The sequence below is a fragment of the Gracilibacillus suaedae genome, from assembly GCF_017599345.1.
Lineage (GTDB): Bacteria > Bacillota > Bacilli > Bacillales > Amphibacillaceae > Gracilibacillus > Gracilibacillus suaedae.
Genome location: NZ_JAGFVL010000023.1, coordinates 1 through 57,671, shown reverse-complemented (window position 1 = coordinate 57,671; position 57,671 = coordinate 1). Strand labels below are relative to the sequence as shown.

At 36.6% G+C, this 57,671-nt stretch carries 48 protein-coding genes and 1 riboswitch (1 of these 49 running past the window's edge); of the genes, 9 read left to right on the top strand and 39 right to left on the bottom strand.

Annotated elements, in window-relative coordinates:
• The 3 genes from sigI to J5J03_RS06380 form a co-directional block, all read right to left on the bottom strand.
• Positions 1–318: the beginning of an RNA polymerase sigma-I factor gene (sigI, locus tag J5J03_RS06390; protein ID WP_208587533.1), read on the bottom strand. 393 nt of this gene lie to the left of the window's left edge; the window shows 318 of its 711 coding nt (coding positions 1–318); the start codon lies at positions 316–318; its stop codon lies off the left edge, out of view.
• 178 nt (positions 319–496) lie between these two features.
• Positions 497–1,570, bottom strand: coding sequence for a DUF5667 domain-containing protein (locus J5J03_RS06385; RefSeq protein ID WP_208587525.1), 1,074 nt, complete (start codon positions 1,568–1,570; stop codon positions 497–499).
• Between the two features lie 18 nt (positions 1,571–1,588).
• The gene (locus J5J03_RS06380) at positions 1,589–2,074 is read right to left on the bottom strand and encodes a hypothetical protein (protein WP_208587523.1); all 486 of its coding nucleotides are present in this window, start codon (positions 2,072–2,074) and stop codon (positions 1,589–1,591) included.
• Between the two features lie 30 nt (positions 2,075–2,104).
• A riboswitch (cyclic di-GMP riboswitch) is annotated at positions 2,105–2,179 on the bottom strand.
• Positions 2,180–2,345: 166 nt separating this feature from the next.
• On the opposite strand from J5J03_RS06380, the gene J5J03_RS06375 reads away from it, so the two are divergent.
• Positions 2,346–3,101 (top strand): hypothetical protein, encoded by a 756-nt coding sequence (locus J5J03_RS06375; protein ID WP_208587521.1) that lies wholly within the window; start codon positions 2,346–2,348, stop codon positions 3,099–3,101.
• A 14-nt stretch (positions 3,102–3,115) separates the two neighbouring features.
• Positions 3,116–4,198: a hypothetical protein gene (locus J5J03_RS06370; RefSeq protein WP_208587519.1), complete on the top strand. Its 1,083-nt coding sequence runs from the start codon at positions 3,116–3,118 to the stop codon at positions 4,196–4,198.
• A gap of 614 nt (positions 4,199–4,812) precedes the next feature.
• Here J5J03_RS06370 and J5J03_RS06365 read toward each other — a convergent pair.
• From J5J03_RS06365 to J5J03_RS06265, 21 genes are all read right to left on the bottom strand, one after another.
• Positions 4,813–5,826, bottom strand: coding sequence for a hypothetical protein (locus tag J5J03_RS06365; protein ID WP_208587517.1), 1,014 nt, complete (start codon positions 5,824–5,826; stop codon positions 4,813–4,815).
• Between the two features lie 10 nt (positions 5,827–5,836).
• A complete protein-coding gene (locus tag J5J03_RS06360; RefSeq protein ID WP_208587515.1) occupies positions 5,837–6,550 on the bottom strand; it encodes an acylneuraminate cytidylyltransferase family protein in 714 nt (237 codons plus the stop codon).
• A 21-nt stretch (positions 6,551–6,571) separates the two neighbouring features.
• Positions 6,572–7,705 (bottom strand): UDP-N-acetylglucosamine 2-epimerase, encoded by a 1,134-nt coding sequence (neuC, locus tag J5J03_RS06355; protein WP_208587513.1) that lies wholly within the window; start codon positions 7,703–7,705, stop codon positions 6,572–6,574.
• A gap of 18 nt (positions 7,706–7,723) precedes the next feature.
• On the bottom strand, positions 7,724–8,770 hold the full coding sequence (locus J5J03_RS06350) for an N-acetylneuraminate synthase family protein (protein WP_231710628.1): 1,047 nt from the start codon (positions 8,768–8,770) through the stop codon (positions 7,724–7,726).
• Between the two features lie 36 nt (positions 8,771–8,806).
• Entirely contained in the window at positions 8,807–10,012 is a 1,206-nt protein-coding gene (locus J5J03_RS06345) for a DUF4915 domain-containing protein (RefSeq protein WP_208587503.1), read from the bottom strand.
• A 21-nt stretch (positions 10,013–10,033) separates the two neighbouring features.
• Positions 10,034–11,851 (bottom strand): motility associated factor glycosyltransferase family protein, encoded by a 1,818-nt coding sequence (locus J5J03_RS06340; RefSeq protein ID WP_208587501.1) that lies wholly within the window; start codon positions 11,849–11,851, stop codon positions 10,034–10,036.
• Positions 11,841–12,446, bottom strand: coding sequence for a hypothetical protein (locus tag J5J03_RS06335; RefSeq protein ID WP_208587499.1), 606 nt, complete (start codon positions 12,444–12,446; stop codon positions 11,841–11,843). Before J5J03_RS06335 ends, J5J03_RS06340 begins: the two co-directional genes overlap by 11 nt.
• Before the next feature lie 123 nt (positions 12,447–12,569).
• Positions 12,570–13,403: a flagellin N-terminal helical domain-containing protein gene (locus tag J5J03_RS06330; protein WP_208587497.1), complete on the bottom strand. Its 834-nt coding sequence runs from the start codon at positions 13,401–13,403 to the stop codon at positions 12,570–12,572.
• A 127-nt stretch (positions 13,404–13,530) separates the two neighbouring features.
• On the bottom strand, positions 13,531–13,761 hold the full coding sequence (gene csrA / locus J5J03_RS06325; protein ID WP_208587495.1) for a carbon storage regulator CsrA: 231 nt from the start codon (positions 13,759–13,761) through the stop codon (positions 13,531–13,533).
• Between the two features lies 1 nt (position 13,762).
• Positions 13,763–14,209, bottom strand: a complete 447-nt coding sequence (gene fliW, locus J5J03_RS06320; RefSeq protein WP_208587486.1) for a flagellar assembly protein FliW — start codon at positions 14,207–14,209, stop codon at positions 13,763–13,765.
• A 12-nt stretch (positions 14,210–14,221) separates the two neighbouring features.
• Positions 14,222–14,812, bottom strand: coding sequence for a DUF6470 family protein (locus J5J03_RS06315; RefSeq protein WP_208587483.1), 591 nt, complete (start codon positions 14,810–14,812; stop codon positions 14,222–14,224).
• Positions 14,813–14,871: 59 nt separating this feature from the next.
• Complete coding sequence (flgL, locus tag J5J03_RS06310; protein WP_208587480.1) at positions 14,872–15,768, bottom strand: flagellar hook-associated protein FlgL; 897 nt, start codon at positions 15,766–15,768, stop codon at positions 14,872–14,874.
• 9 nt (positions 15,769–15,777) lie between these two features.
• Positions 15,778–17,424 carry a flagellar hook-associated protein FlgK gene (gene flgK, locus J5J03_RS06305; protein WP_208587478.1) on the bottom strand — a complete coding sequence of 549 codons (1,647 nt, stop codon included), beginning with the start codon at positions 17,422–17,424 and terminating at the stop codon, positions 15,778–15,780.
• 15 nt (positions 17,425–17,439) lie between these two features.
• A complete protein-coding gene (locus J5J03_RS06300) occupies positions 17,440–17,937 on the bottom strand; it encodes a flagellar protein FlgN (RefSeq protein ID WP_208587476.1) in 498 nt (165 codons plus the stop codon).
• A 30-nt stretch (positions 17,938–17,967) separates the two neighbouring features.
• Positions 17,968–18,222, bottom strand: a complete 255-nt coding sequence (gene flgM / locus J5J03_RS06295) for a flagellar biosynthesis anti-sigma factor FlgM (protein WP_208587474.1) — start codon at positions 18,220–18,222, stop codon at positions 17,968–17,970.
• Positions 18,223–18,476: 254 nt separating this feature from the next.
• The gene (locus J5J03_RS06290; RefSeq protein ID WP_208587466.1) at positions 18,477–18,899 is read right to left on the bottom strand and encodes a TIGR03826 family flagellar region protein; all 423 of its coding nucleotides are present in this window, start codon (positions 18,897–18,899) and stop codon (positions 18,477–18,479) included.
• 31 nt (positions 18,900–18,930) lie between these two features.
• Positions 18,931–19,629 carry a ComF family protein gene (locus J5J03_RS06285; protein WP_208587463.1) on the bottom strand — a complete coding sequence of 233 codons (699 nt, stop codon included), beginning with the start codon at positions 19,627–19,629 and terminating at the stop codon, positions 18,931–18,933.
• The gene (locus tag J5J03_RS06280) at positions 19,626–20,963 is read right to left on the bottom strand and encodes a DEAD/DEAH box helicase (RefSeq protein WP_208587461.1); all 1,338 of its coding nucleotides are present in this window, start codon (positions 20,961–20,963) and stop codon (positions 19,626–19,628) included. The genes J5J03_RS06285 and J5J03_RS06280 overlap by 4 nt, the downstream gene beginning before the upstream one ends.
• Before the next feature lie 279 nt (positions 20,964–21,242).
• Positions 21,243–22,100, bottom strand: a complete 858-nt coding sequence (locus J5J03_RS06275; RefSeq protein ID WP_208587456.1) for a DegV family protein — start codon at positions 22,098–22,100, stop codon at positions 21,243–21,245.
• 369 nt (positions 22,101–22,469) lie between these two features.
• Positions 22,470–23,171 carry a response regulator transcription factor gene (locus J5J03_RS06270; RefSeq protein WP_208587455.1) on the bottom strand — a complete coding sequence of 234 codons (702 nt, stop codon included), beginning with the start codon at positions 23,169–23,171 and terminating at the stop codon, positions 22,470–22,472.
• Positions 23,172–23,278: 107 nt separating this feature from the next.
• Positions 23,279–24,424, bottom strand: coding sequence for a sensor histidine kinase (locus J5J03_RS06265; protein WP_208587596.1), 1,146 nt, complete (start codon positions 24,422–24,424; stop codon positions 23,279–23,281).
• 156 nt (positions 24,425–24,580) lie between these two features.
• Here J5J03_RS06265 and J5J03_RS06260 point away from each other — a divergent pair, with 156 nt between their 5' ends.
• Complete coding sequence (locus J5J03_RS06260) at positions 24,581–25,222, top strand: YigZ family protein (protein WP_208587454.1); 642 nt, start codon at positions 24,581–24,583, stop codon at positions 25,220–25,222.
• 53 nt (positions 25,223–25,275) lie between these two features.
• Here the strand turns inward: J5J03_RS06260 and J5J03_RS06255 are convergent, their stop codons facing one another.
• The 3 genes from J5J03_RS06255 to J5J03_RS06250 form a co-directional block, all read right to left on the bottom strand.
• Positions 25,276–25,422, bottom strand: a complete 147-nt coding sequence (locus tag J5J03_RS06255; protein WP_208587452.1) for a hypothetical protein — start codon at positions 25,420–25,422, stop codon at positions 25,276–25,278.
• 106 nt (positions 25,423–25,528) lie between these two features.
• On the bottom strand, positions 25,529–25,633 hold the full coding sequence (locus J5J03_RS22340; RefSeq protein WP_407927820.1) for a VanZ family protein: 105 nt from the start codon (positions 25,631–25,633) through the stop codon (positions 25,529–25,531).
• A 394-nt stretch (positions 25,634–26,027) separates the two neighbouring features.
• Positions 26,028–26,354 carry a helix-turn-helix domain-containing protein gene (locus J5J03_RS06250; protein ID WP_208587449.1) on the bottom strand — a complete coding sequence of 109 codons (327 nt, stop codon included), beginning with the start codon at positions 26,352–26,354 and terminating at the stop codon, positions 26,028–26,030.
• 308 nt (positions 26,355–26,662) lie between these two features.
• Between J5J03_RS06250 and J5J03_RS06245 the strand changes: the two genes are divergently transcribed.
• Both J5J03_RS06245 and J5J03_RS06240 read left to right on the top strand, forming a co-directional pair.
• A complete protein-coding gene (locus J5J03_RS06245; RefSeq protein ID WP_208587445.1) occupies positions 26,663–27,244 on the top strand; it encodes a class D sortase in 582 nt (193 codons plus the stop codon).
• 54 nt (positions 27,245–27,298) lie between these two features.
• A complete protein-coding gene (locus J5J03_RS06240) occupies positions 27,299–29,320 on the top strand; it encodes a penicillin-binding transpeptidase domain-containing protein (protein ID WP_208587443.1) in 2,022 nt (673 codons plus the stop codon).
• Positions 29,321–29,438: 118 nt separating this feature from the next.
• On the opposite strand, the gene J5J03_RS06235 is transcribed toward J5J03_RS06240, so the two are convergent.
• The 4 genes from J5J03_RS06235 to J5J03_RS06220 all read right to left on the bottom strand — a co-directional run bounded on the left by J5J03_RS06235 (position 29,439) and on the right by J5J03_RS06220 (position 32,795).
• Positions 29,439–30,395, bottom strand: a complete 957-nt coding sequence (locus J5J03_RS06235; protein WP_208587434.1) for a nuclease-related domain-containing protein — start codon at positions 30,393–30,395, stop codon at positions 29,439–29,441.
• A 63-nt stretch (positions 30,396–30,458) separates the two neighbouring features.
• Positions 30,459–31,451, bottom strand: a complete 993-nt coding sequence (locus J5J03_RS06230) for a Gfo/Idh/MocA family protein (RefSeq protein WP_208587431.1) — start codon at positions 31,449–31,451, stop codon at positions 30,459–30,461.
• Positions 31,452–31,463: 12 nt separating this feature from the next.
• Positions 31,464–32,237, bottom strand: coding sequence for an SDR family oxidoreductase (locus tag J5J03_RS06225; RefSeq protein ID WP_208587429.1), 774 nt, complete (start codon positions 32,235–32,237; stop codon positions 31,464–31,466).
• 105 nt (positions 32,238–32,342) lie between these two features.
• Complete coding sequence (locus J5J03_RS06220; protein ID WP_331460441.1) at positions 32,343–32,795, bottom strand: IDEAL domain-containing protein; 453 nt, start codon at positions 32,793–32,795, stop codon at positions 32,343–32,345.
• Positions 32,796–33,007: 212 nt separating this feature from the next.
• Here J5J03_RS06220 and J5J03_RS06215 point away from each other — a divergent pair, with 212 nt between their 5' ends.
• Positions 33,008–34,048 (top strand): FUSC family protein, encoded by a 1,041-nt coding sequence (locus J5J03_RS06215; protein ID WP_208587424.1) that lies wholly within the window; start codon positions 33,008–33,010, stop codon positions 34,046–34,048.
• A 752-nt stretch (positions 34,049–34,800) separates the two neighbouring features.
• On the opposite strand, the gene J5J03_RS06210 is transcribed toward J5J03_RS06215, so the two are convergent.
• A complete protein-coding gene (locus J5J03_RS06210) occupies positions 34,801–36,531 on the bottom strand; it encodes a methyl-accepting chemotaxis protein (protein ID WP_208587421.1) in 1,731 nt (576 codons plus the stop codon).
• 260 nt (positions 36,532–36,791) lie between these two features.
• On the bottom strand, positions 36,792–38,513 hold the full coding sequence (locus J5J03_RS06205; RefSeq protein ID WP_208587419.1) for a methyl-accepting chemotaxis protein: 1,722 nt from the start codon (positions 38,511–38,513) through the stop codon (positions 36,792–36,794).
• 299 nt (positions 38,514–38,812) lie between these two features.
• Between J5J03_RS06205 and pxpB the strand changes: the two genes are divergently transcribed.
• Genes pxpB through J5J03_RS06190 form a run of 3 tightly spaced genes read left to right on the top strand, consistent with a single transcriptional unit; the run spans position 38,813 to position 41,173 of the window.
• Positions 38,813–39,496 (top strand): 5-oxoprolinase subunit PxpB, encoded by a 684-nt coding sequence (gene pxpB / locus J5J03_RS06200; protein ID WP_208587416.1) that lies wholly within the window; start codon positions 38,813–38,815, stop codon positions 39,494–39,496.
• Positions 39,486–40,457 (top strand): 5-oxoprolinase subunit C family protein, encoded by a 972-nt coding sequence (locus J5J03_RS06195; protein WP_208587406.1) that lies wholly within the window; start codon positions 39,486–39,488, stop codon positions 40,455–40,457. The genes pxpB and J5J03_RS06195 overlap by 11 nt, the downstream gene beginning before the upstream one ends.
• Positions 40,445–41,173, top strand: a complete 729-nt coding sequence (locus J5J03_RS06190) for a 5-oxoprolinase subunit PxpA (RefSeq protein WP_208587403.1) — start codon at positions 40,445–40,447, stop codon at positions 41,171–41,173. Before J5J03_RS06195 ends, J5J03_RS06190 begins: the two co-directional genes overlap by 13 nt.
• Before the next feature lie 121 nt (positions 41,174–41,294).
• Here the strand turns inward: J5J03_RS06190 and J5J03_RS06185 are convergent, their stop codons facing one another.
• The 6 genes from J5J03_RS06185 to J5J03_RS06160 all read right to left on the bottom strand — a co-directional run bounded on the left by J5J03_RS06185 (position 41,295) and on the right by J5J03_RS06160 (position 57,369).
• Positions 41,295–45,164 carry a family 43 glycosylhydrolase gene (locus J5J03_RS06185; protein ID WP_208587401.1) on the bottom strand — a complete coding sequence of 1,290 codons (3,870 nt, stop codon included), beginning with the start codon at positions 45,162–45,164 and terminating at the stop codon, positions 41,295–41,297.
• Positions 45,161–47,347, bottom strand: a complete 2,187-nt coding sequence (locus J5J03_RS06180; protein ID WP_208587398.1) for a family 43 glycosylhydrolase — start codon at positions 47,345–47,347, stop codon at positions 45,161–45,163. The genes J5J03_RS06185 and J5J03_RS06180 overlap by 4 nt, the downstream gene beginning before the upstream one ends.
• Positions 47,348–47,495: 148 nt before the next feature.
• The gene (locus tag J5J03_RS06175) at positions 47,496–53,798 is read right to left on the bottom strand and encodes an immunoglobulin-like domain-containing protein (RefSeq protein WP_208587395.1); all 6,303 of its coding nucleotides are present in this window, start codon (positions 53,796–53,798) and stop codon (positions 47,496–47,498) included.
• A 28-nt stretch (positions 53,799–53,826) separates the two neighbouring features.
• Positions 53,827–54,813 carry a galactofuranose ABC transporter, permease protein YjfF gene (gene yjfF / locus J5J03_RS06170; protein WP_208587393.1) on the bottom strand — a complete coding sequence of 329 codons (987 nt, stop codon included), beginning with the start codon at positions 54,811–54,813 and terminating at the stop codon, positions 53,827–53,829.
• Positions 54,810–55,853 (bottom strand): ABC transporter permease, encoded by a 1,044-nt coding sequence (locus tag J5J03_RS06165; protein ID WP_231710627.1) that lies wholly within the window; start codon positions 55,851–55,853, stop codon positions 54,810–54,812. Before J5J03_RS06165 ends, yjfF begins: the two co-directional genes overlap by 4 nt.
• A 1-nt stretch (position 55,854) precedes the next feature.
• Positions 55,855–57,369, bottom strand: coding sequence for a sugar ABC transporter ATP-binding protein (locus tag J5J03_RS06160; RefSeq protein WP_331460440.1), 1,515 nt, complete (start codon positions 57,367–57,369; stop codon positions 55,855–55,857).
• Between the last annotated feature and the right edge of the window lie 302 nt (positions 57,370–57,671).

Here is a 57,671-nt window from a genome sequence, read left to right as displayed (position 1 = left end):
TAAAAGCTTATCCCCTTTTTTCATAAGACTTTGATAATGATTTTCTTTTCTAAAAAAATCAATCAATTCCCGATGAATGATTAAATAGACATAGTTTAAAAATGTTCTACCTTTTTGAGGATCATAGGTGTCAATGGCACGATTAAAGGCAATTAAGGCAATGCTCGCCTCGTCATCATTCCACGTTTTAAATTTGTTACATACTTTTCCAACCACACTCAATATATATGGCTGGTAATATTGAATCAACTGTTCTCTTTGTAATTCATTGCCTGCCTGTATCTCATTGATGATATGCTCGATGTCTTCTTGCTTCATCTGCCCCTCTCCCTTATCACTACTAAAAAAGAAAGCTTTACCTCTCAACAGTCTAAAATATGTAGAAAGATAAAGCATTTCTATATTTAATGTAAGCTATAAATAGCGACGGGTAAAGATATTTTTGAGAATTTTGTCGAAATTTGATTTATTTCGCAACAACTATTGAAGTCCCCATTTATTGATGATTCGGTTTACCATTTTTCTTTTCTTCCTTTTGACGATTTTCTTGGGCTTTTTTAGCTTGCTTTTTTTCGTTTTTTTCTTCTGCTTTCTCTTGCTCTTCTTGAGCCTTTTCTTCTGCTTTTTTCTGCTTTTCTTGAGCTTTTTCTTTTGCTTTATTAGCTTTCTCTTCTGCTTTTTCTATTTTTTCTTCCGCTTTTCGTTCAGCTTTCTCAGCTTTTTCAGCAGCCTTTTGTTGTTTCTTTTCAGCCTTTTCTTCTGCCTTTTGTTGTTTCTTTTCAGCTTTGTTCTGTTTTTGTTCTGCTTTCACAACAGCTTCATTATCATTTTCTTCCTCAACTTGTTCTGCAGCCTCTTCTTCACGTTCCTCTTGTAATTCTGTTTCCTCTTCTTCTTTTTCTTGCTCTTGTTCATCTTCGTCTTCGTCTGATACAGCTTTTTCCGTTTTCGCTCTTAGATAGTTTTCTTCTGCACGCTTTTGATTTTCAAGCGCTTTTGCGATACCTGCTTTTGCTTGTTCTGGTAAATCTTCACGCTCTAATAAAGCTTGAAGTATGATTGTACGTTGTTTGGCGCTTTCTCTTAATTCTTCTTCTGATTTATCTTGATCCTCCGCACTTTCTTCTTGATTTTCTTCATCGGAGTCTTCTCCTTGCTCATTTTCATCATTATCGTCACTATCAGGTAATTCTACTCTTTCTACTTCGTTATCCTCTTCATTTGTTTCTTCTTCTGATGCTTCCTGTTCTTCCTCTGATTCTTCTAATTCACTTTCTAAACGCTCCAAATATTCCTCATATTGTTCAATTAACTGTTCTGCTTCCTCGATATTACCTTCTTCAATGGTCGCTTCAATTTCACTTAATCGATCATTAGCAAACTCATCTAATAATAACGCTCTCTCCATTTGTTCCTCTGTTAGTGCAAGCTCTGTTTCCTCAATTAATATCGATGTATCATATAATTCCTCATCAGGAGTTACCGTTTCCTCTGCTTCATTTGCAAACGCCGTATTCCCTACAAAAAATACACTAATAGTTGCTAGTGATAACCATATTTTTAATTTCATATCTAATATTCCCTCCATTTAAAATATAGTAATGCCTTCATTGAATGCATTTATTTGATTCTTGCTTTCCTGATAATGTTGTTCAGGTGTCATAAAAGTAAAAATTAATTGATGTTCCGAACCTTGATGAAAGTAAACATCCCCACGAATATTTTCTTTTCGGTTCGTAAGCAGTGCTATGTAATTCTCATCGTCTTCTATTAATTCTACTTTTTTAGAAAATGACGATTGAACATCCTTTTTCAAGGTATCAATCGTTTGTTCTTTACTTACGATCGAGACAATTAATCTGGTTGTCCCATTAGAAAAAATGACGTTTTGCTCTTGCTCAGCAGTTGCTTCTTGATCAACTGACCAACCATCTATTTCTTCTATTTGGAAAACATCATTTTCATACAACACTGCTTCTGTTTGTCCAGAATTGTTATCATCATTTGTAGCATCTTCACCTTGACCACAAGCACATAACAAGAACAAACAGGTGATCATCATTGCTCGTTTCAACGTCTCACCTCCATCTTGTTTTTTCTCACTCTTGGCAGCTGGCTGACATGATTAGCCCCTATAGCTTTGCGTCACTGTTTTTCAACAGTTTTGCCTTTCTCCCTTTTCTACTACCTATACGAAAGAATCTAATCAAAACAGGGGGGAAACTGAAATTTTTTTAAAACTTAATTAACATTATATCTATTATTTTTAATAGAACATTAACACTTTTTACAATGTATGGTGCTACACTAGACTTGTAAAATAATAGATTGGAGGAATGGATGAAATGAAGAAGTTTGTTTCTGTTGTTACGTTGTTGGTGGTTGTTATGTTGGTTACCTCCCCTTCCCTTGCCGCTAGTGTTCATTTTCACCCGAAAGAAGAAAAGTATGATGACTATGTTGCAGAACTTGTCCAAAAGCAACCTGGCATAACTACTGAAGAAGTGAAAGAAGCTATTGCTTTAGCTGCAGAAGAAACCCAAAAACCAGAAATGGTTATTGCCAAACAAGCTTTAAATGAACTAAACCAAGCGATCAAACAGGAAAATGTTGAAAAAGATACCTCCATTTCCGTTATGGGTGGAAGTTCCGGTGCCTATAAATTAGAACCTGCCAGAAGTAAAGGGGACTTATTCTATACTCCTTCCTCAACATTAGGTATCCAGCACGGACATAATGGAATCTATCACACCACTACTAATATCGTAGAATCAATCCCTGACACAGGTGTTAGAAAAATTAAATACAATGCCAGAAACGTCGAAAAAGATGCTGTTATGCAGTATGTACAGTCATCGCAAGCGAACCGAGACCAAGCTGCTGACTGGGCTAATTCAAGGGTAGGGATTGATGCCTATTCTTATAACTTTGCAACAAACCGCCATACGAGTAAATATGGTGATAAAAATTGCTCAAAATTAGTATGGAGTGCTTATATGTTAGAGGCAAATATTGACTTAGACAAAAATCAAGGATTCGGTGTCTATCCTACAGACATTCGAGATAGCTCCTATACTGTCACGTATAACACGATTCAATAAGCTTAGGAGAGTCTATGAAAAAATTTCTACACTATATCATTTTACTAGTATTGCTTGTTTTGATAGGCGCATGTGGAAATACACAATATGAAAGTATTCATGAATCAATCGGTCTGTTATATTTTTCCACCTCTATAGATAAAAGTAATGGAAAAGGTAGTCTCTATACAATCGATTCATCCGGTAATGTTTCCAATGTATTAGAAACAGAAGGCTTGGAGTTAGGAGAAATATATCATCAAAACGATACAGTGATCGTCAATGATGTATCACGCAGTTATCTGATCGATGAAGATATCAGTGAAGAAACGCGAGAACATAAAGAATATACCGCGATTTTCGCTGATTATATGGATGATAAACGGGTTGAATTATACAACAGTGGTTATGATGAAAATGGAACATATCATTCTCAGCTATATTGGCAACATGACGGCACGATGCTGTATCAAGATCTACCCTATTTTATAACAACCGCAGGCATTTATGAAGATTCGCTCTATGTTTTAGAAGAAAAAGAAACAGATGAACACATGGTACTGCATGAAATTGTGTTGGATGAGACCGCAGTAGACAATCCATTCTTACCATTAGATTATCAAACCGACGAGCTTGTCCCATTAACTGATATGATCGTTACGGAAGAATACATTTATTGTATCGTTGATATAGAGCAGGAATATTCAGTCTTGGTGATCGAGAAAGATACTGGTGAAGTCAATGAAAATAACTTTTTATCATTCAATTCCAATGAGAATATGTCTACCTATTTACCCCATTCCGTCTACAATAGCATTCATTGGATAGATGATCAGTTATTTTTCTTAGATGGACAAGGTAACTTGTATCAATTTAACAAAGATGGTGAGTTAGAAACAACATATGACATCCCTAACGTTAGTGATGAAAGTATGTATATCTTCCCATCTTGGTTGGGAAATGATTTGTATGTCTTTGAAATGACTGAGACTTCTTCGGTAAAAAAGATAGATTTAATGGAGATGGAGTTGGAAGATCAGCTAAAATTGAAAAATGATGCGTTTTCTGGAATTAGTGAGCAGTTTTTGTATGATTTCGAAGTGATAAACGGGCTTTAAGCAAGGGGGGATTGCCCCTTGCTTTTTAGCAGTTTAGGAAAGCATAGGATATTAGTGATGAAGTAACTCTACCGAAGTGAAAGTTTTGAATTCTCAAAGTATAAGTAAACTTCGGCACTTGCTAAAAGTCGAGGCGAATGCCGAGTTTTTCTAATGAATAGATTAGGTTCAAAATCCACATTTATATTAGTATATCTTTCTCTTACAGATTGTTTAACTTGTACATATTATATGGATATGTAACAGAAAGGAGGAAAACGATTGGCAAAAAAATCAAAACCGATGTCAGCGAATTTAGCTAGACAATTACTTTCAGATAATAAAGTTTATTTAACACCTGAAGGTAAGAGAATATTGAATAGGATGGTTAAAAGATAAACATTTTACAACAAGCGTGCGTACATTTTTAGTATTAAATTGTAAAATTATTTCTAAGACCTTAAAAAGGAAAGGTTAGAAAAAAATAGTCTGGGAATAGAAGAAAGAATATTTAATAAGAATTAGTGTCCTTGCTCTTTCTCACTATAGATAGGTGTAGTCCATTTATCATCAATTCGGTGTAGCAACCTGAGTTCTTATTGTCAAAACTCAGGTTGTTATATGAAATTAGTATATTATTCATAAGATTTTAAGTAATCATCAAATATTTTCTGATATTCTTCAGCAATTTGTGGAATAGTATTGTCTCTTAAAAAATCAATATAGTTACTTTGAATTGATTGTCTTAGTCGATCAGAAATTTTAAAGTTGAAAAAAGCTGATTCTACCTTATTTATATTAAATAATTCATACATCTCACTAACTTCCTGATCTGTTGCATTTTCTACAAAGCGTCTATATATCCATTTTTCGTTCTGAAGATGTGTGTGAATTAAATTATTTTTTTCCTTTATACTCTGGAAATGATGTTTATTAGCCAAAGCAGTTATCAATATCTTGGACATCTTATTCATTTGTGAAAGTATATAAGTCCTTTCTATATCTAGTGAAGTATTAAATTTTTTATCAATCCTTGTTTCTACAACAGGAACGTTAAATGCATCAGCAATAACTTGCCAGAATAACACTTCATTTTCTTTTAAAAATTCTAATGGAAGTATTAAAATATTTCCAAAGTTCTTTTGATAATTTTGAATAATCATCTTCAGATTAAGAGAATGTATTAGGAATGTTTCTTGTTCATTCACAAATTCTTGAGCTGATCCAGACCATCCTTGTTTAACTGCTTGAATATAAACGGATTTTATCCATGAAACAGGTTCTCTAATTGTTATTAATAAATTATCTGTCTTTACAATATTGTTTAGATTTTTACTAGTATATTTTATGAAATCAGGAATTAATTCTTGAAATGGAATCTCATTTAAGTATGATGTTGAGAATCCTTCATTACTTATAACAGATACTTTATTATTGTAATCTTGTCTATCAGGAAGGATTTCTGATTTAATAGAGTTTTTCATTTTTCTTTTCGCTACATTTTGTTTTGCATTTAATAAAAAGTCCATACTCCCTTGACACGCGAGGTTATAGTGAGGATCTTTCAACCAAATATTTTGCATATATGTAGTAGCGGTTTTAAGCATACCAATATGGATAAACTTATAGTTCATTACAACACCATCCATTCAACACAACCTACATGTTATTATAATTTTTTATTTTTGTTATCGTTTCTTCGAATTTGATTAAATCTTCTTCAGTGTCAATATCAATGTCATAAATCTGATCCATGATATAACCTACTTCATTATCGTTTAAACTTGTTTCATAACCCAATGTATCATCTATCTTATTAATATATACAGCACCGTTAACTTTATAGTATTTTTTTAAATCTTGCCTTCTGACTGTGCTATCTTCTAATAGAATGGGAACTAGCAAATTATTCTCGTCTATTGAACGCATAAAAATCGGATGTTCATTAACTTCATTTATACTGACTAAACTATTTTTCTTATTTGATATTAATAATTGTATAGCATCATCAATGTGCCAAAATTTCCTTAAAGGTTGTGTTGGCTGAAGTAGAACAACATAATCATAATGATTATTCTTTTGCTTAAAATTATTTATAGTATGTAATAGCACATCGATGGTTTTTGCTTTATCTGTAGCATATTCCTTAGGTCTCAGAAATGGTATTTCTGCACCTAATTCGCTTGAAATAGAAGCAATTTCACTGGAATCAGTTGACACAATGATCCTATCTAAATATTTTGATTTTTTCGCTTCATCTATCGTATATTGTATTAAAGGTTTTCCAGAAACTTGTTTAATATTCTTATTGGGAATACCTTTACTACCTGCCCTAGCAGGTATAATTGCTAAGAATGTATTTCCTTTATACATCTTTTCATTCCTTTTTTATAATTAGTTTAGATCATTAAAGTTTTTTTGGATTTCTATATTCCATATTTTATTATCCTCTAATACTTTTAAAAATTCTACATCACTATTACCTTTGCCAAATCTTTGCGCATATCTGCGATCAAATGCATTGACTTCATTGATTGCTTTTAAAATTTCGTGTCTATCTTCTATCGTGTGAATAATATTCTTTTGTTGCTCACTATATCGATTCATTTGACGATTCCCAATATCAATCGTTGGTATACCATATACTTCAGCTTCTCTAATACCTGAACTGGAATTACCGATGATGTACTTTGCATGTTTTAATAAGGTTAAAAAGTACTCAAACCTTATTGAGGGATATATTTTAATATTATTATTTTCCTTTAACGCTTCAATTTCATTTATAATAATGGCGCTACCTTTATCATTATTAGGATAAATCATAACAAAATTTTCCTCAGATTCAACTAAAGCATCTTTAATCTCTTTTATATTTTTCTCTAACAAATGATATTCTGTCGTAACTGGATGATACATAAAAATGGCATAATCTTGTTTATCAAAAGAAATATCATACCTGTTCTTTACTATATTGTATGAAGGAAGGTTTTCTGATAGCATAATATCAATATCTGGAGAACCAATTGTAAAAATTGACTCCTCTTTTTCCCCAAGTTGTATTACCCTTCTTTTGGCATCTTCATTACATACAAAATGTATATGAGCAAATTTCGTTATCGCGTGCCTTATGGATTCATCTATTGTTCCTGATACTTCACCACCTTCAATATGTGCTACCCTAATGTTATTAAGAGCTCCTACAATTGCACCAGAAAGGGCTTCAATCCTATCACCATGAACTACAATAAGATCTGGTTTTTTTTCTATTACATAGTTACTTAACCCCATAATAGTATTACTTAAGATGATATCCATTTCTGTACCCAGTTGCTGATTGATATATTGGTATATATTCCTAAATCTATCTTTCTCTATTTCTTTCCACGTTAAACCGTACTGAGATAACACATGCATTCCAGTAGCAAATATTTCAACTTCAAAATTTTTATTATTTTGTAATAGCCTTAATAAAGATTTCATTTTTCCATAGTCTGCTCTAGTACCTGTGATAAACAGAATTTTTTTCATTAAACTTTCCTCCATTTATCATTTGGATGAAACATTATTCCAATTCAAATGATATCCGCTGTTCAAATCTTGTGTTGCTATTTTCCCTAAAATATTATTATAATCTTCTGCATATATTTCTCCAATTCCTGGTCTCTTTACCCACACATTATCTTTAGTAAACCGATCACCTTTTTTTATGTTTTTTGTTGTTACTACTGTAGAAAAGGCAAAATCCATTGTTACTTTTTCCTCTTTTGCGGGTTCCTTTGTTCCACCACGCATTCTAGCAACTTCTTTACTATCTTTAATTAGTGATTTTAAAGCCTGCGGGTCCATAGAACATTCAATATCAGGTCCATTGCGATCATAAGAATCTGTAAAATGACGTTCTAATATTGATGCTCCTAAGGCAGTAGCTGCTATGGCCGCATTGTTATTAACTGTGTGGTCAGATAACCCAATTACAGTATTAGGAAATTGTTTTTGTAATTCTTGAAAACCTCCCAACCTTACTAATTCAGGAGGAGTTGGATAAAGGTTTGTACAATGTAATAAGGCATATGGTACTTTATATTCTTCTAATATTTGTACTGTTTTTTTAATACTGATAATAGTATTCATACCAGTAGAAACAATCATCGGCTTTCTGAAAGAAGCAACATGCTCTATTAAAGGATAATTATTACATTCACCTGAACCAATCTTATATGCTAATACGTCCATTTTTTCCAAACGATTAGCAGCCTCTCTAGAAAAAGGTGTACTTAAAAATATCATACCTTTCTCTTCTACATATTGTTTTAACTCAAATTCGTCTTTTTCATTCAGTGCGCTTCTTTCCATTATATGATAAATGGAATCTTTAGCATTTCCAGGGATAACTTTTTTCGCAGACTCAGTCATTTCATCATCAATGACATGCGTTTGATGTTTAATAATTTCGGCACCTGCTTTATAAGCTGCATCGACCATTTCCTTTGCTACAGATAAGTTCCCCCCATGATTAATACCTATCTCAGCAATAACCAAAGGTGGATAATCGTTACCAATATGTCTGTTACCTATTGTAAAGTATGTTGACAAGGAAAAACACTCCCATCTAGTGTAATAAATATCTATCTAGTAAATTTGAACAGAATGGATATTGGAAAGATTATCAAAGGAAAAGAAACGGCTCATTTTATTTTCCTTATCATAAATATGAATACCACAATTCATGTGAATGTTAGATGTTAAATCCTGTAACCTTTCAATATGGCGGTGTTCACTCTGTCCTATATAATAGAACTTTCCATCAAAAGCTAACCCTCTTACAAAACCATTAATATTTACTAATTTCTTATTATTTGTTTGGTATACATTTCCACTCATGCTATCAATTATTGTAATTTCATTCTGAATAAAGTTTATGGAATGAGGCATCCACAAATCTTGTATCGGGTAATTTAATATTTCCATTGTTTCGAGATCAATTTGTGCAACACCACCATCATAGCAACCTTGTTTCCATAATCCACTTATAGAAAACATAGAAACATATAGCATGCCATTTTTTATACATAGGTCGTTAATGTGATGTCTGTCTGGTATATTAAGAGCTTTTTTTGATATAAATACTTCATCTATAAATCTTCCTGTTTCAACATCAACGACAGATATAGAGTCACGGCCAGTGTTCGCTATATATAAATTTTTATCTTCTTTATTATAAGTTAAACCATGAACGTTTGATCTCTCTAAGGTTTCAATGGTATTAATATGCTTAAGGTTTTTATCGAAAACTACAATTCCTACAAGTGCATCTGCAACATAATAATAATTTTCAGTTTCACATATTTGTCTACATCTGCCATCATAATGTTTTGTTAATTCGTTCGTTACAAAATTATAGGTATATAATCCACCACCTTTATTTAATGTTTCTGGACTATTACCATCTGAACATGAGAATAAAATAGTTTGATTATTGTGTTTTAGATCATTTTCAATTTTTAATTGATATAATACTGGAGAACAGTAATAATCGTCTCCACCTACATACCCCATTGCGTCTAACTGTTTAGCAACACTCTCATATGAAGTTGTCGTAATTAATATAATGAATTCTTCATTAATTTGCTGTATTTCATCTGGAGAAATAACTGATAAATAGCCAAATAAATTTGTATTTTGCATTGTAGGACTACTATCCACTACATATAATGGATCCATTTTCAATTTTTTAATCGTATTCTCTACTAATTCAAGTCCTGCACCAAACAATACAACTTTTCGCTTGGTTAATATATGTTGTAAGTCTTGCCATTTAATCCAAATATCATGCATAACACTTTTCCTTTCCATCCATTAAAAATCTAGTAATTGATCAAAACTATCTTTTAAATGTCTATTTAATTCAGAATCTTCAATTTTTATCAACTTCAAGAATTCACCAAATGATGCATTTATTTGATTAATTTTTTTAGAAACAGTTTGTTCAAATTTGATATGTTGTGATTTTTCTGCTAAATTTTCAATTTGAACACGTATAACTGGTGCAAGAAATGCTTTGTAATAATGATTTCTTTTTAATTTCTTAAATAAACTATCAAATTTCTTTAATTTTTTCTCTAATTTAACAGAAGTAAGATTTCCTTTGTTTTTATTAATGTTTTCAATTATATTCTCTAACTCTAAGTGATAGCTGTTAAAAACTTTTCTGGCACTTTCGATTTCGCGTATATTCTCTTTAACTTTCGATAGATTATAGCTATTGCTTATTTCCCACCAATTATTCGAAACTATATTTGATTCATCTAAATAGTTTGTAATCACTTCTTCAAGCGGAATGAAGGTTGTGCCTTCAATATTCGCACCATATTTACTAGTATTAATTACCTTAATCTCTTTAGTTGCTTTTATATATGCTTCTAATTGCTCTCTCATTGAATTAAAAGACTCATTAGTTAAAACACTATTATTGCTAACACCTTTAACAGATATCAAGTCAGAAAACTCCATATTTTCCCTATATTCTATACCTGAAGCATATCCTTTTCCCTTATTTACTGCTAAGTCTTGTCCAACTAGTATAACCTTCTCAAATCCTAACAAACTAAGTAACTGATAAGTTACTACAGCAATTGAAGAAGCATCTTTTAATACTTCAAGATTTTCACTTATTAAAGTTTCAGTAACAGTATCTTGATTGATGACCATATGCATTGTTGGGCCTGGGTAGTTAGCTAAAGTTTCATAACCGACTGTTGTACCAAATATTAAAGGGATGCTAGAAACCTGACTATCTTTTAATTTTTTTAAAACTTTTTGATTACCTTTTTTTGGATCATAGGATAAAATAGCATCAGGATATATATTTTTTTCTAACAACGCATTTATAGCAGATCCAACGGAAAAAATATAAGCTAATCCATTTTCTTTTATATAATGTAAATTGTTATATTCATCATCTAAACTTGGCCCAGCAGATACTATTACGGCAGTTCTTTTTTTGAATTGATGTTCATCTACATCTTTTAAAATATTTGGTGTATTAATTATTTTCGGAAGATTTTTAATTACATTAAATGTCCACCTTTTTTGAAATGAAATATTGGTCACTAATTGATTCTTTTTATTTTTTAGATTGGATACAAGTAATTGGTACAATTCATTTAATTCTTGCTGATAGAATTTTTCATAGAAAGGCAAAGCAAAAACCTGTATATCTTTATGATAAACTCCTTGTAACTGATTAATTTGTTCGTCCAATCGTTTTTTAATAATAATATTTGTCGAATCTTTCTTAAAGATTTCACTTAAAGATCTTGTATTTAACATAACCATTAGTATATTAATATCTGGTTCATAGATAGTGAAACTAATATTTAGATACCTTTCCTTTAATACTTCATAATGATAACCCAAACCAAAACCAAATAATATTACATGTTTTTTTCCATCTTCCAAATGAAATGCATCAACTACACGCCTTGCTTCAGATTCTGGATCATACTTACTATGAATATATCTATGTGTTGAATTTTGTTTTATCTTTAGTGTTGGAAGATCTTTTTTAGAATTTTCAATTGTAATCATATCTAAGTCTGTAGATAATACATTAGTTAATTCATTAAGCAAGTCTCGATCCTTTGTTCTTAAAAAATCTCTGTTATTAATTAACATTTTGCCTACATCCTTCTGAATCAATAGTGTCAGTAACAAGCTCCTTTAACCTTTCGTAAGTTGGAATAACCTCATAATTAATAATATCTGCTAGTAATATTTCATCTTGACTTCCAAGTGTTTCTGCTAGTGCACGAACTATATTTTCTAACTCATGATAAATTGAAACATATTTTTCCCAGTTACTAGGACGTTCCCTGAGAGGATCAATACTCTGCATCATATCACTAATCCATTTTAATCCCTCTGTAAAATGGATGAATTGATCCCAACTTTCTGAAGATGGCTTTTGGTAAAAATCATCGACAACAACTTTAAGTTCAGGTAATGCACTGTTCAAATAACTTTCTGCTGTCAAAAGAGTTTCATTAATAAATTCTGTTTTTGTTTTTGCAACAATTTCAATATGTTCTATATTTTCTATATGTTTATCGATAAATTCTTCGTAATCCGTATATACTTCATGTCCATCTATTACTAAGTGACTAAATATATATTTTTCATCCAGAAAAGCATTAATATGTTCTTTTACATTAGAGTAAACTTCAATATCTTTTTCTACTACTTTTTCATTCTTATTTAATGTTAGTATCATATTTATCCTCCAACAAAATAATTGCTAATACTATTAATATCGACAAATTCTGTTTTTTTTCAACCTAACACACAAAAAAAGTTCCGGAAATATTATCCGGAACCCTTTTTCTAAAAATAAGTATTAACCTAATAATTGTAACACTGATTGCGGTTGTTGATTTGCTTGAGCTAGCATTGATTGTGATGCTTGAGAAAGAATGTTAGATTTAGTCATCTCCATCATTTCTTTCGCCATATCTACGTCACGAATACGAGATTCAGCAGCAGATAAGTTTTCAGATGAGTTATCTAAGTTAGCGATAGTGTGCTCAAGACGGTTTTGCATCGCACCTAGATATGAACGACCTTCAGAAACCGTTTTGATTTGATTTTCAATTTCTGTAACTGCAGATTGTGCACCAGAGAATGTTGAAATATCTTCTCCTTGTGCTCCAGAAACTACTGAAGTTAAATCTACACCAGAAGTTGTGAAATCAATATTAGTTAATTCACCTTCGTTTGCACCAACTTGAATACTTACTGTACCAGACTGACCTGTAGAACCATCTAATAGATTTTGCTTGTTAAACTGAGTGTTGTCTTTAATTCTTCCTAATTCTTTTCCTAATTCATCAAACTCATTTTGTAGTGCTTCACGATCTTGGTCAACGTTAGTATCATTAGAAGATTGTACAGCCAATTCACGCATACGTTGAAGGATTGAGTGTGTTTCGTCAAGTGCACCTTCTGCAGTTTGAATCATTGAAATACCGTCTTGAGAGTTACGGCTTGCTTGATCTAAACCACGGATTTGAGAACGCATTTTTTCTGAAATAGAAAGACCAGCAGCGTCATCTCCAGCACGGTTAATACGTAAACCAGAAGATAATTTCTCCATTGAAGATTGCATGTTTCCTTGGTTGATTCCTAGTTGACGATGAGTATTCATCGCTGGAATATTATTGTTGATAATCATAAGTATAGTTCCTCCTTGAGAATTGTAAAATTTCCACATCCTTGTGGTTGTATACTAATTGGTGAGAGCGGCCGCCAATCACCTTAATTAGTTCCTATTAATACTATCGGTCAATTTTATTAGATGTTTAATATTTTTTATTATTTTTTTTAATTAAATCTAATAAGTTTTCTGATAGGTTTGCCGCTTGGCTATTTTCTTCTTGAATCGCTTGATAAATTTCCTTTCTATGCACCTCGACATTTTTTGGGGCATTTATTCCCAACTTGATTTGATCACCATCGACTGCTATCACTTTCACTTCAATCTCATCACCAATTTGGATGGCTTCATTGACTTTTCGTGTCAGCACTAACATACTACTCCACCTCTTCCTTCGAGGTTGCTTTAAATATTGATTCTTTAGTTGTGTAAGTTTGATTTTTGGTAATATACTGCTTAGCTAGTTTAGTTGTTTGATTAATTACAACAGGAGCATGTAAATTGGCAGTACTTGTTGTTAAAGGTTCTTTAACTGTAATAATTGCTAAAACCAAGACATCTTTTTCTTTTTTGATTTTTAATTGTTCTAATGTTGGATCATCTAATTCAAACTGATAATCTTTCACAAAAAGAAATGGGTCTACTACAACAAACGCTGGGTCGATTCCATTCGTTGATTGAAGTACTTGAAACAAACCGCTTTCCTCAAAGCTTAATAATACAAAGTTCTTTTCATCTATAAATCCTGGAATACCTTGCGGAAAATGGATAATCGCTTCGTCTTTTACATCTATCTCACCAAAATATTTCGTTTCTATTTGCATAATTTCACCCTTCTATATTTCCATTTCAAAATTATTGCCAACATATTTTACATCTACAAAATCAATGTCGATCCAATTTTTTTGTTCTATATATGTTTCGACATCACCACGTTGATAATAGAATTCATTTTCTGTCGGTTCTGCATTTATGATGGGTTTATTCGCTCTATTATTTATTTCTACTTTCGCTGGCTCATAGTCAAACTTCACGCCGTCACCAGATGGTATCCAGCCGATATTGAAGTCCTTTATCGGTTTATGACCATTTTGTTTTGCGATTTCTGCTAAAGGCTCTCCACCAGCTTCGATCTTCATTAACATATCACCTTGTCGACGTCTTTTCTTTGACCCTTCTACTGCAGTTTTCATTGCCTCATTAGCATGTTGTTTTACTGATTGTTCTGTAGGTATAATACCAACATCTGCAAGTGCTTTTGATTGGTCGATTGTTAGCTTGCCAGGTGTAGTTTTAATTTGAATGTCAGCATGAGGTTGTTGTATCGTTTGTTTTGCTGGTCCGGATTCTATCGTTAACTGTGCGTTCTTTGTTTGTATTCCTAATAGAGCGTTTTGTGATTGTATTCGTATTTGGGGTAATTTCATATATTATTCCCTCCTTTTGATAAAAAGCCTCACCTTTTCTCAAAGGCAAGGCTTTATAGTTAACGTAGGAAATCTAATAATGTTGGTTGAATAACTCGGGAACCAGCACTTAATGCTGCTCGGTGAATTGCTTCTTGTGAAGTTAGATTCATAATAACTTCTTCCATATCAGCGTCTTCGTTTTTGGACATCATATCCTTAGCTGTTACAGCTTGCTCTTGCACACGATTTTCAATTAAATCTATTCGATTTTGGCGCGCTCCCAAGTCAGCTCTGGCATCGACGTTGTTATTGATATGCGTATCTAATTTGCCAATATACTCTCCAATTGCTTCATCATCATCACCTTGACGAAGTGCATCCGCAAAATCAGTTAGGTCATTAAATAATTCTTCCGTAAACACCTCATCTGGTTGCATATTAACCGTTATTTTTGAACCTGAGGAAACTTCAATGTTAACTGTTTCTTGGTTTCCTTCAAAATTAAAATTTCCGTTCTCATCTACTGTATAAGGTTTATCTCCACCGTCACCATCTGTTTTAGTCCCACTAAAAATATATTTGTTATTTACTTTCGTATTTGCTATTTCCAATATATGTTCTTTTAATTCATCAACTTCAGAAGCAATATTGCTACGTTGACCTTCTTCATATGTTCCGTTACTTGCTTGCACTGCTAGTTCACGTAACCGTTCTAAAGCTTTTTGATTTTTATCTAAAGCAGAGTCAGTATTATCCATCCAGTTATGAACTTCACCAATATTCCGTTCAAATTGCTCTACTTGTTTCACTTGTGATCGATAATCCATACCTTTCATTGCGACAACCGGATCATCTGAAGGGCGGTTAATCTTTTTCCCTGTAGATAATTGATCCATATATTTCCCAAGACTGTTGTAACTATTACTTAAGTTACGAAGCATATTCCCACTTAACATTCCTTGAGTTACTCTCATTTATTTTACTTACCTCCCTACTAATCCCATATTGTTAATAATTCTATCTAACATTTCGTCGACTGCAGTCATATTTCGAGCAGCAGCGTTATAAGCATGCTGAAATTGAATCAAATTCGACATTTCTTCATCTAGCGATACAGAACTAATGGATTGACGGTTTTCTTCTACTTGATTTCTTAGGATACTTGAATTACTACTCATTCTATTTGCTTCTTCTGCTATAACACCCATTTCACCAATTGTAGATTCAAAGAAGCTTTTTAAAGATGTTTTATCACCTAAAGTTGGTTCGAAATCATTAGTATCATATTCTTCTGCTCGTTTTGTATAAACGTCAGCTAAATCTATCGCATTTTCACCATTACCAGCGACTCCATCAGCTGAATTACTTGCAGCAATATTATCTTTATCATCAAGAATATCATCGTGAACCGCCATTGTTGCTGCTGACACACCATTCGGATCAAAGAAATCAAAACCATCCTCGCCATTTAAAGTAAATCCTTGTTGATGGACAGCATTAAATTCGTTTACTAAGTTTTCAACCATTTCATCCAAGTCTGCGAGCATATTGTTAAACTCACCAGCAACGATCGGATTACCGTCGTCATCCAGTTCATCGGTAACATATCCTGCTCCTTCCATCAATGCTTTTAATTTTCCTTGTACATCATAGGAATGTGCAGCAATCTGTCTGTCAGCAGTTATAGTACCATCCATTAAATCATTCACTACATCTTCCGTTTCTCTGTCGCGATCAGGTGATGCGAAAAAGAACTGTTGAGCATTGTTATTGTCATCAAACCCAACGTAGATATGGTTAACTGCTTCATCACTACCTAGTTCAACATCTACACTACCGTCTACCAAAGTGATCGTTTCACCACCATCTACGTCATCAGCATCTGCATTTAACGTAATTGTTGCGATACCCTCTGCGATCGAACTTGGTTGACCGGTACTTTCCCTATAGTCTACTGTTATATCAACATATTCAGACAAGTCATCAATTAACCGATCTCTTTCGTCATATAAATCATTAGGTACATGTCCGTGTGGTTCAATCTCAGATATTTGCCTATTAACACCATTAATTTGATCAATTAGAGAATTAACCTCTGAATTATCTACATCAATTTCTTTTTTTAAATTATTCCGAACATCTTGCAGAGAATTATGTGCATATTGGAAAGCTTCCGTTACTGCTATTCCACGTTGACGCACAACAGATCTTGCACCGGCATCATCTGGGTTCACTGATAAGTCCTGTAATGATTCCCAGAATTTATTCATGGTATTAGCTAGACCTTCATCCGTTGGTTCATTCATGATCGCTTCCATTTGACTCATCATGTCAGCCTTTGATTCATAGTAACCCACCTTATTATTTTCTTGTCTAAACTGCTTGTCTACAAAACTATCTCTAATTCTTTGAATAGACCCTGCTTCAACACCACTCCCAATTTGTCCAGGTATTTCTGGTCTATTTCTTCCTGGTGCAGGATAGGCACCTGTTTGTGTCATATTCACTCGTTGCCTTGTATAGCCTTCTGTATTGGCGTTGGCGATATTATGTCCAGTTGTATATAATGCTGACTGTTGCGTATGAAGTGCTCGTTTTGCTACTTCTAATCCATTAAAAGTTGATGACATTTTTGTTCCTCCTACTTACGCTTTCGAATCAAATGCCGAACGTCTCGGTGCGGACGGCTTTGATTGATGTTTGTTATTTCCATAATTTAAATTTTTTATGGTTGGCTGCATCATGTTTAATGACAGCTGAACAAATTGTAAAGACTGTTGGGTTAACTGTTTGTTTAAATCCTCTTGACGACGCAATTCTACTAATTGTTCTGCTAAACGTAATGTTACTTCTTCCAATTGTTGTTGTTCCGCTCCAGTTGTATATTCTTCAATAATTGTCGATACTGTGACAGTTGTAGGGTCTAGTTTTTGCTCGGTTGCCCAGTCGGCTACTGTATCGATTCGTTTTTGCTCGATTTGGTTGATTGCCTGTACATGTTTCTGTTCTTTGACTAGTAACTTCTGCAAGGCATCTGTCTGATTTTCTTTTAAAATTTCTGTTTTTTGTTTCGATACGTGCAGTAAACTGTCATGTAACTCAATCAATTTATTTAGGTGTTGGATAATAGGCTGAACGGACATAAATGGTCTGCTCCTTTTTCTTACGTAATATTAGGCTTTCCAATAGTTTATTAGCTTCTTGGCTGTTTCTTTGTTGTTTATTTGATATTCACCATTATCTACTTGCTGTTTAATTTCATTCACATAAGCTTGGCGAGAATCTTTTTGTTGCATTTTTATTGCTTTATCTGAAATTTCTAATTGATCGGGTTTCAGTGAACGGGACTTGGATGCTACTTTTTGCTGGATATGTTGTTGTTTTTGGTAGGGATTCATATTTGTATGGTTGGGTCCATGAATTTTCAAGACCTTTCACCTCTTTCCTTTTTCTCGTACATATGTATTTATTATCTATATCGGACGGTTCTTCGAAATGTTTAATATTCTTTTAGTATATCGATTTGAGAGTGGTTTGGGAAGGGGGTATATCCAAGGAGGAGAAGTCTTTTCCAAGGAAGAGGAGGTTTTATCCAAGGAACAGAAGAACTTTTCCAAGGAAGAAAAGCCTTTATCAAAGGAACAGATCAACCCTTCATAAAAAACCTCCTATCGTTAAGGTTTTAATCTTCCTTGCTTCTAGTGTAGTAGGTTTGAGTTCTTTCTTTTTCATGCTGTTCGTTTCGCTGTTTCACCTGTTCAATTTCCTGTTGATAGCGTAAATCCGAAGATAATTCATTTTGACAGTTCTCGCAAATTTTCCCACTGGCAATCGGTTCTCCGCACCGTTCACACGGAAAACTTATGTTAGGGAACTGAGTAGATCGAAGTCGTTTATCTTTTACAAATTGTAAGATTATATCCTCCTTTACTCCTGTTGCTTCAACGATTTCAGGGATAGTAGCTCGTCTATTTTCACGTTTTTTGAGAAAGTCATAAACAATTTGAAATAATTTTTCATCCTCTTTCACACAATCAGGACAAATGGATTTGGTAATTTTGACAAAAACTTTATCACACCTTGCGCAATTTGCTAATTCTCCCATTTCTAGCACCTCTTTCTCTATATTTAGTTGATTATCTAGCGAGTGTAAAACTGTAAATATTAGGGGATCCTGCTTCTTTAAGTAATTTTGCAGCATGATGAATTGTCATACCTGTTGTATATATATCATCGACAAGTAAGACATCAGTTTCAAGTGATTTAGTTAAGAAAAATGGATTTTTTGTTTTAATTCGCTGTTGCCTTGATTTTTTTGATTGTTTTTCCGAATGACTTGACTTTCTTGAAAGTGCAGTTATGATCGAATTTTCATAGTGCGTAGCAATCACTTCTGCAATGGCTGTTGCCTGATTAAATGCTCTTTCCTGATGTCTTTCATCTGTTAGTGGAATTGGTACGATCGTGAAGGATTTGGTCGGATAAAAGTTTCGTATCTCTTTTTTGATGTAAGGCGTAAATATTTCTTTAAGTTGATAATCACCACGATATTTCCACTGAGTTATGATTTCTTGCATAAATGGAGTGTACGGAAAAAGCGGTCGATTAAACTGTAATACATCACGATATTTATCATTTGTTTGCCACTTCTTGCAGTCATCACATATCATTCTAGACGGCATTTGTCTGCCACACTTTTCACAAATAGCACCATTAATTCTAACTAATTGTGAATTACAGCTATCACATAAGCTCGTCTGTTGGCTTGGTAAAAAAAGTGTACTCCAAGTAACTGACTGACTAATCCAATCCTGACACTTTAAACAATATGTCATCGTTTTTTTCCTTTCTTATTCATCATTTTAATTTGTGCAATTGCATCTTCCATGGCATTGGTTTTGCCTTGGTGAATAAACAGGACATCCCCAGTAGGATCACCCGGGCTTCTTCCTGCTCTTCCAGCAATTTGTACTAATGCTGCTTCGTCGAAGACATGGTGTCCCGCATCGAGAACCACGACATCTACAGAAGGAAAGGTTACCCCTCGTTCAAGAATCGTTGTGGTAACGAGGGTTTTGATCTTTTTTTGTCGGAATTGATCGACTTTTTCTTTTCTGGCAGGATCTTCGGCATGTACAGCAACTTCCTGATAGTGATCGGCTACTTTTTTTAGTAATTCTATCGTTGGGACAAAAATTAATAATTGGCGGGAAGTTGATCTTGTAACGAGAAATTGCTGCAGAGCTTTTGGTTCTGTTCCTTGTTTGAGCTTTTTTCGTAGGTTTATTTCGATTTTAAGGGTAGGAATTGGCAGTGGGTAACCATGAAAGCGAATCGGGACAAATTGCACAGGCAATTTCCTTTGACGGATTTTTCGTTTATGCTCTGGTCTAGGAGTTGCTGTTAAATAAATCGATGTGGCATCCAATTTGCAAGCTCGATCTGTTAAATAGGGTAATGTTTGATCATGATGAAAAGGGAAAGCGTCAATCTCATCAATAATCATGACATCGAAAGCTTCGTGATAACGGATTAGTTGATGAGTAGTGCTGATGATCAGCTGTCCTTTATCGGTTCGATCTGGAGAATCTGCATACAACGCTTCGATTTCCGTATGTGGGAAAGCATGCTGAAGACGAGGAAATAGTTCTCTTACTACATCTGCTCTTGGTGTGGCAATGCAGATTCGTTTTCTTTCCTTAATTGATTTCGTTATTGCTGGAAATAGCATTTCTGTTTTACCAGATCCACATACAGCCCAGATCAATAGTTCATTTTGATGAGTGCTGATCGCTTGTGTAATTGACTGTGCTGCTTTTTGTTGAGGTGGGGTTAATGTGCCTGTCCAGTAACATGGTTGTGCTTGAAGTGACCAAGACGGAACTGTTCCATTCCACGTAATCAGTGTATCACATTGAAGAACTCTGCCTGTTTGGACACAATTACGGCAGTAAAGATGAGTGTGGTTACACCTTGCGCATGGTATATTGGCAAACAACTGTTTATTTTTATTGCCACAACGGTTACATTGGTACCGTCCATATTTGGTTGTTATACTTGGGAGTTGTTTTAATTGGTCAGTGCGGATTAAATAATCAATTGTTGGCTTTGTAAGTGGAAGTTCTGAGGTTAACAAAAGCTTTCCTGCGAGGGTTTTAGAAAAATTCATGGCAAACCTCCTATATGTTTGGTGGGGACAAGCCCCACCAATATTATATTTTTATGTCCAGGTCCAGCGCCCAACAACTAGTGTGATCTTCGTACCTTGCCGATTGGTAAAACCAGAGGCTTAGTCACCCTTATGCCCTTGAGTTTAAAGTCAACATCGAGTCGCTTCTAGCTCCCAAAGAGTTTCCTTTATCTCCTACGAAAGTATGATCGTAAAGACCGTCACTTTGCGTGACAATATCGATCCACTCGTGTTTCACGAGCGCAGTCCATACGTCGCTTACCGGGCGCTTCCACCTTTCTTATACCATCCCATCCCTAGTGATCCTTCACCGAGATGTGTACCGATAACAGGACCAAAGTAACTTACTGATACATCTACGTTGTCAAAACGTGTTTCTAATTCCTTTTTAATTTCTTCAGCCTCAGCCTCACGATTTGCATGTATAACAGTTGCTCGAATCGGTACTCCTGTTGAAGCATCTTCTTCGAATAATTCGAAGATTCGCTTTAATGCCTTTTTCTTGGTACGAATCTTTTCATATGGCACGATCTTAGCATCTTCAAAATGCAGAATTGGTTTGACTTGAAGCATGCTACCAATTAGAGCTTGAGCACCATTCAATCTGCCGCCACGGTGAAGGTGACTTAAATCGTCTACCATGAAATAAGCGCGAAGTGATTCCTTTATCTCATGCAAGCGTGCCATAATTGTTTGAGAATCTTCGCCATTCTGAGCCATGTCTGCTGCTTCGAGCACATAGAATCCTTGCGCCATACAACTGATTTCCGAATCAAATGGAAAGACTTCCATTCCTTCTACCATTGATTGGGCTGTAACAATGGATTGAAAAGTACCACTAATACCGCTGGATAATGTAATAAAAATGGCTTGATCATAATCTTTGGCGAGTTCGTTTAATTTTTCCGTTATGAGGCCGATAGAAGGTTGTGAAGTTTTGGGGAAATCCTCTACCTCTCTTACTTTCTGATAAAATTCTTCTGTGGAGATATCGATTTCTTCCTGGTAGGAGTCGTTCCCAATTACCACATTCAGAGGGACCATATGTATATTTTTTTCTTTTCTATACGAAACTGGAATATATGCCGTACTATCGGTAATGACAGCAACTCTCATATTTATATCGAACCTTTCTACTAATTTATAGTTTACTATATTTTATTTTACCTAATATTATGTTTGTTGCATAGTCTTAAGTTGAGAAAGGTATTTGGAAAGAAGTACAAGCCCTGATCATGATGATTACTGTTCGCAAAACAGCATCACCAAAAACGAACGGACATTTATTCCGTTATTAGCATCAAAAACGATTTCTTCGTGGCTTTCGCGGACATCCATTCCCTTATTTCATGCCATTTCTCATTAATGAGCATAAAATAGGCGAAATAGGGGATTGAATGTCCGTCAGCTCCAAAAAAATATCGTTTTAATACAAAATAGAGGAACAAATGTCCGCTTCTTTCAACGCATACACATGGATAATACTTATAAGATTTCTACCCAGCCTTTTTTGATAGCAATAACAACAGCTTGCGTACGGTCTTTTACTTTCATTTTTTGCAAAATACTGCTTACGTGGTTTTTTACGGTTTTTTCACTTATATAAAGTGATTCTGAAATCCCTTTGTTACTTTTACCTTCTGCAAGTAATTGCAACACTTGGCATTCACGTCGAGTCAGTAAGTGAAGTGGTTTTCGGTGCTCTACTTCTTTCAATTTTGAAAGGGAAGTGTCAGAATCATATAATGCGTCTTCTTCTGTTACTAACCTGCGATATTCTTTGACTAAATTATGGGTTACTTTCGGGTGTAAGTAAGAGCCACCTTCTGACACAACGGAAATAGCATCAATCAGCGCGTCAGAATCCATTTCTTTTAGTAGGTAACCTTGTGCACCAGATTTTAAAGCGTGGGTTACATAATTTTCATCATCATGAATCGAAAGAATAATGACTTTTACGCCAGGGTAACGTTCCAACAACTCAGCAGTTGCCTCTACACCGTTAACACCAGGCATGTTGATATCCATCAGTACCACATCAGGCTTGTATTTTTTTACAAGCTCTGCTGCCATGGAACCATCGTCACCTTCTGCTAAAACATTAAAACCATTCTCCAATTCTAATATCCTTTTAACCCCTTCGCGAAACAGTTTGTGATCATCGATTAATACAATGTTAGTTGACATGATTACTCCTCCTCAAGTTCCTATATACTATTTTATTTATTTTTTGATAAGTTCATCGTTGTATTAGTGCGATTAATTCCTATCCCTACCATTATACCTGATTCAGATTAATTTGCAGTATTATCGTCAAGTTCCAGAGGGATTGTGATGTTAACTCTTGTGCCAGCTCCTTTTTTACTGGTAAGGTCTAAGTCTCCTCCAAGAATATCGACTCGCTCGTGCATGCCTATTATACCAAAAGATTTATCTTTTTTCTCGGATTGTTCGAAACCCTTGCCATTATCAGTGATTGTAGCAACTACTCTATCACAAGAAATGTCTAACTCCACCAAAATAAGTTCAGCCTCCGCATGTTTTATTGCGTTTTGTATCGATTCTTGTATTAAACGAAATAAAGCTACTTCGTAATGACTATGTAATCGCTCGTCAGACGACTGATATTTGAAGCGAATATTAGGATGTTGATCCTCTAATGTACTTATGTACTTTTTAATAGTCGGTATTAACCCTAAATCATCCAGTGCCATTGGGCGTAAGTCATAGATAATCCGCCTTACTTCATGTAAAGATTCACGAATCATAACTCTAACATTACGCATTTCTTGGACTGCGCTATCTACATCACCTTTCTTAAAGGTACGGTCGACTATTTCTGAACGCAGCATAATATTCGCTAACATCTGTGCTGGGCCATCATGCATTTCTCTCGAAAGTCGGCGACGTTCTTCTTCTTGTGCTTCGATAATTTTCAAACCAAATTCTTGTTTTTCATAGGCATCACTAATTAAATCAGAGACTTCTTGAAAGTCCTCATTTAAATAATTCAAGACGATCGAAACTTTTCCTACTAATCCTTCTGCTCGTTCGACCATTTGTTCGATTGATTTTAGCCGTAACTCAATTTCATCCCGTCTTTCTCTAAGTACTTTTTCCTTATCACGTGTTACCACTAAATCTGTTTGAAGCTGATGGGCTTGGTCGTATACTTCCCTAATTTTATCCTCTGAATATTCTTTGAAGTTTTTACTGACTTCAGCTAGTTTTTTTCTGGCTAGTTTTACTTTCTTTTCAAGGGCATCTCCTTCATCAATTACCACCGTTACATCTTCTTTTAACACTGCTAGTTCTTGCTCTAACGTTTGATATTCCTTACGAGAATCTTCGGCGATTTCAAAGATTTCATCCTTGCTGTTTTTTACTGTATCTATCATCTCGTCTATTATATAATCTAATGTACGATCTGTATGTTTCATATACAAAACCTCACCACCTAGTTTCATTTTATACCATACGAAATATATAGTTCTTTTTTAGGGGGTTATCATAATATTCTTTATTCCCTATTACAATTATTTTACACGCATTCATTTCATGAACACAAATTTATTTGTATTTAGGAGGATTTATAGATGCTTAACCACTATTTTACAGTGAAGCTAGAAGGATCTGATGAGCGAGTCATTCAAAAATCAAGGTTTATCGGATATGTGAAACGCGTTATAAGTGAAAATGAAGCCCAGCAATTCATTCAAGCAATCAAAAAGAAACATGCTGATGCTACACATAACTGCTCTGCCTATATGATTGGTGAACATGATCAAATTCAGAAAGCTAATGATGACGGCGAACCGAGTGGTACTGCTGGTGTTCCCATCTTAGAAGTTTTAAAGAAACGGCAATTAAAAGACACGGCAGTCGTGGTTACCAGATATTTTGGCGGGATTAAGCTTGGGGCAGGTGGGTTGATTCGTGCATATTCCAGTACAACCTCATTAGCGATCAATACGACAGGTGTTGTCGAACGAAAACGAATGAAGATGTTTTTTGTAACAGTTGATTATACTCTGTTAGGAAAATTGGAAAATGAATTACGCCAATCTGAATATTTATTAGAAGAAACGGAATATTTGGATAAAGTAACCTTTCACGTCCGTACTTTGGTTGGTGAAGAAACTGGTTTCACGAACTGGATAACAGAATTGACTAGTGGAAATGCTGAACTAAAGGAAGGAGAGGATTCTTATATCGAGGTAGACATATCGACCGAATGACTATTTCCCTGGAAATAATTTGAGTGTGAATCAGGTTCACACTCTGTTTTTTATTATTTTTTATGAAATGTTAATAGATTTGCCTGCTTAAGTTCATTCGTCAGTTTTTTTATAAATTCCTGTGAATTATCGATTTGTTGGCTTTCGGTTTGGTCTAGCATTTTTTGTAATATTGATCGATACACCTCTTGCTCCGTCAAACGACTCAACCCCTTTACCCATCCTAATTATACAATATGTTTGTACTTCTATTTTCGTAACTTGTTTACTATGAAAACAACCAAAAGCACTATCACAGTTCTTATTTCATCGAGACGACATCACCTGCAGGTGGTGTACGGTTCCTTGATGCCATTCATCAAAAATAGCGTACACTAAAGTAACAAAAAATGCAAAGAAAGATAATAGAATTGCTTTTTATACTTCCATGAAGTTGATAAGTCAAATGTTTAGAAAGATATGGCTTAATGTCTTTTTCCTCGTGTGATGGATTTGATGCGTTATATATGACTTCCTTTCATCATATAAAGAAAAACCAATATATTAACTTTCCTTAAACTCCTCTTTTTTTCTACTATAATACTTTGTGAATTATACCACTATTTTTGACCGTCGATTACATTCTTGTTCACTAAGGAGATAAAGTGAGACTATGATCAGCCGTTTTGCCCCCTACTAGTACCTATCAAGGAGCTAGCTTAGCTTTCTTGGTAACTTGAAGCTTGTTGTGGGAGCTTATAGACGTTTAGTACCGTGATAAAAAAATAGTCAGCTACTCATCTAAGTGGCTGACTTGTCTGTTTAATTAATGATTTTGCTTCCATTTGTTGAATTCTAAAAATTCTTTGAATTCTTGCTTAGAGACACCAGAATGCATTGCCTCTTCTGCAAGCTTTAACCATTCTTCATCTAGTTGTTCTTTAATTGCTTCATCAGATTGAGACATTAATAATTCATTAACAGTTACACCAAGGACCTTACCTACCTTCTCCATAAATTGAATCGATGGATTAGATTGGATTCCACGTTCAATAGAGCTTAAATAGGACTTGGCAATCCCAGCTTGCTCGGCAACTTCAGATAATGACATTCTTTTTTGTTTCCTTAATTCTTGAATTTTTTGCCCTATCACAACAATTCACCCACTTTCCTGCTAACCATGATTATTATAACATAAATAGTTTAGTTCGTTCTATATAAAGGTACGTCTTTTTGTCGAATTATGCAAGGGTTTATGACTATTTTTGCGTATTATGCAAAAAATCAAGACTAAAGTCCTGTAGAAACATTCGTTAAAACGTAATATTTTAGTTTGTCCAAATAGGAAATTAGTTCATTTGTCGAAGAGTTGCAACTATTTTCCGTTAATAAACACGTGCAATTTACCATTATTATTAGTATAATATGGATAATACATAGACTAAAGAGGTGTGGAATACTATGAAGAAGTTAGCACTACTTTTTATATTGGCAGGAATCGTGCTTCTAAGTATTGGCGGTTATCGTTACTTCCAAATACAAGCTGCTGAAAAACAGGCTGTCACTGAAGTAAACGAATTACTTGAGCAATCTTCTAAAGAAACAGGTGAGTCAACAAAACGAGCACCGGAGGACTTTTTTCCAGATATGGGAGAAGCAGTTGGTTTTTTGCATATTCCAACACTTGATGCTCAATTGCCTATCGTCGAAGGTACTGACCCAGATGAATTAGACAAAGGAGTCGGCCATTATCGCGGTTCAGCCTATCCACAACAAAACGATCAAATTGTGCTGTCGGGCCATCGTGATACTGTATTTCGCGAACTAGGAGAAGTAGAGGTCGGAGATACCTTTACAATAGAATTGGAATACGGAGAATTTGAATATGAAATGGTTGATTCCAAGATTGTTGATGCAGACGATACAACCATTATTAAATCAACAGCGCCTGAAGAAGAATTGGTTATCACGACTTGCTATCCATTTTCCTATGTAGGAAACGCACCTGAAAGATATATTATCTATGCAAAACCAATTTATTAAGCGTATTGTCTGTTAGCAATACGCTTTTTCACTTGTTTAGAGGGGGTAAATTAAATGAAACGGTTATTAATTGTATTGATAAGTTTGTTAGCATTTTTAGCTGCCTGTCAAGAAGACGAGCAAGTCCAGCCTGAAGACCGCCTGCAGGAATATGTAGACTATTGGATGGCAGAAGACTTCGAAAGTATGTATCAAATGGTCGAAGAAGATACGGATAAAGAAGAATTTGATCGTTATCCAAAGATATATGAAGACTTGGAAGTATCAGAACTATCAGTCGAATACGAAGTACCAGATGAAGATGAGGAAGAAGTTGACTTGGAAGAGATTGAATCAATGTCATTCCCACTCAGTGTAAGCATGAACACAATGGCAGGCCCCATTTCTTTTGATACGGAAATTGAAATGGTAAAAACGATCGAAACGGTCGAAGGTGAAGAAGAAATTGATTGGCTCGTTAACTGGCACCCTGGATTTATTTTCCCCGAGTTGGAAGATGGCGGAACAGTTGGAATTAATATAGTAGAACCAGTTCGCGGGGAAATTTATGACCGAAATCGCGAAGCACTTGCTGTCAATGAAAGCATTTATGAATTGGGTGTAGTAGAAGATTGGTTTACTGAGGATGAAGAGCAGGAAAAAGAAGAAATTGCAGAAATACTAGATATTACAGTGGAAGATATTGATCAAGCTTTAAGTGCTGACTGGGTAACACCAGATGTGTTTGTTCCATTAAAAGTAACTCCTAGCATTAGTGAAAATGGATTAGAAGAAGCTTTACAATCGATTGAACCATTTACCAAACAAACGACGACAGGGCGTATCTACCCTTTAGGTGAAGCTGCTGCTCATTTAGTAGGGTATATCGCACCAATTACAGCTGAAAAATTAGAAGAAGTCGATTCTAATGTTTATTCGGAAAGTGATTTAATTGGTTATCGAGGACTAGAAGAGCTATTTGAAGAAGAACTCCGCGGTGAAGAAGGTGTCCAGATTTATGTCGATAAAGAAGATCAGGAGCCTATCGTAATCGCTGAAACTGAGATGAAAGATGGAGAGACCATCACCCTCACTATTGATGCCAAGGTACAGCAAAGCATCTTTGATTCATTAGACGGAGACGCCGGAACTGCTACAGCAATTGATCCTTCGACTGGTGAAACATTAGCATTAGTAAGCAGTCCAGCTTTTGACCCGCACGCTTTTCTATATGGACTTAGTGGTGATCAATGGAATGAGTGGCAAGAAGATCCGAAGAATCCATTATTAAATCGATTTAGCGCAACCTTTGCACCTGGATCATCCTTTAAACCAATTACAAGTGCTATTGGCTTGGAAAATGGATCCATTGACCCAAATGAAGGCTACACCATCGAAGGACTGACCTGGCAAAAAGAAGGATGGGGTAATTACTCCGTTCGACGTGTTTCTGAATCAAATGGTCCGGTTGACTTAAGAGATGCACTCGTCCGCTCCGACAATATCTATTTTGCCATGCAAGCATTGGAAATGGGTGAAGATGCTTTTGTATCTGGCTTAGAAGCATTCGGTATTGGTGAGGAAGAGTTCCCTTTCACTTACCCAATCGAAGCAAGCTCTATTTCTTCTGATGGTACATTAAGTGAAGAAGTACTATTAGCTGATACGAGTTATGGTCAAGGTCAACTCGAAATGAGTGCACTGCAACTAGCAACGAGCTATTCCATTTTCCAAAATGACGGAAACATTGTCCAACCAACCTTGTTGATGGATGAAGAAGACGGACAGACATGGAAAGAAGGAGTGCTTTCCAGTGAAAATACTGACATCATTCGCGATGCATTACGTGGCGTAGTAACAGATGGTACCGGAAGTGAAGCAAACGTTAGTGGATTTGGGATAGCTGGAAAAACTGGAACTGCAGAACTGAAGCAATCACTTGATGAAGAAGATGCTGCTGAGAATGGCTGGTTTGTCGGCTATCCGGAAGACGGCAGTGTAATCATCGCTATGATGGTTGAAAACATCGAAGACAAATCGAATGGCAGTGGATATGTCGCTGAAAAAGTCGGAAACGTATTTTCTGAGATAAAATAAGAATCGAGAGCTAGCCCGAGGGATCGGGCTAGCTCTTTTTTTGATATCGGGCACTTTTTACGTTATATCGGGCACTTTCCTTATGATATCGGGCACTTTTAGTCATTTATCGGGCACTTTACAAATACTTAATCAAATCAACATGCTTATAATAGGCACCTTTATTATTTCCTTTTCGGATTAATGGAGCTCTCTGAAATAATTTTTTAATCACTTCTGGGGAAGCTGTTCCTAAAAATTCTCTAGCTAGTTTATTTGTTATTCTATTCTCCGACAACAACGCTAAATCAAACAATACTGGCAAATGGGCATCAGAGCTGCGTTCATTACAAAAAGGACATTGCCAACGCTGGCGTATTCTATTCATCGCAAATCTTGTACATGCCGGACATGGTACACCTTTAATAAGGTCACTCCACTTGATACCATACCGGTCAAGTACCGGAAAATGCGCTTCCTGGTGGTGATTACGTAAAAAGGATACAATCTCCTGATTTCGAGAAGGTGATATTTTCGCCGGGTGTTTTCGTGCTATTTTTTCTAAAAAAGATGGAAGTGCTTGTGCTGTGAGGATCCGGTGCCTATTTGGGTAATCCTGAAGTTCTAGAATTGCATTACGATTGACGAATACCGCTGCAGTAAAGGTCGGAAGCTGTTCGATGTTATGCTCATCCAGAAAACGGCGTAATTGTGCATATTGTAGATCTACTTGCAATAATGGATCTGGAAATACTTCTTTTTCTCCTGCTTTCGTTCGTATTAGCTGTCGGGAATGTGGATCAAAGTAGATGGGCGCGGTGTAATTCTTGATTTCTAGTATGATGCGATAGCCTAGATCTAAAAGGAGCCAGTCGATCTGGAATGCGGATTGGTGCTCAAAGCGGAGGCCGTTAAGGAATTGGGGTGAATCAAGGTAGGCTCGCTTCAGGTAATATTCAAGGTTTGCTTCTCCTACTTGTCCTGATTCAAATTGCCGCCACTTGTCATAGATGTAGCGATATTGAGGATGATCTTTCGGTAGTCGATCAAGTAGTGCTTTGTGCTTCAATAGTTTTAACGATGTTATTGGTATCATTTCTCCTCTCCTTTCCAATATATAGTAACAAAAAGCACAGCAGAAATCTACTGTGCTTCTCTTTTATAATGAAATTACCTGTCCTGTTTTACTACTCTCATATACGGCATCAAGTACTTTCATTTGGTTGCGCATTTTGCTCGTATCATAAAATAACGGTTGATTGTTCAATACTGCATGAGCGAAGTGTTCTGCCATTAATGTGTACTGGTCACCCGCTTCTTGCAATACTTCTGTACCTTCATCTGTTTTTACATGGATTTCACCTGTCATTCCTTCATTCGTGTCTGGTCGAAATGCAGATGTTACCGTAATGCTTCCCTTTGAACCGACCACTTCGTATTGTTCACGTGCTGTACTATCGAAACTGGAATCAAAAGATGTAACAATGCCATTTCCAAAGGTCATTGTACCCGCCATCGTTGTATCCACTTTTAATTCTGGATGATAGTATGCACTTGCGTGAACGGATACAGGTTCTTGTTCTAGGATATTACGAATCGCATGTAATGTGTAACATCCGACGTCAAACATTGATCCACCACCAAGCTCATTAATCAAGCGAATGTTGGAACGGTCTTCCAAATAAAAAGAGAAGCTTGCGCGCATAAAGGCTACATCGCCAATCACACCGTCATCAATCAATTGCTTGACTTTTTGATGCTGGGGATGGAATTGATACATAAATGCTTCCATGAATACCACATTATTTCTTTTACACGCAGTAATCATTTCCTCTAATTCTTCGTTAGTGACTGCAACAGGTTTTTCACAAAGTACATGTTTGTTCTTTTCGGCTGCTTTGATCACCCATTCTTTATGTAAGGCGTTTGGCAGTGGAATATAGACTGCATCGATTTCTGGATCGTCTAATAATGCCTCATAGCTATCAAACGCACGTGGAATTTGGAGCTCTTCAGCTACTTCTTTTGCTGTTTGTTGATTTCTACTTGCGATCGCGACTACTTCCCCATTATTGGATCTCTGAATTGCTGGTATCACTTGTGTTCTTCCGATTTTTGCTGTGCTTAGTATTCCCCATTTTAATCTTGCCATGTTATCTCTCCTTTATAATGTTTTCATTGCTCCACCATCTACAATTAAGGTTTGACCAGTAATATATGTATTAGCAGCTGATCCTAAAAAAAGGATTGCCTTTGCGAATTCTTCTGGTTGTCCAATTCGACCAATCGGGATATTTGCTCCCGCTTTTTGAATACGTTCTTCAACAGATTCATCTGAAGATTGGTGTTTGTATATATCTCGAATCCGATCTGTTTCCATTGTGCCGGGACCAACTGAATTAATCAAAATTTGATCAGAAGCTAATTCTTGGGATAAGCTCTTGGATAAGCCAACAATAGCAGGACGGAATGTATTCGATAGTAATAGTCCGTCTAGTGCTTGTTTCATCGAACTTGATGTAATATTAACAATGCGTCCGAATTGCTGTTCTTTCATTCCAGGTGTTACGGCTCTAACAGTACGAATAATATTCATGAGCAACAATTCAAAAGCATGCTGCCAATCCTGATCATCAAAGTCATTAAACTTACCTGCAGGTGGTCCTCCGGCATTATTGATTAAAATATCAACACGACCAATTGTCTGCATTAGGTTTTCAATGTCCTGACTTTTGGTAAGGTCACAGACTATTGCTTCTACATTAACATTCCCTGTTTTTTCAACGATCTCAGCTACTGCTTCCTCTAGTTGTGCTTTACTTCTACTTGAGATAACAACATGTGCACCCTCTTCAGCATATGCTTTGGCACATGCCTTACCTAAACCTTTGCTTGCTGCTGTAACAAGAACCTTTTTGTTCTTCACCCCTAAATCCATGACACACCTCCTGTCTCTATTTTAAAAGGGATGCGATTACAATAGCAAGCAACAAGGGGCTTGTAGGAGATTCATAAAAGAAAAAACAGCTGCCCTAAGCAACTGCTACATTTCATTTAACTTTGTTGTATATAAATGGAAGCTTTCTGGATTCTTATCATCCAAAGCTCGATCGATAAGTCTTAATAAATTACTTTTCTCTAATTCCATAATCACATGGTCAATATTATCTGTATTATCATCAGTTTGGGACATGATCATATACGGACTTAAAATAGTGGATAGATGCTCCTGAAAATCCTTTACTTTTATCAGATCTGATAATGTTATCCGGTTATATTTTTTTCCTTTTTGAAAAACAAAAACGTCATTTTTATTTTGAATTTGTTGTGTATCACGGTTAATTCGAATTTCTCGAGCTTCGAGCGGCACAAAATGATATACTTCATCATCCATTAATAAAGAAAAATATTGATAAGCGAGTACCACCCGAATGTGTTTGCCTTCTTCTTTTACATAATACGGTTTTAACATTTTTACGGAAAGCAATTTCAACACCTCCTCAAAAATTCACAACGCACTAATCTGCTTGAGATATATTCTTATTTTACATCATATGCACGGAATAAGAAAGCGTTTACAACTAATTCCCAAAAAGAAATTTTTGCCCAGTAAACATTATCTTTCCATTTAAGCAAGATTCATCATGGTAAGCTAAAGATTTCTGCGGTATACTAAGCAATAGAATGTTCGAAGGAGAATTCTTTCTAATGAAATGGTCAAAGTTACGCTACCGTTTTTTTGGTAGACGAATAATCAAAACAGCATTAGCTGTCTTTTTAACATCACTGTTATGTGAATGGATCGGCTGGCCACCAGTATTTGCTGTCATCACTGCGATTGTCACGGTCGAACCAACTGTTGCTGATTCGATAAAAAAAGGGATCGTCCGTTTTCCTGCTTCGGCAATAGGTTCAGCCTATGCCGTTTTATTTATTTACTTGTTTGGGAACTCACCCATAACCTATACATTGTCCGCATTGTTTACGATTATCACGTGTTATCGATTAGGTTTACATGCAGGACTGCTAGTGGCAACCTTGACATCAGTTGCCATGATCGAAGTAATTCATACTAATTTATTTATCTCTTTTATTATTCGACTTGGCACCACAACAGTTGGACTATTAGTATCAACCTTAGTCAATATGTTTATTTTACCGCCTAATTATACAAAGAAAATAATGACTAATATCCATGATCTATTGAAACAGACAGGAGAAGAATTAGAGATTATATTGAAGCAATTAGTTGGAAAAAGTGAACTATCCAATCAAAAAACAGAGATAGACAAGCGTTTTCTAACATTAAAAATGACTTTGGATCAGACGGATAAATTGTTGAACTTTCAAGCAGATGAGTCGAAATACCATCGACTGGACGAGCATACGAAAAGTTTATTTGATTACGAAAGAAAAAACCTGACGAGATTACGATTGATTCATTATCATATTGGTAACTTAATTAATACACCAATCCAGAATATCTGTTGGTCGAAGCAAGAATGCGAAGACATTATCGAAATGGTGGAAACATTAGTTGATTTCATGAAATATCCCGATCATTATAAGGCAAGTGCCTATCGACAACAGGTTAAAAAATTAATGAATCAATTCTGGGAGAGTAAAAAGCCAAGCAAGGATCAAAATACTACCCTTTTCACACCAGAAGTTATTATCTTATATGAAGTATTGTCTATTTATAATATCGTAGAAAAGATATTAATTAGTGAAAATGAACTAAAGAAATAACAAAGAAACTGGGACACACTTAACACATTTCAAGCTTAAGAAGAACGTTGACAAGATCTAACTTATTCAAATGTTGCTTATTTGTTCATAGTAGATACATACTGCGAAGTAATGAAAATTCTGTTTAGTGGCTTTCTTCCATTCTCTGAAGTTAAGTGCTCATTCGTCGCTGCGGAAAAATACTCCCTTTCCGGGGGCACGGCCTCAGCTAACTTGCTGAAGAAAATCACTTCAGCAAGTGGATCTTCGGCTCGCGCTGTTCCCCCAGGAGTGTCGCATTTTTCCGCAGCTTAGTGTGTATTTCTAATCAAGTAAGAAGATATTCACAGAATATATTTACCAAAAGTTCTCTTCTTTCGAAAATCAGAACACTACGCTTAGCGGAGGCAGAATACGGAGACTCCTATGGGAACTCACGCGAGTCCGAAGACCCTGTGATGCACCTACGTCTTCTACTAACGATTCGAAGTAAGCTTCCTCGGCACAAGGGAGCAAAGAAGATATTTCAACGTAGTTCCCTAGCTGAGGCTGTTCCCATGGAAAGCGCAGTATTCTGCCGGAGCGTATGGCAGCACTCATCAAAATGCAGAATGGAAGAGAGCAAATCCATGTCCAGTTACTGCACAGTTTACGTTTAAGACGTTATAAAAATCCTGAGCTTGCATTTAAAAAGACCCGAACTACTCCATTTGTTATGGAAAGTTCGGGGCTTTATTTAACTTAGATACTTGTGTCCCAGCTCCTTTGTTTCTTTAAATCTTAAATTGTCTTACTAAGTCATTTAATTCTTCTGCCAGTTTTGCCAGATCTTCTGAATTTGAAGATACTTCTTCCATTGAACTGCTTGCTTGTTGAGCAGATGCAGATGTTTGCTCAACACCGGCAGCTGATTCTTCCGAAATCGAAGCAATCTCTTCTACAGAGCCATTTATTTCATCACTGCTTGATGCCATTTCTGATAAGTTAGATGTAACAGTTTTAATGCTTGATACCATATCGTTAACCGCATTATTAATTCGTCCAAACGTTTCTCCCGTCTTTTCGATTTGTGATGAACCTTCTTCAACTTCTTCGTACCCTTCCTCAAGTGACTGCGAGACATTAGAAGATTCGTTTTGAATATTTACAACAATTCCTGTAATATCTGAAACTGATTCTCCAACTTGTTCTGCTAATTTCCGAACTTCATCTGCCACAACAGCAAAACCTTTACCGTGTTCACCTGCACGTGCTGATTCTATCGCCGCATTTAGTGCTAAAAGATTCGTTTGTTCTGCAATATCTTTAATAACTGCTACTAGTTTTGAAATTTCTTTCGTTTGTCCATCTAAGCCACGTACTTTATCTACAGCATCTCGTACGATCGTATGTATTCGTCCCATTTGTGCAACAGAGGATTCCATCATTTCACGACCGCTACCTGTCATATCCAATACATTTGTAGATGCCTTTGCTACGTTTGTCCCGTTTTCATTTGCCTCTTTTACCTTTTTCGAGAAGTCCCCGATCATCATGGAGACGTCACTAGCATGGTTAGCTTGTGTCTCTGCTCCTGAAGATAATTCCTGCATGGTGGATGCAATTTGTTCGGTTCCTGATTTCACTTCGTTTGCCGATTGGTTTAATTCTTCACTTTGGGCACTCACAGTTTCAGAAACTTTCGAAACTTGCTGAATAATGTCCTTTAAGTTAGTACTCATTGTATTAACAGAGTGAGCTAGTTGGCCGATCTCATCTTTACCATCATAATCAATTGCCTCTACTTGTAAATTACCGTCAGCTATTTCATTACTTACATCCACGACTTTCGAAAGGTTTTTAGAAATAATACGATTGACGAGAATAATTAAGAAAATACTAATAATAAATGAAACAATAACGGCAATGATAAGGGCAAATAGAGCTATTGTTTGACTATGTTTTGCTTCATCTGCTGCTGTTACACGCTGTTCATCCATTAGTTCTTTTAATTCATCTAAAGCGATTACAGTCTCTGACTGAATTCGTTGGGCCCTATTTGCATGGTGTTCAACAGAATCATGATTCCCTTCCGCATGATTGATAACGATTTCATCGAAAGAAGTATTAAACTCTAGTACCTCAAGAATAATAGAATCAAGCAGTTCTTGTTCATTTTCATCGTTCATTTTTCCCGTTAATTCTTGCGCTAAATTAAGAAAACGTTGCTTGCGCTGATTAAATTCTTCTGCTATGTTTTCAGAAGGATCATTCATATATTGAAACACCCTAATACTTTGCGCACGCAAAAGTGACCCCATTTCCGTTACGAGCACTGCACGTTCGCTTCTTCGTTCCATGACTTCGATTTCATCCTTGCCATTTTGCATAAAAATACTAACAATAATAGAAGAAACTACAAATAATGCTAGGACAATACTTAATATTAATCCATACTTGTTACCGATTTTCACATCCTTAAGCTGTAAGTTTCTCCATTTTAATTTTCTCAAAAAATTTTTCATCTTCTTCCCCCCGTATGAAACAAATGAATGTTGTACGTATAAATACATCGCTTATATTTGTATAAATCTATTGTACCATTACCAAATGATTATTTCTACACGTCCGTACTAGTTATTTTAACCTTATTTTATTCAAAAATTATCCAATTACACCATAAACACTCTTACTTGGAAATATACTTTTCTCCAAACAAAAACACGAACAACTTGATATGTTCGTGTTTTTATCGTATATCGAATGCTACTTCCTCAGGCGTGGGTTAAATCTTAAATTGTCTTACTAAACCATTTAATTCTTCTGCCAGTTTTGCCAAATCTTCTGAATTTGAAGATACTTCTTCCATCGCACTGCTGGCTTGTTGAGCAGATGCTGACGTCTGTTCAACACCGGCTGCTGATTCTTCCGAAATCGATGCAATTTCTTCGACAAAACTATTAATCTCTTCACTACTTGTCCTCATGTCAGACAAATTAGTTGTTACAGTAGTGATACTAGAAACCATTTCTGTTACGGCATGATTAATTTGTTCGAAAGTCTCTCCTGTCTTTTCAATTTGTTCAGACCCTGCTTCTACTTCACCGTAACCTTCTTCTAAAGATTGCGTTACATTAGAAGACTCACTTTGAATATTCGTAACAATTCCAGTGATATCATTAACGGACTCTGCTACCTGTTCCGCTAATTTACGAACTTCATCTGCTACGACCGCAAAACCTTTGCCATGTTCGCCAGCACGAGCTGATTCGATGGCTGCATTTAATGCTAATAAATTGGTTTGTTCCGCGATATCTTTAATCACGGCTACTAGTTTTGTAATTTCTTTTGATTGATTATCTAAACCACGTACCTTTTCCACTGCTTCTTGTACAATCGTATGGATTCGACCCATTTGTGCAACAGAGGAGCTCATCAATTCATTACCATTTTCAGCCATACTTAATACATTAGCTGATGCACCTTCAATTTTCTCCCCATTTTGATCCGCTTCATGTACTTTTTGAGAGAAATCACTCATCTTGGAAGCGACATCGCCGGCATGATTCGCTTGAGTTTCAGCACCTGATGCTAATTCCTGCATAGTTGAAGCTATTTGCTCCGTTCCAGACTTCACTTCATTTGCTGATTGATTTAATTCTTCGCTTTGAGCAGTCACTGTATCCGAAACAGTTGAAACTTGTTGAATGATCTTTCTTAAGTTCGTACTCATCTTATTTATTGAACTAGAAAGTTGTCCTATTTCGTCATTTCCTTTATATTCTATATTTTTAACCAGTAGATTACCATCGGCAATGCTATTACTTACATCAACTACTTTATTTAAGTTTTTGGAAACAGTTCGATTAACGATGATAATTAAAATGATACTAATAATCAGTGATACTGCAATCGCGATAACTAGTGCTACGATGGCCATTGTTTGACTTGTTTTTGCCTCTTTCACAGCATTTGCTCTATCTGCATTGACCATTTCTGTTAATTCCTCTAATGCCTGTACAACTTCCCGCTGAGTGGTATGTGCCTGACTTGCATGTTGGGAAGCCATTTCCATATCTCCTTGTCCAACATAACTTATCACTTCATTAAACTCGAGGTTAAATGCTTCATCTAATTCAATGATCTTTTCAACTAGCGTTATTGCCTCTGTACCGTTCAATTCTTCGGCTAAATTATCCTCTAAATTTTTGAATAAATCTTTACGCTGATTGAAATCATTTACTACTTCAGATGTAGGATCTTCCATATATTGAAACACGCGGATCCCTTTAGCTCTGATTAATGACCCCATCTCTGTGACATCAACTGCTCTATCTCCCCTTCTTTCCATTGCTTCAATTTGCGATTGAACATTTTGCAAGAAAAAGGAAACTAACACAGCAGAAATCACAAAAAGACTTAGAACAACACTAAGGATAAGACCATACTTTGTACCAATCTTTACATTCTTGAACCGTAAATTTTTTAAATGAAAAACATTTTTCATTACCATCCCTCCAACGATGTAGAATACTTGATGCGCATACAAACTATTTTAGCATGACTATATTAACAATACTACATTTTGTTTCATAGTCTTTTTAACCCTTTTTTATACTATTATTTGTCAATTTTCATTACTTTAGACTTGAATATTTCATTTGAAAATGTTTTGTAACGACAGCAATATTATTTACCACTATGCATAGATCTTTTGCTCTATCAAGTCTATTGTCACATCATAAAGAGTTGGTTTCTTTATGTTACAATAATAATGATAGATAACAAAAAGAAAGAAGGTTGCTGATGATGCGTCTTCAATCTATTTCGGAAAATGCCATCATGATGACATTACCTTATACACCCGATTTATCTGCTTATTTGATTAAAGTCAAACAACAGCTGGATAATCAATGGTTTATCGTTGAAACAGTAGTTGGTTACAGAACGTTAACCGTATACTTTGATCCTCTACGCATTACTCACCAAGAGATGAAAAAAGTAATCACTGCTGCTGATGAACAGAAACAAACAGACAAAATAAACCGTAGATTGCATCACATTCCCGTTTGTTATGACCAAAGGTTTGGTATCGATATGGAATACGTAATAAAAAAGAAAAAAATGACATTGCAGAGAGTCATTTCATTACATACTACCCCTACTTATAACGTCTCCTTTTTAGGATTCTCACCGGGGTTCCCGTTTTTAACAGGAATGGATCAAGAACTTGCTACACCTAGGAAAGACAGCCCCAGACTGGAAGTACCAAAGGGATCAGTCGGAATAGCTGGCGGCCAAACAGGTATTTACCCTAGCAGCTCCCCAGGTGGATGGCAAATCATTGGGCGTACACCCGTAAATTTATTACTATTAACTGATGACAGACCGACATTATTGGCACCAGGGGATCAAGTTAGATTTTACCCAATTACAAAAACGGCATTTGAACAGCTTCAGAAAGAGGAGCGTATAAAAAATGACAATTGAAATAATAGAAGAAGGATTACATACCACCATCCAAGACCAGGGACGCCTTGGCTATCAATCCTATGGGTTCTCAGTCAGTGGTCCGATGGATGAGTTTGCCGCCAAAATGGCGAATATTCTCGTTAATAATGATACAGACGAAGCAGTACTAGAGATGAGCTTCATTGGTCCGACGATCAAATTCCATCAGCACGCGATTATTGCGATAACCGGCGGAAATATGTCTGCTAATTTAAATGACAAACCGACTCCACTTGCCCAGCCTATTCAAGTCAAAAAGGACGATATCTTACAGTTTCGCACGGTGAAAACAGGTGGCTTTGGCTATATGGCTATAAAAGGAGGCTTGGACATACCCAAAATCCTTGGAAGTCAAAGCACAGTTGTGAGAGCGGAGGTAGAAGGCGTTTTAAGAGGAAAATTAGCTGTGGGTGACACGATTTCCTATTCTCACTTCTATAACACCGAAAATCAGCTACATTGGGGCATTATCCCTGCCCTTTTTAATTATATTGAACAACCGGCAAAGATAATACGTTATATCGAAGGTCCACAGTATGATTGGTTTGACTCCGACACATTTGCACAAACAGAGTGGACTGCTTCTACACGATCCAACCGAATGGGATATCGCTTGGAAGGACTCCCGATTAAAAAAAGGAAAGATGAACAGCTTTTAACAGAGGCTACAACATTTGGTTCAATTCAAGTACCACCGAATGGGCAACCAATTATATTAATGGCAGATGGCCAACCAACAGGAGGTTATCCAAAAATCGGACAGGTTGCGCGAGTTGATTTGAGTAAAGTAAGTCAATTAAGACCTGGCCAGCCTTTCAGATTTCAAAAGATAACGGTTGATGAAGCAATCACCCTTTTACAAAGTCGTGAGCGCTTAATTCGAACTATTCAACGATTTTGTCAGGAAAAATGGGGAGGTATCAAGCTGTGGCAAGAATAACATTGAATTGTGATTTAGGTGAAAGTTTTGGTATGTATCAAATCGGTAATGATGAAGCAATTATTCCATTAGTTGATGCAGTTAATATAGCATGTGGTTTTCATGCTGGTGACCCACATACGATGAATAAAACGGTACAGTTAGCTAAACAGTATCAGGTTAATATTGGGGCACACCCTGGATTTCAAGATTTACAAGGTTTTGGTAGACGAAATATCGATATTCTTCCGGAACATGCCTATGACTTGGTTGTTTATCAGTTAGGTGCTTTGCAAGGATTTGTGACTGTACATGATATGCATTTAGCTCATGTGAAACCACATGGTGCTTTATACAATACGGCTTGTAAAGAACGTGAGCTTGCAATTGCTATTGCTCAAGCAGTACATGATGTCGATCCGAACTTGGTATTAGTCGGGCTTGCAAATAGTGAGTTAATTAATGCTGGAGAAGAGCTTGGATTACAAGTAGCCAATGAAGTATTCGCTGATAGAACTTATCAGCCAGATGGCAGCTTAACACCCAGAAGTGAACCAAATGCAGTTATTCGTGATATAGAACAAGCTATGAAACAAGTTAATGAAATCGTCACATCAGGAAAGGTCACTACAATGAACGGAGACAACATCAATATCAAAGCAGATACTATTTGTGTGCATGGCGATTCAACAGCAGCATTACACTTTGTGCAGAAAATTCGAGAAATAATTGGATAAGTAAGTGGATCTGGACACTTCTGGTAGTTTTCTGGACACTTTTAACGATAATCTGGACAGTAGTAAAACGAAGAGACTGTCTCAATCGTCAGCAAACTGATTTTTGAGACAGTCTCTTTTTTTATTCTAGTGAAAAAACTTCAGAAAAAGGCTGCATAGATGTATTACCAATTCCTTCACCGTGCCAAATCATTACTTTTACTAAATGATCTGTAACATCATCTGGCAAATCTAGGATGAGTTCTGTTGATGCCTCTTCACCTGCTTTAATCCTAATTGGTTCTTCCTTCCATTCCACCATTTGCTTATCTTGATTATATAGCGTGATCATCGCGGTTACCGTTTCATCTGATTCCGATTGGTTTACTATCACCAATTCGCTTGCTAGTGTTTCATTTGCTACAAGCTGATCGTGACTGAACTGTTGACTCACTTTAAAGTTTGTTGCTTCTTTCACTTCTACAGTTGCACTAACTTCCACGGTTGGACCGTTGACTAAACCGTCTCCATTCGGAACACCGAAATCTGGTGTACCATCTTCCTTCCAATTCAATACTTTTACTCGAGCATGACGGTTAGGATCATATAATGGATCTCCTTCAATTTCTTTATAAGAACGGGCATGATAGACTAATATATCCGTTTCTCCATCTTCAGCAACGGTAAAAGTACTGTGGCCAGGACCATATTGACCGGTAGCATCATTACTTTCCATCACAGGGTCTGGTGATTTTGTCCAAGAGGATGGGTCCATGATATCACTGTCTTTATCTGCTGTTAACAAACCGATTTTATAATTATCATCTGTCGCACTTGCGGAATAAGAAACGAATATTTGTCCATTACGCTTAATCACGTCAGGCCCTTCATTTACCCAAAAACCATTTCGTTCCCATTCATAATCTGGTGTTGATAATAGCATCGGCTCTCCTTTTATCGTATAACCGTTTTCCATCTCTGCCATATATAAATTAGAGATATTGTTAACTTTTTGTGCCCAAATATAATAATTCTTACCATTATGCTCAAAAATCGTTGCATCTAATGAAAAGTCTGTGAATGAAAAAGTATCTTCCGGAGACTTTTGGATGATACCTTTCTCTACCCATTCACCTTCCAGCGGATCTGAACTCGTATTTTCCAATGCATATGGACGAATCCTCCAAACATTATCAGAAGCACCTGCTGCATAATGAATATACCACTTGTTATCAACATAATGAATTTCTGGTGCCCAGATATGAGCCGCTTGATCTCCTGATTCATGAGCTTCCCATATGACTTTCTCTTCGGCTTCTCTTAAACCCTGGATGGTTTTAGCCTTTCTCATAATAATACGATTATACTCTGGCACAGAAGCGGTAAAGTAATAATTGCCATCGGTATGTTTATAAATGTTAGGATCTGCTCGTTGTTCAATTAATGGATTTGTATAATGATATGTTGCTGCTTTTCCATTGACGGTGAAGGACCCAGTTTCTCTATAGTGATTCGGATCTATGTCATTCCAATCAACCGCAATTTCATCTGACATACCATTGGTATAATGGGCAGTAACGGTAGTTGGCAATTCAGGCTCTACTCCTACTTCTGTCTTGACATGTACTTCATCAACATAGTCCAACTCAGCTACATGAATTACCGCTTTTGCTGGAATGTCTGTGCCATAAACTTCACCATTCACGGTATACGGAGATCGAGCTTCTGATAATTCGTCACTATTTATATTCTCCCAATCTACTTTTCGCGTGCCAGTACTACCATCAAAATAGGTCACTTCTACCTTCTCCGGTAATGCTGGCGGATGATGTGGTGGGGTAACCACACTGATCTCATCTACTATTTCGATATTATCTGCCAAGACGTTTACTTCAAATGATTTTGTTTGACTACTTTCTCCTCTTGCAAAGGTTGCAGTTAACGTGACGACTGTGTCTTGTTGATCTTGTCCAGGTCTTGACACTTCACCCGAAGCGTTAATAATCTCTGAATGGCTGGATTCCCATGTGATCTCTACACCATTTCCAGTTGAACTTGGTAATTCAATGTCAGTAATTACTTCTGACAAATCTCCTAATTCGAACGTGGCAGCAGCTCTTTCAACCGCTTCTTGATCTGTTAATGATTCATTGATCACTTTTTGCAGATCCTCTTCACTTAAACTGTTGTTATATATACGAAAATCTGCAACTTGTCCATCTAGCCCTTTACCTTCCACTTGTTCATGTTCCATTGCATGAAAACCAATAAATCGATTTTCATTTACTTCAATATCACTGGCGTCCATTCCTATGTCTACAGTACCTTGAGAAACTCCATTAATATAATGTGTCATTTGCTGATTTTTAATAGTTGTAGCAACATGTGCCCATTCACTTTCCACAATTGGTTCGGTTGTTAATTGGTAGAAAGATTGATCAGGCCGAAATAATTCAAGCATGCCTTCATCCGTACCTGCTTGTTTTAAAGCAAAGTTTATCGCATTACCTTGATCCCAATTTCCTAAGGCATACAAAGATGCCCAATCTTTAGCTGTATCTAGTTTGACCCAGCTGCTAATTGTCATATTGGCAGTCCCTTCAAAAAGGTCAGTCGGCATTTGAACATAATCTCGATCTCCATCTAAGTCAACCGCACCGCCTTTATCTGAATCGGCTAAGGCTGCATCATTTACAAGTGTTGCATGTTGTTCATTGCCTGAAATATCAAATACATTATCGCTTTGTGTCTCATCAAAGCTATACCATGTAATGAAATCAGCCGCTACATCTGATGTCACATACACCTTAGCCATTGCAGTTTCTTCTGTATTTTCAATCCTGCCTTCGACTGTAAAATGAACGCCTGCCCTTTCTAATTGTTCTGCCGGTATTTCTTCCCATTCTACAGATACTTGCTCCTCTTCATTATCGGCGTATGTTACTTGAATTTGTTTAGGTAATTCCGGCTGTGAGCTAGCATCTGTGTAAAGGATAATAGGTTCTATTTCCTTTATTGTTCTGTCTTCCACCACCGTAATATTCGCAATTGCCTTCATAGTTGTTCCTGCAACCGTACCTTCCACTGTCACTTCGCCTGGAGTCTGGAAGTCGTCTGGGTTCATTTCATCCCATGTAACAGTCACGCTCTCTGTCATTCCATTAGGGTAAAGGACGGTTACTTGATCAGGTAATACCGGAAGAGAACCTACGCTTATATTAACATTCACTGCCTCAATCTCCGATATATCAAAATTAAAATCAGCTAATGTACGTAATTCTGTTAATGACAAAGCCCGATCGTACATACGAAAGTCAGAAATTAGCCCTTGCAGTCCCTTACCTTCACCTTGTTCATGAGGCATTGCATGATATCCAATAAAACGATTTTCTACCACCTGAATGTCTCCTGCATCCATGTCAATTTCAACTGATCCTTGATGTATGCCATTCATATAATGATGTAGTTTCTGATCTTGAATCATGGTTGCAACATGAACCCATTCCCCTTCAGCAACAGGTCCTGTCTCGACAGCTGGAAATGGCCATGGTCCAAACAATCCGAGTGCTCCATTTTCAGAATCTGCTGTTTTTGCAGCATAGTTAATCGCATAATCACCATTCTCTTCATCAAAGTTACCTAACGAATAAATCGTTGCCCAATCTTTATGATTGTCAATCTTGACCCAAGTACTAATCGTCATATCCTCTAAGCCATCAAAAAGGTTGGTAGGTAGTAATGCATAGTCCTGATCACCATCTAATGATAGGGCACCGCCTTTCTCATCTTCAACAAGTGTGGCATCATTGATTAACTCACCATCATAGCCGTTCCCACTCTTATCTTCTATACCATTTCCCGATTCGTTTTCAAAATCATAATGTAATAACAGTCCATCCTCCAACTGCATCTCTTCCGCTATCACATTGTAAGATTCTGTTATTGGAAAAGGACTGATAACCAAAGTCATAATCATCAGTGAAATGGTGATTCTTTTCAAGACTTGTATCATCTCGCTTCCTCCTTTCTTTTTCTGACAACAAATATGGCAATAAGTCCTATTATGATAAGGAGCCCACCAATCAACATCCAATTAAATAGATTGGTTGCTGTATCTGGTAAGTCTTGATTCCCTTGCTTTTCGCTATCATTTTTTTGTCCTGGATCAGATTCCTGATCACTAGATGATGAAGATTCGTTATGATCATTGTCCTTATCTTTTTGCTTATCTTTATCTGCTGAATCTTGTTTTTTTATCGTAAAGGTAGTTTCATAGGGATCATTTCCATTAGCTCCTAAAAATACGTGATAATCTCCAGTTAGCTTACTTTGCAACCTAAAGTTAAAGCTAAATTCTCCGGCATCATTGGATGCAACTTGATCCAGATAATCCACTTCACCATTTGGATTTTCTACTTTTAATGTTACGTTTTTACCTGCTGTCTCTCCAAGTGTTCCAGTTATCTGAACGTTTTTTGTTTCAGAACTGGCAGAGACAAGGATATCCTCTAGTGAAGCAGGAGTAGTATCGATCGACTTAACTTCTACATCTATTGTCGTCTGATGATTGCCATCTAACGTCGATAATGTAATGGTTGTCATACCTTCTTGTTTTCCTTTAATCGTTAGCTTCGTTTCATCTGTTTGATTTGGATAATCGGTTGTTACGTCAATAATATCTTCATCTTCCACAAATACCTCTAGTTCTTTTCTTAATGTCTCTTCTGGCCAAACGGTTGCAGAAACGGTTGCAGTAGAGTTCTCTAACATAACTAGCGCATCCTCAGAAACGCTTACTTCTTTTGCATCTGCATTGCTTAACCGAAACGTGGCATTTCCCTCATTCTCTAAACTATTTTTCGCTACTAGCTGTAACGTGTTATCACTTGCCTTTGAAAGATACAAAGAATCATGAAATGTTTTATAGGAACTCCAAGAGTCATCTGCCAATCCTGGAACTTCCTTGAAAGTGGCTCCTTCTTCAAAGCTAGCTGTACCATCATGTTTTGCTAAGCTTAGAGAAGAACCATCCCTGACCAGATAAAAACCTGGATTATTTTCAGATTGAAAAGAAAGGAAACCTTCATCATCACTGGCTAATCCATCAACGATATGCCATTTAAATTCATACGTATCCCCTTCGAGTGGATCGACTCTTAAACTATTATTTAAATGACGAACATAGCGAGATTCATCATATAATTCTATCGCATAACTGTCATGTGTAATACCAGAAGCAGTAGGGATTACTTTTCTTATTTTCCCTTCAGGTGTAAAGTGTAATTTGTCAATCGCAACTGACCTTCTATAATCTCCACCTGTTGGTAATGCTGCATTATGATAGATCATGTAGGTTTCCCCTTCCAATTCTAATACAGCAGGATGACTAGTCCCTGTATACGGTAATGCATCCATCAATTTACCACCGTATTCCCATGGACCTTCTGGACTATCACTTGTCGCATATGCCAATTCTTCAGGGAAATTCATCGCAAAAAGTAGATAGTAAATACCGTTTTGTTTATGAAGCCATGGTGCTTCTGTAAAAGTCCCCGGCATATTTTCAATGTCAAAACGATGGATATCATCTTCCAATTCAATCATATTATCTTTTAATTTAGCATAATATACGTGGGTATTCCCCCAATATAGATAGGCTTGACCGTCATCATCAATAAATACAGTTGGATCAATATCATCCCAAGACCAAGCCCCCATATTATCAGGGTTTTCGGTATCAGTACTCTTTACTAATGGAGCACCAATTGCATCTTCCCAACCTGTAACCGGATGATCTGATACCGCAACCCCAAGCGCCATTCCGGGAGCTGCACTATCGCCATTCTCAACAGTTGTGTACCAATAGAATTTGCCATCTTTCTCAATAGTTTGCGAAGCCCAAGCGGTATCATTTATTGCCCACTCAAAAATATCACGAGGCACCCTCCCCTCTAATTTCCAATCTTTTAAATCCTCAGAAGAATAGATACTCCACTCTTTGAGTACATAGTCACTATCACTAGTGTTTGCTTCATCATGTCCGGTATAAAGGTACACTTTCCCTTCATGTGTAATGGCTGCCGGATCTGCCGAAAATTCATCTTTAATAATAGGATTATCTGCTTGCACATATGTAGCTGTGACCAAGCTGATAAACGTCAGCATTAAGCATAAACCTATGATTTTATTAACCATAGTTCTTCTCCCCTTCTTTTTGTAGATTGAAAGATAAAGACTACTTTCCTAGATTAAAAAAGGTAGAACATGTAAGACTTTCTCTGAGCATGTTCTACCTGATGTTACGTGGAGTCTTTTTGCAAGAATTTTTATAGCGAACTTTCTGTCACATTACATTTCTCTTCCGCTTGAAATACAATCCTAAACCGATGGCAAGTAATATAGTACCGAACAGCAGCCAATTAAACAGCATGGTTGCCGTATTTGGTAAGTTTTTGTTGTTTTGGTCAGTTTGCTGATCTGACTCCTGTTGTTGTTTCGTACCGTCTGCGCTCTTTCCACTTTGATTATCATCTGTATTTGATGTTTCCTCATCTTTATCAGATGGCGGTTGAGCACTTTGATCATTATCATCATCCGGGGTTTCGTTTTGCTGACCTATAGTCTTTAGTACCCCATAGACTGAGAAATGAGAAACATCGGCTGTCACTGTTCCCGCTTCAACATCAATGTCACTTACTTGTTTTTTCAACTTATGTTGGGAATTATTGTAAAAGTAAATAGCTGTTTCTGCCTCTCGATACTTCTCATCTATTCCTAATGTTAATCCAAATGGACTCTTAGGTTCCTCTGTTCCTTCTGGATAAACAATCTTAAAGTCCAAGACATCTCCTGCTATTTCCAAGCTTTGATCACTCAGCAATGCTTCTTCATCGACTTCTTTTATCATCAATAAAGTTCCTTCAGGTAAATCCCCCGGCATCTTTATTTTTACCTTTGTTCCTTCGAGATAATAAGTTTCACCAGGATTTACTTCTTTTTGCTGCTCTATTTCTAACTGATTAGACGGTTTCTCTGCATCTTGTTCAGTTACTACCACTCTTGCAATATCTGCATGAAGACCATCAGCCGTAGAAACAGTTATATATGCTTCCCCGCTACTAACAGCCTTTACTTCACCATTTGAATCAACTTCTGCCACTTCTTCATTAGTCGAAGTCCATAATAAGTCGACTGACTGATCCGGTGTTACATTTACTGCAAGCTGTTTTGTCTCATTAACTTGTAAATTAATATCATTTTCTTCAAGCGAAATCGATGTTACCTCGTCCTCTTCACCTTTCTCCTCTTGTGGTACTTGTTGTGATAATGCTTGATATTCGTCTGCTGTGATCGGTAAAACCGTACCATGACGTGGACGATCTGGTAAATCGTATTCTTCTGGAATCGTCCATTCACCCGAATCAAGATCTGTAGTTTCAAAAGGAACATAGCCTCTTCCACCAAATTCATCGATAAAAAGGTACCATTTCTCCTCTGAGTTCGATTTAAAGATAGCTGGACCTTCTCCTCTACTAATTTGTTCTTTCCCTACCCCTTCTTTAATCATTTCAAAGTTTGGATCTAATACCGAATCACCAACTTCTTGGAAAATGAATTTACCATTCGGCGAATCTTCTGGGTGATTGCCTCGCTCATCTTTTGTAAAACGATAGATCTTACCATCATGCTCCATCATCGTCGTATCAATAATCGAATAGCCGTAGTCCATGTACACTTCAGGTTCTGTAAAAGTGTAGAAGTCACGGGTTTTGCTGTACATCATCCGTTGATAGCTGTCACCATTATTTCTATTTTTCTCGTCTTCATATAATTTCGATGCCCAAAAAACGATATACTCACCAGTCGTATCGTCATAGTAAATTTCAGGTGCCCATGTATTTCCTGCTTCTTTTGGTGCTACTTCTACCATTCGTTGTTCAGACCAATTAACAAGGTCATTGGATTCCCAAACCATAATCGATCGGCTGCCTTCCGTTTGTGCTCGATTCCAATCACCATTACCATAAATCTTCAGATCTGTCGCAATCATATAAAACTTATCGCCTTCAGGTGAGCGAATAATGAATGGATCACGTAATCCTTCTTCTCCTAACTCTGAAGTAAATACGGGCTTTTCATCATTTAATTGCTGCCACTTTAATGGATTATTTCCTTCACTTAAAGCAAAATAGATTTGTTCACCGTTCTCATATCCTTCACCTGTAAAATAAGGGAATACATATCCTTCATAATCCTGTTCTTCTGGTAATTCTTTCACCTTAGCTTTAAATGCTTTACGCAATTTTTCACCATCTAACTCTAATGTAGCAATTAATATAACTTCCGAGTCGCCTTCACCAGGTTCTGGTCTCGTTACTTCTCCGGTAGTTGTAATCATTTCTGGATCAGTAGATTCCCATGTGACCTCGATATTTTCACCTACTTCAGTAGGTAATGTCAGATTTCCTCTTACATCATGAATATTGTGCACTATTAATGATTGAATGGCTTCTTTTAGCCTTATGACCGCTGCATCCTCTTCTAACACGGTAAATGTGAACTCTTTTGATGTTGATACTTCACCATCAGTCAAGGTAGCTGTCAATGTAACAATCTGATTACCTGCTCCATTGACTGGTCTAACCACCTGTCCACCCTCCGAAATAATATCTGGATGGGACGATTCCCAGCTTATCGCTGTGTTATTACTTCCTTTGGCAGGGAGATCTAAACCTGTTATTACTTCATCGGCTGATTGATTATTTCCCAACAAGTCATCAATGATTAATTGTGCCTTCGCGTCTTCTACTAAGATTGATTCAATTGCTGCTATTTTTTCATCAGCTTCGTTCTTGAGTTCTCCTATATCAGCTGCTGTTAATACTCCATCGTAAACTTTAAAATCGGCTAGAACTCCTTTAAAATCTGGATCTGCATGATAGAAGGAGCGACCAATATACCCACTTAAACCTTCCATGTTGGCAATATCAGCTAATGTATAGTCGCCTGCCTCACTGCTTGCTGCCAATTCTCCATCGATATATAGTTCCAATGTATTTGCATCACCATCAAAAACAGTAGTTACAAGCTTCCACTCATTTTCTTTCAATCCATCTGTTTTAGTCGATATTTCATTTTGCCAGCCATTCGTTGCAACACCGAAACGGGCTGAACCATCTGCATTATAGCTTGGTGTGAAATATAGGTAGCGCTGATCATTTTGTCCAAATGTATAGAGCCATTCTGCTGAATTTTCACCATTCCAATTCACCAACGTAGAAACAGTAATACTTTCTTTATCATCTAAGACACCTTCTGGAATCTCAATATAGGACTCCTCACCTGTTAACTCAATGACACCGACTTGATCGGTAGTAATCAGATTGTTTTCATCAAGATTAACAAGTGTTCCATCAAAGTTACCAGATTGGTCTTGAAGTATATTGTTTTCGATATTTTTCATATCGTATTCCAAAAGTAAAGATGGCTCTGTCTGTGGTTCTTCAGGTGCTTCAATTGTCAGCTCATCCGCTAACTCTTCAATTTCGGAAGCAGTCAGTTCACGATTAAATAGTTTAAATTCATCAAACCCACCTGCAAAATATGATTGATTGTTGCGAGTTGATCTTCCTAGATAATTCATGGTTGTTTCCATCAGCATTCGAGGTTCTACATTAAAAGTAGCACTGGAGGAAACTTCTTTCCCGTTAACGAATAGTTTAGCATTAAATCCGTCAATCGTGACTGCAACATGTTGCCATTGGTTTAATTGCAGACGACTTGAAGCTAAGCGATACTTATAATCAGATGGTAAGTCTGTAGATGTATTTGCAAACTTCTCTGTATAAGGTGTTACCATTGCAAACTCTAATTCTCCAGAGTCGCCTTGTGTACTTAGATACATACTATTACGGTTTGCTTCTCTACCCGTATCAGAACCAAAGTCAAAAATTCGTTGATCTGCTTGATTCTGGTCTACCTTTACCCAGGTCGATAGTGTCATTTTTTCCAAATTTTCTTGTTTAATTAAATTTTCTGGCATTTCTACAAAGCCTGATTCCCCATCTAATTGAACAAACCCTTGAGAATCTCCGATTGCTTGATCAGTCACTATCGAACCATTACCTTGAAGTGTTGCATCATAGCCATTTCCACTGTGATCAGTAATAACCCCATCCACTTCCTCATCAAAGGAATAATGAACAACAGGATCATCACTTGGCGCTGGACCATCTGGAAGATAATGATCGGTTAATGCTTGATACTCTTCACTTGTAATAGGTATAACCGTTCCATGGCGTGGACCAGGTGGCAGAGCATATTCCGTTGGATCAAGTACATTGTCTACAAGTTGAGATCCATCTTCTAAATCAGTCGTCCAGCGCACGTGATACGGCCAGGAATCTAAGAAAAGATACCATTTTTCTTCATCAATTGCTTTAAAAATGGTTTGCCCCTCATTATTCCCACCATGTCCAATTAAGCCTTGATTGCCATCCTTTGTTCCGGGTATTTCTTCAAATTGATAGCCATTTTCTTCTGTTCCATCTAAATCATCAAAAATAGTTTGTGCTTTTTCATAATAGACTTTGTAATTCACTTCAGATTTAGTAAAACGGTATAGTGTTTCATCGTGTTCAATAAACGTCGTATCGATCGTCGGGAAGCTATCATCAATATATACCTTTGGTTCGGAAAATGTTTGGAAGTCTCTTGTTGTCGCATAATACATCACATTATATTGTCCATTCGGACGCCCATTTGGATAGTCCCCATATGTCTCTTCATTCGGTATAGACGATGCCCAAAATACTACATATTCACCAGTCGGTTTATGATAAAAGGCTTCTGGTGCCCATGTGTTACCTCCATTTTTTGGAGCAACTTCTACCATCCGTTGTTCACTCCAATTGACCAGATCATCTGATTCCCAAACCATAATCGAGTGACTCCCCGTAATTTGTGCTTGATCAAAATTAGTACTTTCACCCATTTTTAAGTCGGTCGCAATCATGTAAAATTTATCACCTTCTGGAGCTCGAATTACAAAGGGATCACGTAATCCTTCCTCCCCCATATTCGATTGGATCACGGACTGACCATTATTTAAAGCTCGCCAATGCAATGGGTCTTCTGCGACTGCAAACGAGATTTCTTCTCCACCTTCATATTCTCCTGTAAAATAACTAAAGAAATAGGCATCATATTCTTTATCGCCTGGGTCTTTTTTGACGGTAACCTGAAAGTCCTGTGTGATAGTTGCATCGTTATATTGGACGTTAGCCGTTAAAGTCACATCGGTATCTGCATCTGGACGATCTACCCACCCCAACTGATGTGGTTGATCTGCTATATCATCTGAACCTTTAATAATTGTAGGATGTGAGGATTTCCAACTAATTTCAGACCCATGTTCACCAACTGTTGGTAGGTAGAGATTACCTTTGACATTGTCAGGATTATAGATAGAAATGCCAGCAGCATCAAGGCCTACTCTTTCCTGATCTGAAAATTCTTTTAATACGGTTATCTCAAACGTTTTGGTTGTTGTTATCTCCTTGATAGATAAGTTGGCAGTCAGTTCAACAACCGTATCTCCTTCCTCCACTCCTGGACGTTGAACAGTACCATCATTAGCAACCACATCGGGATAACTCGAATCCCATGATATTTTGACACCGTTTCGACCTCTTGTCGGTAAGTTTAGATCACGAGTTACCTGATCAACAGTATCTTCCTGATCTAAGTAAGATTCGATTGATAATTGTCCTTTTTGATCGTCTAACAAAAGTTGATTTAAAGGGTTGATTTTCGTTTGCAATTCAGACGATAGGTTGGCAACTTCTGTAGCTGATAATGCAGCACCATGAATACGGAAATCAGCAATCATCCCCTTAAAGTAATCATCATTTTGAAAAATAGATCTACCGATAAACCCTGAAAAAGAGCTTTTAGAATCAATGATATTAACTAGCTGTAAACCGTTAGTAGAACCCTGCGCCGCCTCTTTTCCATTCACGTACAACGACATCGTTTCCTCTTCATTGTTAAAAACAGATGTTACGACATTCCATTGATTTGCCGTCATCGCTTCATTAGCGGTAACCAGTGCTTCATTTTGCCAGCCTGCCTCTGATATCCCCGTAGCAGCACTATTATTACTACCGTGTAGCGGTGTTGTGAATAGATAACTGTTTCCATTTGCAACGTCATCATCGACTCTTCCAAATCCATAAATCCAACGGTTCGTACCATCATTTGTCCAGTTCACTAATGCGGTGATACTAACGTTCTCTAAATCCGATAAAACATCTTTTCCATCATCAGTCTTGGGAAGTTCAATATAAGCGTTAGTATCATTTGCAGAACCACCATCTAATTCCACGAAACCGACCTCATCATTTGCTATCAGGCGACTTTTATCCATATTTTGATAAATACCATCAAAAGCTTCGTCTGCCAAATTTTCGAAAACTGTTTTATCTTCGAGCTCTTCTGTCTCTTTCATATCATAATGAACGATTGTATTACTTTCTTGATTTGATTTATTGTCTTCTGCAATTACTGTGATGGGAATACTTCCTGCTACTACCTGAAACAATAATAACGAAATTATAAAAAGAGAAAGGTTTCGATTATTTTTCATCCAGTTTCAAACTCCCTTATCACATTTTTCAACCATTACCTTGCTTTTTCTCACTTCTCATTACAATGACACGTTGTAATACGATAAATAACAACAACAATACTCCGATTGCGATTTTGGTCCACCATGAGCTAAGTGTTCCTTCAAAAACAATAATCGTTTGAATAACTCCTAGAATTAGCACGCCGACAACACTGCCAGCTACATATCCAGCACCTCCTGTTAAAAGTGTGCCACCAATAACAACAGCTGCAATGGTGTCTAATTCCATACCATTTGCATGCAAGCCGTAACCTGAAAGCATATAGAAGGTAAAGATTAGACCTGCTAAAGAAGCACAGAAACCACTTAATGTATAAATTAATATTTTCGTCCTGGCAACTGGTAAGCCCATCAACATTGCCGATTGTTCACTACCACCAATTGCGTACACAGTTCTGCCAAAATTGGTGAAATGAGCAAGAAATATAGCAATGACCACAACAGTTAAAGCGATTACTACACTAATCGAAATAAAATTATCTCCCGGTAAAGGGATTCGTGAGTTTGCCATATAGCTAAAAAAAGGATGATCAATGGAAATCGTTTCGACACTAATGACATAGCTAAGTCCGCGTGCTAGAAACATTCCGGCTAATGTTACAATGAATGGTTGCAAATTATAAAAATGAATCAAAGCACCTTGCATAACACCTAAAACGGTACCAACTAACAAGCTTATGGGTATCACAATCCATGGTGACAGTTGCGCCTCCATGGTTAAGCTTGCTGCAACCATACTTGTCAGAGCTATCACTGATCCAACAGACAGGTCAATCCCACCAGATAAAATAACGAAAGTCATGCCGACGGCTATTACAATAAGAAATGCATTATCAATAAATAGATTGAGAAAAACCTGCGTAGATAAAAATCCTGTATAACGCAAAGAACCAAAACTAAACATGAGAACAAACAGGGTAATTGTTGCTACTAATGGAAGTTGTTTATAATCTAGTGATAATCGATTAATCATGATAATGACACACCCTCTCTTTCTTTCTGTTCTCCTGTTCGTTTTACCTTACCAAAACCAAATACTTTCCGGCGGAATTCCGGAGATTGTAATAAACAAACAATCAGTACTACTATCGCTTTTACTACTAAATTTGTTTCTGCCGGAACACCAATTGAATAAATCGTAGTGGTTAAGCTTTGAATGATTAATGCTCCAATAACGGTTCCCATCAGATAGAAACGTCCGCCCATTAAGGAGGTGCCGCCAATTACCACAGCTAAAATAGCATCTAGCTCAAACCATAATCCTGCATTGTTTCCATCAGCACTCATCACGTTGGATGATAAAATCAAGCCACCCACTCCAGCGCAAAAACCGGAAAACAGGTAAACCATTAACATAATATTTTTTGAATTTATCCCGGCTAATCGACTCGCATCAGGATTAGAGCCAACTGATTCTATAAACAGCCCGAGTGCTGTTTTTCGTGTTAACAAAACAGCAACAAGAAACACAAATGTTACAATAAAAACGGAAAATGGTAAGGATAATAAGTAACCACCACCAATAAAGGAATACGGATCATAATATACGGTTGTGATTTGTCCCCCTGTTATCAGTTGAGCGATCCCTCTTCCGGCGACCATTAAGATTAATGTAGCTACAATCGGCTGTACACCAACCCTTGAAACGAGCAGGCCATTCCAGCCACCTACTAACGCACAAATCAATAATGACAATCCGATTGCCATAAATAACGGACCTAACCCTGTGCCTTCCGTACTTGCAACTGTCATCGCACCAATTGCCCCGGACATCGCAATTACAGAACCTACACTTAAATCGATTCCTTTTGTTGCAATCACTAATGTCATCCCAATTGAAATCAATATTAATGGGGCACCACGATTTAAAATATCAATAAGACTTCCTGTTAAATGGCCATTTCGCATTTCTATCGATAGGAAGCTGCGATCAAAAAATAAATTGATTATCAAAATAAGCAATAATACTAATATTGGCCAAAATAGTCTTGATTTCATCATAGATTTGAACATTTTACATTCCTCCGGCCATTTCTTTCATTAAATCTTGCTGTGTTAATGCTGTATCGTTATTAAACTCATTTACTTTCTTTCTATCTCGAAGTACAGCTATTCTGTTACACATTCTCATTATCTCGTCTATTTCAGATGAAATGAATAAAATAGACTTGTTGTCTTCACTTAGCTTTGTCATTAATTTCATAATTTCTGTTTTGGCACCGATGTCAATACCACGTGTAGGTTCATCCAGAATTAACAAATCAGGATTTGTTACCAACCATCTCGCAAGCATTACTTTTTGCTGATTCCCACCACTAAGATTTTTAATTAAATGCTCTGGATTAGCTGGGTTAATATTTAATAATTGAATATATTCATTCGCAATTTCCATTTGTTTAGCTTTTGATAAATAACGAAACCAACCATAAACACTTTGAATAGCTAAAATCATATTTTCCCGTACCGTTAACTCTGGAATAATCCCTTCAGATTTTCGATTTTCTGAACAAAAGCCAATTTTATTTAAAATAGCACTTCTTGGTGAGGAAAAGTGGACTTCCTTACCGTTTATTCTGATTTTTCCTTTATCAGCTTTATCTGCTCCAAATAAAACACGGACCATTTCTGTTCGTCCGGAACCTAATAATCCTGCAAGTCCTACGATTTCGCCTTTACGAATTTCCAAATCAAATGGATCAATTTTTCCCTTTCGTTCAATCTCATCAGCCTTCAGAAAAGATTCTTTCATCTCTGATTGATTCCCAGTACTTTTGGAAGCAATTGATTCCATTTCCTCTAATTCTTTACCAATCATTTTGGAAACAAGCTCCATACGATCTATTTCATTGGTTTTATATTCACCAATCCATTCACCGTTTCGTAATACTGTTAAGCGATCGGTAATCTGATAGATTTGATCTAAAAAATGACTAACAAATATAATTGCAAGACCTTCTTTTTTCAATTGTCTCATTACTGCAAACAACTGCTGTACTTCATCGCGGTCTAAACTAGATGTTGGCTCATCTAAGATAAGTATTTTAGCCGATACATTTAGAGCACGTGCGATCGCTACCATCTGTTGAATCGCTACTGAATAAGAGGATAATAGTTTCGTAACGTCTATCTTAAGCTGTAATTGCGCTAATAACTTCTCTGCACGTTGATGCATTTCTTTCCAAGCTAATCTACCGTATTTTTTTATTTCTCGACCGATAAATATATTCTCTGTTACGGATAAATTGGAACAAAGATTAATTTCCTGATATACAGTGCTTATCCCATGTTCCTGCGCCGCTAATGGACTATTAATATAGACAGGATTTCCTTCCAGTGTTACAGAACCCTGATCAATCGAATAAACACCTGTTAACACTTTTATTAATGTTGATTTCCCTGCACCATTTTCACCCATTAAGGCGTGTATTTCACCTGGATAAAGTGAAAATTGCACATTAGAAAGAGCTTTAACACCCGGAAACTCTTTCACGATATTTTCCATAATTAATCTCGGTTGTTGTTCAGACAAGTAGTTTACCTCCCTTATAGTTTTTTAAAGGTCACTTCTTTATTCAAAGTAGATACATATTGCGAAGTAATGAAAATACTGTTTGTTCGAAACTAAATGCACAGTCACCTATGAAGTAATTTTGGCATATATCGTGATCATAACCGCCACTCCGGCTGCCCACTTCCCTTTCCGTGGGGTTTGCCCTTCAGCTAACTTTTTCGAGCCAAAACCGCTCGAAAAAGTGGATCTTCAGGCCAAACAGGTCCCACAGGAGTGGAAGTGGGCGGCCTTCGTTAAGATATGCTCCACAACACTAATCC

What these genes read in the sequence shown, in the direction of transcription:
- J5J03_RS06385 (WP_208587525.1), bottom strand. Translation starts at nt 1,570, where the DNA reads ATGAAATTAAAAATATGGTTATCACTAGCAACTATTAGTGTATTTTTT.
- J5J03_RS06375 (WP_208587521.1), top strand. Translation starts at nt 2,346, where the DNA reads ATGAAGAAGTTTGTTTCTGTTGTTACGTTGTTGGTGGTTGTTATGTTG.
- J5J03_RS06370 (WP_208587519.1), top strand. Translation starts at nt 3,116, where the DNA reads ATGAAAAAATTTCTACACTATATCATTTTACTAGTATTGCTTGTTTTG.
- J5J03_RS06365 (WP_208587517.1), bottom strand. Translation starts at nt 5,826, where the DNA reads ATGGATGGTGTTGTAATGAACTATAAGTTTATCCATATTGGTATGCTT.
- J5J03_RS06360 (WP_208587515.1), bottom strand. Translation starts at nt 6,550, where the DNA reads ATGTATAAAGGAAATACATTCTTAGCAATTATACCTGCTAGGGCAGGT.
- neuC (WP_208587513.1), bottom strand. Translation starts at nt 7,705, where the DNA reads ATGAAAAAAATTCTGTTTATCACAGGTACTAGAGCAGACTATGGAAAA.
- J5J03_RS06345 (WP_208587503.1), bottom strand. Translation starts at nt 10,012, where the DNA reads ATGCATGATATTTGGATTAAATGGCAAGACTTACAACATATATTAACC.
- J5J03_RS06340 (WP_208587501.1), bottom strand. Translation starts at nt 11,851, where the DNA reads ATGTTAATTAATAACAGAGATTTTTTAAGAACAAAGGATCGAGACTTG.
- J5J03_RS06335 (WP_208587499.1), bottom strand. Translation starts at nt 12,446, where the DNA reads ATGATACTAACATTAAATAAGAATGAAAAAGTAGTAGAAAAAGATATT.
- J5J03_RS06330 (WP_208587497.1), bottom strand. Translation starts at nt 13,403, where the DNA reads ATGATTATCAACAATAATATTCCAGCGATGAATACTCATCGTCAACTA.
- csrA (WP_208587495.1), bottom strand. Translation starts at nt 13,761, where the DNA reads ATGTTAGTGCTGACACGAAAAGTCAATGAAGCCATCCAAATTGGTGAT.
- fliW (WP_208587486.1), bottom strand. Translation starts at nt 14,209, where the DNA reads ATGCAAATAGAAACGAAATATTTTGGTGAGATAGATGTAAAAGACGAA.
- J5J03_RS06315 (WP_208587483.1), bottom strand. Translation starts at nt 14,812, where the DNA reads ATGAAATTACCCCAAATACGAATACAATCACAAAACGCTCTATTAGGA.
- flgL (WP_208587480.1), bottom strand. Translation starts at nt 15,768, where the DNA reads ATGAGAGTAACTCAAGGAATGTTAAGTGGGAATATGCTTCGTAACTTA.
- flgK (WP_208587478.1), bottom strand. Translation starts at nt 17,424, where the DNA reads ATGTCATCAACTTTTAATGGATTAGAAGTAGCAAAACGAGCACTTCAT.
- J5J03_RS06300 (WP_208587476.1), bottom strand. Translation starts at nt 17,937, where the DNA reads ATGTCCGTTCAGCCTATTATCCAACACCTAAATAAATTGATTGAGTTA.
- J5J03_RS06290 (WP_208587466.1), bottom strand. Translation starts at nt 18,899, where the DNA reads ATGGGAGAATTAGCAAATTGCGCAAGGTGTGATAAAGTTTTTGTCAAA.
- J5J03_RS06285 (WP_208587463.1), bottom strand. Translation starts at nt 19,629, where the DNA reads ATGACATATTGTTTAAAGTGTCAGGATTGGATTAGTCAGTCAGTTACT.
- J5J03_RS06280 (WP_208587461.1), bottom strand. Translation starts at nt 20,963, where the DNA reads ATGAATTTTTCTAAAACCCTCGCAGGAAAGCTTTTGTTAACCTCAGAA.
- J5J03_RS06275 (WP_208587456.1), bottom strand. Translation starts at nt 22,100, where the DNA reads ATGAGAGTTGCTGTCATTACCGATAGTACGGCATATATTCCAGTTTCG.
- J5J03_RS06270 (WP_208587455.1), bottom strand. Translation starts at nt 23,171, where the DNA reads ATGTCAACTAACATTGTATTAATCGATGATCACAAACTGTTTCGCGAA.
- J5J03_RS06265 (WP_208587596.1), bottom strand. Translation starts at nt 24,424, where the DNA reads ATGAAACATACAGATCGTACATTAGATTATATAATAGACGAGATGATA.
- J5J03_RS06260 (WP_208587454.1), top strand. Translation starts at nt 24,581, where the DNA reads ATGCTTAACCACTATTTTACAGTGAAGCTAGAAGGATCTGATGAGCGA.
- J5J03_RS06245 (WP_208587445.1), top strand. Translation starts at nt 26,663, where the DNA reads ATGAAGAAGTTAGCACTACTTTTTATATTGGCAGGAATCGTGCTTCTA.
- J5J03_RS06240 (WP_208587443.1), top strand. Translation starts at nt 27,299, where the DNA reads ATGAAACGGTTATTAATTGTATTGATAAGTTTGTTAGCATTTTTAGCT.
- J5J03_RS06235 (WP_208587434.1), bottom strand. Translation starts at nt 30,395, where the DNA reads ATGATACCAATAACATCGTTAAAACTATTGAAGCACAAAGCACTACTT.
- J5J03_RS06230 (WP_208587431.1), bottom strand. Translation starts at nt 31,451, where the DNA reads ATGGCAAGATTAAAATGGGGAATACTAAGCACAGCAAAAATCGGAAGA.
- J5J03_RS06225 (WP_208587429.1), bottom strand. Translation starts at nt 32,237, where the DNA reads ATGGATTTAGGGGTGAAGAACAAAAAGGTTCTTGTTACAGCAGCAAGC.
- J5J03_RS06215 (WP_208587424.1), top strand. Translation starts at nt 33,008, where the DNA reads ATGAAATGGTCAAAGTTACGCTACCGTTTTTTTGGTAGACGAATAATC.
- J5J03_RS06210 (WP_208587421.1), bottom strand. Translation starts at nt 36,531, where the DNA reads ATGAAAAATTTTTTGAGAAAATTAAAATGGAGAAACTTACAGCTTAAG.
- J5J03_RS06205 (WP_208587419.1), bottom strand. Translation starts at nt 38,513, where the DNA reads ATGAAAAATGTTTTTCATTTAAAAAATTTACGGTTCAAGAATGTAAAG.
- pxpB (WP_208587416.1), top strand. Translation starts at nt 38,813, where the DNA reads ATGATGCGTCTTCAATCTATTTCGGAAAATGCCATCATGATGACATTA.
- J5J03_RS06195 (WP_208587406.1), top strand. Translation starts at nt 39,486, where the DNA reads ATGACAATTGAAATAATAGAAGAAGGATTACATACCACCATCCAAGAC.
- J5J03_RS06185 (WP_208587401.1), bottom strand. Translation starts at nt 45,164, where the DNA reads ATGATACAAGTCTTGAAAAGAATCACCATTTCACTGATGATTATGACT.
- J5J03_RS06180 (WP_208587398.1), bottom strand. Translation starts at nt 47,347, where the DNA reads ATGGTTAATAAAATCATAGGTTTATGCTTAATGCTGACGTTTATCAGC.
- J5J03_RS06175 (WP_208587395.1), bottom strand. Translation starts at nt 53,798, where the DNA reads ATGAAAAATAATCGAAACCTTTCTCTTTTTATAATTTCGTTATTATTG.
- yjfF (WP_208587393.1), bottom strand. Translation starts at nt 54,813, where the DNA reads ATGATTAATCGATTATCACTAGATTATAAACAACTTCCATTAGTAGCA.
- J5J03_RS06165 (WP_231710627.1), bottom strand. Translation starts at nt 55,853, where the DNA reads ATGTTCAAATCTATGATGAAATCAAGACTATTTTGGCCAATATTAGTA.